Source organism: Pseudonocardia sp. GCM10023141 (assembly GCF_042653605.1).
In genome coordinates this window covers 1-57,441 of record NZ_JBHSIR010000007.1, presented here as the reverse complement: position 1 = coordinate 57,441, position 57,441 = coordinate 1, and the positions used below count along the sequence as shown (strand labels likewise).

The following is a 57,441-nucleotide window of genomic DNA, read 5'->3' as shown; positions in this document are numbered from 1 at the left end:
CGGATCTTGTGGCCCAGCCCGATGCCGCGGCCTTCGTGGCCGCGCAGGTAGACCACCACGCCGCAGCCTTCCTCCGCGATAGCGCGCATGGCCTGCTCGAACTGTGCACCGCAGTCGCACCGCAGGGACCCGATGATGTCGCCGGTGAGGCACTCGCTGTGCACTCGGACCAAGACACCTCGCTCGGAGCGGCCGGCGGCTGCTATGTCTCCCATGACGAGGGCGAGGTGTTCGATGCCGTCGAGCCGAGAGCGATAGGCGACAGCCCGGAAGTCGCCGAACGTGGTTGGCATCGCGGCGTTGGCAACCGGCTCGACGAGCTGCTCGGTGGCTCGGCGATAGCGGACGAGGTCGGCGATCGCCAGGACCGGCAGGTGATGGGCGGCGGCGAAGTCGGTCAATGCCTGCCCACGCATCATCTCGCCGTCGGCACTGACCAGCTCGCTGATCACGCCGACCCCCCTCCGGCCGGCCAGCCGGAGTAGATCAGTGGTGGCTTCGGTGTGGCCGGCTCGTACGAGCACTCCTCCCTGGCGCGCGCGTAGCGGGAAGACGTGGCCGGGACGGCGAAGCTGCGCAGGGGTGGTATCCGGGTCGGCGAGTGCCCGGCAGGTGCGGGCGCGGGCGGAGGCCGCAACCCCTGTGCCGGTGTCGACGTGGTCGACCGAGACCGTGAAGGCTGTGCCGTGGGCGTCACGGTTGTCGGCGACCATCGGCGGCAGACCGAGCAGGTCGGCACGCTCGCCGGACATCGGGGTACACACGATGCCGGTGGTGTGCGCCACCACGAACGCCATCTGCGTGGCCGTGACGGACTCGGCGGCGAGAACCAGGTCGCCCTCGTTCTCGCGGTCGTCGTCGTCGATCACGACGACCATTCGACCGTCTGCCAGCGCTTCGACGGCGGCGTGCACGTTGTCCGCGGGAGTCGCGACTCGCAGTGCCGCGATGTGGGTGGGCATTCGGAACTCCTCTTCGGTGAGGCGGCGGGCGATCGTCGCGGACGTGCGTGCTCCTCGGCCTGATGCGCTTAGCTGCTGGTGGCTGGCTCAGACGCGGCGAGTGTGCGGAACCTGCTGCCGTGAAACACCAGCGGCGCAGTCTCCGGTTGTGCCCGCAGACCGTGGATGCGGAACAGGACGATCAAGTGGTCGCCTGCCGGGATCTCGCCATCCACCGAGCAGTCCATCCAAAGGGTGGAACCGCGGACGTACACGGCGTCGTCGGGGGTGGCGTCCCAGTCGACTCCGGCGAACCGGTCACCGTGCCTGGACGACAGACTTCGGCAGGCGGAGTCGTGGCCCTCGGCCAGCACGCTGAGGCCGAGGCGCGGCCGGTCACGGAGCATCGGCCAGGTTCTCGAGCTGCCCTGGATACAGACCGAGACAAGCGGCGGATCCACCGACACGGAGGTGAAGGAGCTGGCCGCGAGGCCCACCGGGGTGCCGTCGATCGATGCACAGATCGCGGTGACGCCCGACGGGAAGCATCCGAAGGCCTGACGGAGGACCGCTGGATCATGGCGAAGGCGCGCAATCTCGATCATGCTTTCGCCACTTCAGCGTCGTGCTCGGGGAGATGACCGTCTGCGATGAGGCGTGGGATGAGTCCACCGGCATCGAGGATGTCGAGAACCATCGGGGGCAGTGGGGAGAACCGGATCTGCGCAGTTCCGCAGCTGAGCCGGCCCTGCGAGAGATGGACGGTCACCACGTCGCCTTCGGCGACAAGATCGGTGACGCCGTGGGCGGTGATGGCGGGTAGTCCGTTGTTGATGGCGTTGCGTAGGAACAGCGAGTTGAACTCCTCAGCGACGAGCGCCGTGATCCCGAGGTGTCTGAAGAGGGCGGCGACCGGTCTGCTTGATCCGATGCCGAAGTTGCGGCCGGCGATGACGATGTCACCGGGCTGTACCTGCTCGGTCCAGCCGGGCCGCAGGTCGTAGAAGACGTGGCGGGCGGCCTCGGCGATGTCGAGCTTCATCGCGAAACCCGGATACATGGCGTCGGTGTTGATGCTGTCGCCGAAGATCCAGGCTCGCCCAATGATGTGGTGCGGGTCTGCCGGGGGAGTCGTGGGCACTGTCACGACGTCTCCACTCGAGGGTCGGTGATGCGTCCGGTGATCGCCGATGCAGCGACGGTGGCGGTCGCGGCCATGTAGATCTCGGCGCTCGGGCTGCCCATGCGTCCGCGGAAGTTGCGTGTGCTCGCGGTGAGGCACACCTCTCCGTCGCCGATCACGCCGAGGTGGTAGCCGAAGCAGGCGCCGCAGGTCGAGTTCGTGACGACGGCACCGGCGTCGGCCATCTTCTGCACGTACCCGAGGCGGACCGCGTCGCGGTAGACGGTCTGCGACGCCGGGGTGACGATGAGCCGGGTGCCGACGGCGACCTGTCGGCCGTCGAGGATCTCGGCGGCGATCCTGAGGTCCTCTAGTTGCCCATTGGCGCAGGAGCCGATGAAACACTGGTCCACGGGGCGACTCTCGATCTGCGAGATCGGCACCGCGTTGCCGCTGACCCGGCCGGGCCGCGCGACGTGGGGCTCGAGGGTGCTGAGGTCGACCGTGCGTACGTCGACGTAGGACGCGTCGTCGTCGGGAGCGGCCGCGATGTAGCCGCCGGCGCCGTGGGCTGCGAGGAAATCGATGCAGACCTGGTCAGCACCGAAGGTGGCGAAGTCGGCCGAGATCTCCGCGGCCTGGGTGGCAATGGTGCGGCGGTCGTTCATCGGGACTGAGGCGACGCCGGGACCGCCGAACTCGAGGTTGCAATTGGTGGCATCGCCCCACGTGCCAGCGATGTGGAGGAAGACGTCCTTGCCGCCGACGCCTGCAGGCAGCTCGCCGACGAGCTCGTAGCGGATCGTTGGGCCGACGGTGAACCAGGTCCGGCCGGTGCACAGGATCGCGATGATCTCCGCCGGCCCGAGCCCGCGAGCAGCGCAGTTGTACGCCCCGCCCGCGCAAGTGTGCGAATCGGTGCAAGTCAGCACTTGGCCCGGCAGTGCGAGGGCGTTCTCTGCGATCACCTGATGGCAGATGCCATGTCGGCCCACGTCGTAGAACCTGTCGATCCCGAACTTCGCTGCGAACTTCCGCGCGAGGATGCCGCTCTGCGCGTCGCCGAGGGTGGGTGCCGGAACCGCATGATCCATGATGATCGCGGTGCGCTCGGGATCGGCGAGAGCCAGTGGTTCGTGCCAGTACTGGAACATCAGGTCGATCAGCACGTTCATGTCGACTTCGCAAACGATGGTGTCACCGACTCCGACACGGTCCTGGCCCGAGGCACGAGCAAGGATCTTCTCGATCATGGTCATGCCCATGACGGGTCTCCTTTCGTGATCATCGGTAGCGGTCGGCGAGCTCGGTCCAGGCCCCCAGCCCGACCAGTTCGAACAGGTCGCGAGGGCCGGAGGGTTCGGCAACAGTTCGGCCACCGAGACGGGTCAACGCATCGGCCATTGCGGCGGTGGACGGCAGCAGGGTGGCCGCGGGGTAGATCGCCAGTCGGAAGCCGAGTCGGTCCAGCTCCTTGTCCTCGATCGACGGCGTGCGGCCCCCGGGCACGACGTTGAACACGAGCGGCGCGTCGATCTCGGCCGCGACGCGCTCGATCTCGGCGATCGTTTCCGGGGCTTCCACGAAGACCAGGTCAGCGCCTGCAGCGGCGTACCGTTGTGCGCGCTCGATCGCCGTGTCGATGTCTTCGGGCCCGCGGGCGTCGGTGCGTGCAATGAGGACCAGATCTGAGCGTCGGGCGTCCTGCGCGGCCCGCAACACGGAGATGAACTGATCTGCGTCGATCAACTCCTTGCCCGTGAGGTGCCCGCACCTCTTGGGGAAGGCTTGGTCCTCGAGTTGGATCGCCGCGGCGCCGGCTCGCTCATACGCGCGTACGGTCCGGGCGGCGTGCATCGCGTTCCCGTAGCCGGTGTCGGCGTCGGCGATGACTGGAAGGTCGCTGGCCTCGACGACCACGGCCAGGCGTTCTACCATTTCCGTCGCTGTGACGAGGCCGATGTCGGGCAGTCCGAATCCGGATGTCGCGACGCCGGCCCCGGTGAAGTAGACGGCAGGGAATCCCGCCTGCCGCACGAGGTGCGCGCTGATGCCGTCGAATGCTCCGGGGGCGCGCACGAGGGCCGGCCCGTGGAGCAGGGCCCGCAGCGCACCGATGTGGTCGGTCATTGAACTCCCTTCGATGGCGCAACAGGGACCTGAATCTCGGGGCAGCCGGCTGTGTTCCCCTCTGCCGCAGGACTCAACTGTCGAGGCTGCGCCGCCCGTCAGCTATCCCCGAGCCGACGAGCCGCCATCCGCTTTCCGAACGGATGCGCGCAGTGCCGACATGGGCCCGACCCGGGTGACGGCTGCCGGTGTTGGCTCGCCGAGTCGGATCCTGACGAGTAGCTTTCCGGGCACGTCGAAGGTGGAGCACGAGGGCGACTGGCCGTGGTCGTCGTGCCGCGCCGACGGTCGCCGTGACACGTCTCGTGACGCGAACCAGCGGCAACTACTGACGTTCACGACGCTTGCGGGCTTCCCTCATGATCCGTCAGGTCGTGGGTTCGAACCCCACCCGCCCCAAAATGCCTGGTCAGGGAGTTTGTCAGTCGCCTGAGGTGCGCTACCAAGATCAGAACCCACGGAAACCCCACGGAAACTCGTGGCGGAGGGGGCGAGATCGATGGCGCGACCACCACTGGGCATGGGTACACACGGCAGCATCACAGTGAAGAAGCGACCGGGCGGCTCCAGCTGGCTGGCCCGCTGCAGGTTCCGTGACTTCGACGGTGTGACCCGCGACCTGGAGTACGCCGGCTCTACGAAGAACGCCGCGAATACTGCCCTTCAGGACGCCATACAGGAACGCATCGGTTCGCCGATGTCGCCGCTCCGGCCCCAGTACAAGTTCGAGCGCGCGGCGGACATGTGGTTGACCAAGCTCGACGCCCAAGTGGCCGAAGGCACCCGAGCCGTGACGACGGCGGACACCTACCGGCAGCGCCTTCGCTCGGTCATTCTGCCGGCTAGGGGCCAATGGCGGCTCCGGGAGTGCACCGTCCCGATGCTGGATGGGTTCTTTCGGGGTCTCATCGGGACGCAGAGCCCCGAGTCCCGCAAGACCATCCGAACGGTCGTGTCGTTGATCCTGCGGCTCGCTGTGCAGCACGAGGCGATCCGCGACAACCCCGTCCGGCACCTGGACCCCATCGAGAGCGCCTCGCGCAAGCCCCGCGCGCTCACCGCAGAGGAGCGCCGGCGGTTCCTGGAGTGGATGCAGGGCAAATCGGACGACAAGGACGAGGCGCGGGCGCAGGCGAGCGCGCGCCGGCGCGACCTCCCAGACCTCGTGACCTTCATGCTGGGCACGGGCGTCCGCATCGGCGAGGCACTGGCGGTGCGGTGGTGCGATCGACGACGCCCGCGCCAAAGCCCTTGCCCACACCGCCGTGACCCGCGCCGACGCCGACGCCGCCCGCTCCCTGCTCGCCCAACGCCACGCCGACGACCAGGAACCAGAGCCGACCGTCACCGCGCAGGAATGGCTCGACGCCGAACGCGCAGCACGCCGCGACGACGACGACCACCGACCCATCACCGACACCGACCTGCACACCGGCGACGAACTGCCCGACGACCACACGGCAGCAACAACCACCGACACACGGCCGCTCACCCCCGCCCCCACCGATGTGCGCGAGGTCGCGGCCGCCGAACCACAGCCTGTCGCCGAGGACGACGTCCGCGTCCCCACCGCCGAGGACGTCGACCACTCACTCGACCGCGCACAGCGTGCCCTCGACGAGATCACCGCCCGCGAGCTCCTCGACGTGGAGGAAGACGACCACCACAGCGCACTGGGCACAGCAGACACCGGACGACGTCGACGCCGCGGACGCCCCCGTGACGGCTCAGGACGTGACCTGAACCCCTGACGGCGAACTCACGCCGGCCGCGCAGGGCACGTCGAGCGGGAACGGCGGCGCGCCCTCGTGACGGAACGCCCACCGCAACGTCGTGGTGATCGCCGCGACCCAGCCCGGCCGCAGCCGCGCCGTCTCCGGGTCCCGCCGCGGCAGCGCCTCCGCCGCGAGCAGCTCCGCGGCGATCAACTCCTCGAACGCGCGATCGCGCCGTCGCGTCACCGGCGCTGCCGCCGGCGCGCGGCGCCCCATCTGGTCGGTCACCACCACGCCGGCGAGCCAGCGCAGGTCACCGCAACACCGGCCGGGTACCAGTCATCGAGGCCCTGCCGGCCGTACTCAGCATTCAGATGTTCAGCCGTGCGCCACACATGCGCGAAGCCCGCGCGCTGAACCCGCAGGTTCCGGACGGGAACTGCGTCGATCAAACGCTCGGTCACCTCCATGTGCCTCAGGGTGACAGGACGATCCGACAATTTCGAGGGTTGGTCCCATCGGAGCCGAATTCGAGCGTGCCTCGCGATCACTTGCCGCTTGTCGCCCCGCCCACCACCTGTCCTGTGCTGCAGCGTTATCGCTCGTCGTGCTCGGGTTCGTTCCTGGACACGCTGTGGACGTCGACGATAGCGCTGGAGTCGTGGTCGGTGAGGGCGCCGATGAAGCCCATCTCGGCGTCGGCACGTTGCCGCACGGCGCTGGTCCGCTGCTCAGCGAGTTGCGCGGCGGCCAGACCGCCGATGAGGGCGGAGACGTACAGGTCGGTCGGCCACACCTGCACGGCCAGGTCACCGAGCAGGTCCGGCAGGTACACCTGGGACGGGCGCACGAGCCTGGGAGTCCCGAGCTCGCTCTGCACCGCGTCAGCATCCTCTGCAGACCATCGCAGCTCAGTCTGGTGCCAACCCGGACCCATGAACCGCCACGTCACGTCGTCGAACCCGACGGTCGGATGGACATGTCGGGTCGACCCGTCGATGGTGACTACCGTCGCCGCGATCGCAACCTGGCTGTCCCGATCATGCCGACGGCGGCCGAACCAACGCCGCACCGCTCCGATCCGCTGGCGCCGGGCGAACGTGACCTCTTCGAACCCGGGTACGGGAGAGTGGTGCAGTTTCTCGTACGGGGTGTGCTGAACGAATCGGATCGGCCGGCCTTCGGGGTAGAGCGCGGTCTGCACGCTGGCAGCTGCCAGCTCCATGCCGTTGGTCAGCGACAAGCCCTCGTGGTCACCGAACTGGCCGATGATCACCACGGGCGGCTCTATGGGGTGTTCGAACGCACGCACGTGCACCACCGTTGTCCTGCCGGACGGTCCGAACGGCATCACGGCGTCGTGAACCAGTTGCCAGCTCTGCTCGGCCATGCGGAACCTCCTGCTCGTTGGGCACGGTAGCCACGGCCACCGACACAACCGGCACCGCGCGGCGGGACCGCTGCTGCTACATATCGGGGTCGAGCAGCTGCGCGAGCTCGCCGGCAAGGCCTTGCGGATTGCGCACGTGCACGGGTGCCGCGGTGCGGGTGAACCGCGATCACGGCCGTGGCAGAGCGCTGCTGTCCGTCGAGCACGTCGATCGTGTGCTCGACCTCGGTGTCGAGTCCGTCCGGTAGTACGTCGGCGACGCCGCTGAGAACCTCGATCGTCTCGCGGATGTTCACGCCCGTCAGTGTCGGCGATGCCCCACGCCGCGCGGGCCCGTTTTGGAAACTCGACGCCACGGCCCGACGCGCTCGCGGCCGCGCGGGCCGTGGAAGAGCCTCGCTGTGCGCCACATATGGGCGAAATCCTTGCGCCGGACCCCGCAGGATTCCTGGAGGAACTGCGTCGATGAAGCGCTGGGTCACCTCGATGCGCCTCAGCGTGACAGGCCACATCGACGAATTCGAGAGTCAGTACCACTGAACCTCCCAGGCGGGGAGTCGCTGCTCCTATCGGCCGAGCGGAGGGCGAGGCACGACGCGGCCGTTAGACCTCGAATCCAAGGATCTCGGCCATCCGGGCGCCGATGAGCACGCACGTCGCCATCGTCGCGACGGCGGGGATGCGCGGCATGATCGAGGCGTCGGCGACGCGGAGGTTGCGAATGCCGTTGACGCGCAGGTGCGGGTCGACGACGGCGTCGGGGTCGTTGCCCATGCGGCAGGTCCCGACTTCATGGAAGTAGGTGGTGGCGCCGTTTCGGACGAAGTCGGTGAGCTCGGACGGCGCGAGCGCGCGGCCGGGCATGACCTCGCGATTGGCGTAGGGCCGCATGGCGGCGGAGTTGCCGAGTTCGCGGCAGAGCTCGATGCCAGCGGCCAGCGCGGTCACGTCATCGGGGTGGGACAGGAAGGCGGCGTCGAGGATCGGCCGGTCGTGCGGGTCGGCCGAGCGGAGTTTCAGGTTGCCGCGGCTCTTGGGCGCGACGAGTCCGGCGCAGAGCGCCCAGCTGCTCGATGGCGGGTTGTACTGCTCGGCGAGGACCTCGCCGGCGTAGGGGATCTCGATCTGCACGATGTTGAGGTCGGGCGACGCCAGGCCGGGATCGGACTTCCAGAAGCCTGCGGCGTTGGCGGCGTTGTTGCGCGGCACCTGGGGCTCCTCGGGCTCCCAGAGGCAGCCGCCGTGCAGGATGTGGTCCTGGAAGTTCCGGCCGACCTCCGGCGCGTCCACGACGACCGGGATCCCGTGCGTGCGCAGGTCGGCTGCGTTGCCGATGCCGCTGAGCATGAGGATCTTCGCGGTGTTGATGCCGCCCGCGCACAGGATGACCTCGCTGGTCGCGCCGATCGTGATGGTGCGGCCGCCGACCGAGATCTCGACGCCGGTCGCGCGGTCGCCCTGCAGCACGACGCGGTTGACGTGGGCGTCGGTGAGCAGCGTGATGTTCGGCTGCGCGAGGACCGGGTAGAGGAACGCCTTGGCCATGTTGTGGCGCTTGCCGTCGCGGATGATCTGGTTCATCAGCGCGAAGCCGCCGGCACTCTCCTCGCGGGCGCCGTTCTGGTCGGCCAGGACGGGATGGCCGAGTTCAGCGGCGGCAGCGAGGAGGGCCGGGGCGAGGGGCGAGAGGTCCTGGGCGGGCTGGCACCAGACCGGACCGCCGGTGCCGCGGTAGTGCGGGTCCGGGTCGCCCTGCCAGTCCTCGAGCCGCCGGAACAGCTCCAGGCCGTGCTCGTAGCCCCAGCTGGAGTCTCCGGTCACGTCGACCCAGTGCTCCAGGTCGGCCCTGAACGGCCGGGCCCACACGGTGGCGTTGATGCTGGTGCCCCCGCCCACGACCCGGCCCATGTGCTCGGGGATTGCGCGCCCGTTCACGCCCGGTCCCGGGACCGCGATGTCGCCCCAGTCGCGGTCCGTGCCGAGGTTGGTGAACCACTGGCCCGGGTCGAGGACCTGTGGGGCGGTGTCCCACCCGCCGGCCTCGACCACGAGCACCGTGACGGAGCTGTCCGACGCGAGCCGGTTCGCGACCACACTGCCCGCGGCTCCCGTTCCGCAGACGACGTAGTCGAACGACGACGGCAGACTCGATGCACGCTCCGCCTGGTTCGCGCGGATCCCCTCGAGCCCGTCCGCCGTCGCTGTCTGATCTCCGTTGATCTCCGACATTCCCGCTCTCCGATCTGCAGCCGTGTGCCCGGCTGGACTGACCCCGACGTTCTCGACGTGCGTGCGCCTGACAGGCACACGCCGGAAGCGCGCCCCCGCCGGTCGTGTCGGCGAGCGGGCGTTGTGCTGTGGACCTACTTGAGGCGCCGGATCGCGTGCTCCTCGACGTACTCCGAGAGGCCGGCGTCGCCGAACTCGCGCCCGATGCCGCTCTGCTTGATGCCGCCGAAGGGCATCCGCGGGTCGAGGGACTCGAACGAGTGCGTGTTGATGAACGTGCTCCCTGCCTCGATCCGGCGGGCGAAGGCCAGACCGCGCTCCGGGTCGGAGGTCCACACGGAGGAGCCGAGCCCGTAGTCGCTGTCGTTGGCCCAGCCCAGGACCTGCTGCTCGTCGTCGTAGGCGATGAGCGGAACGACGGGGCCGAACTGCTCCTCGCACGACACCGGTGCGGTGTGCTCGACGTCGCGGGCGACGTGGGGCAGGACGTAGTAGCCGTTGTCCCAGCCGGCGGGGTCGACCTTGCGGCCGAGCTGGACGAGCTTCGCCGAGGAGTTGCGGGTGCGGTCGAGCAGGTCGAGCACCTTCTTGTACTGGGCCTCGTTGTTGAGCGGTCCGAAGCTCGACTCCGGATCGAGGCCGTGGCCGACCGCGTACTGGTCGACGCGCTCGCAGAAGGCGTCGGCGAACCGGTCATAGCGGGACCGGGGGACGTAGATGCGCTTCACCGCGAAGCAGATCTGCCCGGTGCGCGTGTAGACGCCCTTGACCATCCGGTCGAGGGTCGCGTCGAGGTCGGCGTCGTCGAGGACGACGGCGGGATCGTTGCCGCCGAGCTCGAGGGTCAGGTTCTTGATCGTCGAGACCGACGACTGCACGACCTTCTGCGCGGTTGAGATCCCGCCGGTGAAGCCGACCTTGCGGACGAGGGGGTGGCTGGTCAGCGCCGCACCGACGTCGCCCTCGCCGTGCACGACGTTGAGGACGCCGGTGGGCAGGACCGCGGCGACCCGCTGCAGGAGCAGGGTGAGCGCTGCGGGAGCGAACGGTGACGGCTTGAGGACGAGCGTGTTGCCGGTGGCCAGAGCAGGCGCCAGCTTCATCACGGTCAGGACGACGGGCATGTTCCAGGGCACGATGGCCGCGGCGACCCCGCGCGGCACCTTCTCGACGCTGATGAAGCTCTGCTCGTCGTCGAACTGCAGCGGGCGGAGGAACTCCTCCGCCAGGCTCGCGGTGTGCTGGAGCACGCCTGTGCCGAGCCCGAAGTCGGTCTGGGCCTCCCAGAGCACGCCGCCGTGCTCGCGGACGAGCTGCGGGGCGAGTTCCTCGCCGCTGGCGGCGATGACGTCGGCTGCGGCCATCAGCAGCCGGACCCGCTCACCGGGCGCGGTGTCGCGCCAGGCGGGGAACGCCGCGTGCGCAGCGCGGACCGCACGGTCCACATCGTCGGCGGTGCCGACGGCGACGCGGGCGACGACCTCGTCGAGGCGGCCCGGGTCGAAGACGTCGCGGACGTCGGCAGCGGGAGACATCTCGCCGGCGATCAGGTGCCCGATCTGGGGGACGGTGGTCTGGGTCATGGTCTCCAGTGGTCCTCTCGATGGAGAAGTGAACAGCAGCGTTCGCGCCCATGAGCGTTGAAGTGCAACGAAGATCAGACGGTCGTCGCGATAGTGGGCTCCCGGAGAGGATGGGCGAGGAGGCTGTCCGTGTCAATGGCGCGCCGACCGCCGTTGAAGCGACACGCCTGGGTCGGGGTCGAGTGCGGAGGTGGATCGGTCGGCGGTGAGACACTGGGCGCCCGGGCTCCGTTGCGGCCCCGTGAAGGAGGTGGCGCCGGTGAAGGCGCGGTCATTGGTCTTCGACCTGTTCGGTGACTACCTGCGGTACCGCGGAGGTGAGGCGCGGCTGCGCAGCCTGGTGTCGCTCATGGGCTGCTTCGACGTCCCCGAGGCGACGGTGCGCGTCATCGTTGGTCGACTGCGCAAGGAGGGCTGGCTGTCCAGTCGTCGCGACGGCCGCGAGACCGTCTACGCCCTGACCGACACGGCCTGGAACCTGCTCGACGAGGGCCGGGAACGCATCTTCCACCGTGCCCAGGGGCCCTGGGACGGGCAGTGGCACATGGTCCTCTACTCCGTGCCGGAGTCCGAGCGCGGCCTGCGGGAGCAGTTGCGCAAGAAGCTCGCCTGGTTCGGGTTCGGTCCGCTGTCGGCGTCGGTCTGGCTCAGTCCCCATGACCGCGGCGACCAGGTCAAGGCCGCGTTCGCCGACGAGCCCGCCGTGCGGCTCGACGTGTTCCGGTCACGTTCGGCCGGGCCGCTGGAGGATCGCGACATCGCTGCACGCGCCTGGGATCTCGCCGAGCTCGACCGCTCCTACGTCGGACTGCTGGCCACCTACCGGCCCAGGCTCGCCGCCTACCGTGCCGGGGAGTTCCAGGGGGCCGACGCGCTGGTGGAGCGGATGCGACTCATCCACGACTACCGGCAGTTCCCCTTCCGTGATCCCGACCTGCCTCCCGAGCTGCTGCCCGAGAACTGGTCCGGCCGTCTCGCTCATGACGTGTTCCTCGAGGCGCACGGCTTGCTGCGTGGACCCGCGGAAGCGTGTGTCGACGCACTGACGAGGTCAGCAGTGCTGCCGGGGGAAGAGGCTGGCTAGTGCGGCGGCCGCAAACGTCGACCGGGCCCCTCGCGCGCCCAGGCGGCCCCTCGCGGCGTTGCCGACCTTGCGAATACCCCGGTATGAGCTGCGGCCGGCGCCTCGCCAGGAGCCGCCTGGATCACGCGATGAACCCGGCAACGTTCGTGGCCACCGCAGTAGCGGACGCATGGCCGCTGCGTCCATTCGATTCGTTTTGTAGACGACCGGCGCAATACTGTTGTAACTTGTCGAGGTGCGCGCCATGGCGGCGGCGTGTCTCCGACGAGGAGCGTGGTGCTCGTGTCACAGACGACAAGTTCGGTCTCCCGATCCGGGTTCACCGTGGTCGCGTTGTGCTTCCTGACGATCGTCTTCGACGGCTACGACCTGATCGTCTACGGCTCGATCGTGCCCAGCCTGCTCGCCGAGCCCGGCTGGAACCTGGGACCCGCCCAGGTGGGAGCCATCGGCAGCTACGCGCTCGCCGGGATGCTCGTCGGCGCGTTGACAGCGGGAGCCATCACCGACGCCATCGGCCGTCGCCGCATCATGCTCATCGGCATCACCGCGTTCTCCGTGCTGATGGTCGCCTGCGCGTTCGCGCCGAACCCGACCACGCTCGGTGTCCTCCGGTTCCTCGCGGGCCTCGGCCTGGGTGGAGTGATCCCGTCCGCGATCGCGCTGACCGTCGAGTACGCCCCGCGTGGCCGGCGGCAGCTCTACAACGCGCTGATGTTCGTGGGCTACTCGGTGGGCGGCGTGCTCGCCGCGGTCCTCGCCCTGCTGCTGGTGGCGGACCACCCATGGCGGCTGCTGCTCGCCATCGGCGGCGCGCCCCTGCTGATCGTGCTGCCACTGGCCTGGCGGTTCCTGCCCGAGTCCGTCGGTTTCCTGCTGGCGAAGGGTCGCGACGGTGAGGCGGCGGCACTTGCGACCCGATACGGCGTCGACCTGCCAGGCCTGCAGGCCGAGCGCGCCTCGGCGCGTGGTTCGGCCGGGCCGCGTGCCCTCTTCCGTCCCGGCCTGCGCGCGTCGACGCTGCTGTTCGGTGCGGCGAGCTTCTGCGGGCTCCTGCTGGTCTACGGCCTCAACACCTGGCTGCCGCAGATCATGCGCCAGGCCGGCTACCCGCTCGGATCGGCACTGACGTTCCTGCTCGTGCTCAACCTCGGCGCCATCGTCGGGGGCATCGCGGCCTCGGCGTTGGCTGACCGCTTCGGCTCGAAGCCGGTCACTGTCGGGGCGTTCCTGCTCGCCACGGCGTGCCTGCTGGTGCTCAGCCAGCGGGTCGACACCGGGTTGCTGTTCGTGGCCGTCGCGGTCGCCGGTCTGGGCAGCGTCGGCACGCAGATCCTGGTCAACGGGTACGTGGCGGTGCACCACCCCGCCGCGATCCGGGCCACCGCACTCGGCTGGGCTCTCGGCGTCGGCCGGGCCGGCGCGATCGTCGGGCCGCTGTTCGGCGGGTGGGTGCTGGCCTCGGGCATCGGCTTCCAGTGGAACTTCTACGGGTTCGCGGTACCGGCGCTGATCGGAGCGCTGCTGATCGCACTCGTCCCACGGCGCGGACCCGCGCAACCGCACCACAGCCCGACGACCTCGGGAACGACGAAGGAGGAGACGACCGTATGACCTCGACCGTCCCGCAGGACAACGCGATCACCCCGCAGGAGCAGGCGCAGCTCGACGAGCTGTACGCCGCGTTCGACGCCGCGCACATGAAGCCGCTGTGGACCCAGATCGGCGGGCTGATGCCGACGAGCCCGCGGCCGGACTCGGTGCCGTTCCTGTGGCGCTGGTCGACGCTGCTGCCGCTGGCCGAGCGCGCGGGTGAGCTGGTACCGGTCGGCCGTGGCGGGGAGCGGCGGGCGATCGCGCTGGCGAACCCCGGCCTGCCCGGCACCGCCTACGCCACCCCGACGTTGTGGGCCGCGATCCAGTACCTCGGCCCGCGCGAGGAGGCACCCGCGCACCGCCACACCCAGACGGCCTTCAGGTTCGTGGTCGAGGGCGAAGGTGTCTGGACCAACGTCGAGGGCGATCCCGTCGCGATGCGGCGCGGGGACCTGCTGCTCACGCCGGGTATGCACTTCCACGAGCACCACAACACGACCGACCACCCCATGGCCTGGATCGACGGGCTCGACATCCCGCTCGTCCGCACGATCGACGCCGGCTTCTTCGAGTTCGGCCCGGACGTGCTCTCCACGACCGAGACCCCGGCCGTCTCCCGCAACGAGCGGCTGTGGGGCCATCCCGGACTCACCCCGGTCGGGGCTCCCGCGTCGAAGGCATCACCGCTGATGGCCTACCGCTGGGAGCACACCGACGCTGCGCTGACGGCTCAGCTCGAACTGGAGCGGGAAGGGCACCCCGGAGTCGTCGCCCCCGGTCACGCCGTCGTCCGGTTCACCAACCCCGCGACGGCGGGGGACTGCCTGTCCACCATGCGCTGCGAGATGCACCGCCTGCGGGCGGGCACCCGCACGCCGCTGACCCGCACGGCCGGCTCGTCGGTGTGGCAGATCTTCTCCGGCTCCGGCCTCGTGACGGTCGGCGACGAGCAGTACGAGGTCGGCAAGGGCGACCTGTTCTGCGTCCCGTCCTGGGCCGGTCTCGCCTTCGACACCGACTCCGGGCTCGACGCCTTCCGCTTCTCCGACGAACCCGTCTTCGAGGCCCTCGGCCTCGCCCGCACCACACGAGAGGACCGCGCGTGAAGCTCGCGACCATCCGCAACTCCGGCGGTACCGCAGCCGTCCGCATCGACGCCGATGCAGCCGTCGAGCTCGGCGCCGCCGACCTCGGCGAGTTCCTGGCCCGTCCTGGCTGGAAGGAGGCCGCGGCTGCCGCCGACGGTCCGCGCCACGACCTGGCCGGTCTGGACTACGCCACCTTGGTCCCGCGGCCGGAGAAGGTGTTCTGCGTCGGTCTGAACTACCGCAGCCACATCCTGGAGATGGGCCGCGAGCTGCCCGAGTACCCGACGCTGTTCGCGAAGTTCGCCCGCGCACTGGTCGGCGCGTACGACCCGGTCGAGCTGCCCGCCGGCTCGCAGGAAGTGGACTGGGAGGCCGAGCTGGGCGTGGTGATCGGCGCCGAGGTGCGCCACGCCTCCCGGGAGGAGGCCGAGGCCGCGATCGCGGGTTACACGGTCGTCAACGACGTGACCGGCCGGGACTTCCAGTACCGCTCCGTGCAGTGGCTGCAGGGCAAGACCTTCGAGCGCAGCACCCCCGTCGGGCCCTGGCTGGTCGTCGACGAGGGCGCGCCCGGCGAGATCTCCTGCGAGGTCGACGGCGACATCGTGCAGAAGGCCGACACAGCCGACCTGGTCTTCTCCCCGGTCGATCTCGTCGCCTACATCTCGCAGCTGATCACGCTGGTGCCCGGCGACCTCATCGCCACCGGTACCCCCGGTGGGGTCGGGCACGCCCGCAAGCCCCCGCGCTACCTCGTCGAGGGCTCCCGGCTGGTCACCCGCGTAGAGGGTCTTGGCGAGCAGCGCAACACGCTGGTCAAGGGGGCCTGAGCCGTGCGCGTCGCCGTCGCGGGAGGTGGGCCCGGCGGGCTCTTCTTCGCCACCCTGATCAAGCGGGCCGATCCGGCCGTCGAGGTCACCGTCTTCGAGCGCAACAAGGCCGACGACACGTTCGGCTTCGGGGTCGTGTTCTCCGACCGCACCCTGGCGGGCATCCACGAGGCCGATCCCGTGCTGCGCCAGGCGCTGACCGAGCACGGTCGGCACTGGGACGAGATCGAGGTCCGGCTCAAGGGGGAGCGCCTGCGCTGCGGCGGCAACGGCATGGCGGCGATCGTGCGCAAGACCCTGCTCGCGCTGATGCAGGCCCGCGCCCGCGACGTCGGCGCCGAGCTGCGGTTCTCCACCGAGGTCACCCTCGACGAGCTGACCGACTACGACCTGGTCGTGGCCGCCGACGGCAGCGGCTCCCGGATCCGCGACGAGCTCGACGCCGACCTGGGCGTCGAGGTGGACACGGCAACGGCGAAGTTCATCTGGTTCGGCACCGACTACCTGTTCGACGGGCTGACGTTCGTGCACGAGCGCAGCCCCGACGGGGTGTTCGCCGTGCACGGCTACCCGATCTCGGACTCGGTCTCGACCTTCATCGTGGAGACCGACGAGGCATCGTGGCGTCACGCCGGGCTCGACGAGTTCGACGTCTCCCAGCCGCCCGGGGCCAGCGACATGGTCACCAAGGAGTACCTGGAGAAGCTGTTCGCCGACCAGATCGACGGCAAGCGCCTCCTGACGAACAACTCCCGGTGGGGCAACTTCCGCACCCGGCGGACCCGGCAGTGGCACACGCTCTCGCCGCGACCGGTCGCGTTACTGGGCGACGCCGTGCACACCGCGCACTTCTCCGTCGGATCGGGAACGAAGATGGCGATGGAGGACGCGGTCGCGCTGTCGGCGGCCCTGACGGCCCACCCGGGTGATCTCGCGGCAGCGCTGGCGGCCTACGAGGCGGCCGCGCAGCCGTCGGTGCGGAAGATCCAGGACTCCGCCCGGCCGAGTCTGGCCTGGTGGGAGCACTTCGGCCGCTACCACGACGCCTTCGAGCCGTGGCAGTTCGCCTACCACTTCCTCTCACGCAGCATCACCGACGCGCGCCTCGCCCGGCGGGCGCCGGACTTCGTGGCCGCGAGCCACCGGGGATGGGTCGACACCCACGGTTCCGAGCCGCTCGAGACCCCGTTCGAGCGCAACGGGTGGGCGGTGCCGGGCCGGCTGGTGACCGTGACGACGGAGGGCGGAGTGCCTACCGAGGTCGCCGGCTCGCTGCCGCTGGGTGGCGACCGGGACGGGCCATGGGGAGCGACCCTGGTCGCCCCGGATTCGGAGTCGGGCCTGCCCGACGTGTTCGTGCAGCTCGCCGACCTCGTGACGCGGCCGGTCCCGCCGGTGCTCGTCGCGGTCCACGGGGGTACGGCCCTGACCCGGACGTTGCTGTGCGAGCAAGCCCGATTGCACGAACACCTGCCCGCCCTGCTCGTCGACCCCGACGCGGACGCCGACGGTGCCGTGGGCCGCGACCGCGCGCTGACGACCGTCCTCTCCGGCCGGGCCGATCTCGTGGGGGTTCCGGCATGACCAGCACCGTCGACCGGTCTGAGACGCAGGCCGGGCTCTCGGCCCTGTTCGCGCCGCGGGGGATCGCGGTCGTCGGAGCGTCCCGGAAACCCGGCAAGCTCGGCGCGACCCTCGCCCGATCCCTCAGTGGCTTCGCCGCTCGGGGTGGTCACCTCGCACTGGTCAACGCTCGCGACGACTCCATGCACCCCACCGTCGCGGCCGCCGCGGCCGCCGGACCGGTCGACCTCGCGATGATCTGCGTGCCCGCCGCGGCCTGCCCCGACGTGCTGGCCGCGGCCGCGCAGGCCGGGGTGGGCGCCGCGGTGATCTGCGGGGGTGGCTTCGCCGAGGCGGGTGGACCCGGGGTCGGGTACCAGGACGCCGTCGCCGAGATCGTCGCCCGCACGGGGATCCGCCTGCTCGGGCCGAACACCAGCGGTTTCCTGGCCCCGCACGCCGGCGTCACGGCCAGCTTCGTGCCCGGTGTCGCGCAGGTCCGGCCGGGCCGGGTCGCGGTCGTCGCGGCCAGCGGCGGTGTGAACCACGCCCTGTCGTTCCTGCTGTCTGAGGCGGGGCACGGCATCAGCATCGCCGTCGGTATCGGCAACGGGGTCGACGTGTCCGCCCCGGACGTGCTGGACCACCTGGCGACCGATCCGCACACCGGAGCCGTGGCGCTGCACGTCGAATCGGTGTCCGACGGGCCGCGGCTCGTCGCGGCCGTGCGCAGGCTCACCGCGACCACGCCCGTCGTCGCGCTCGTCGTCGGACGCCACGACGTCAGCGCGTTCGCTGCCTCGCACACCGGGGCGCTCGCCACGTCGTGGCGCACCACCCGGGCGGCACTGGCGCAGGCCGGCGCGGTCCTCGTGGACGACGAGCGCGAGCTCGTCGACGCCGTCGGGGCGCTGTCGGTGACGCGCGCGCGTCCGGCCCACGACCCCGGCGTCGGCATCGTCACGGCACAGGCCGGGCCGGGGCTCCTCCTGCTCGACGATCTGCGCGGCCGGCAGGCCCGCGTCCCGGAGCTGACCGAGGACACCCGGACCACGCTCGCGACCCTGCTGCCGCCGCTGACCTACCAGGCCAACCCGGTCGACACCGGGCGGCCGGGACCCGAGCTGGGCGAGGTCTTCCGCACCGTCGCCCGCGATCCGCAGGTCGACCTGATCGCCGCGTACGCCCTGCACGAACCGGATGCCGTCGACATCGTCGCCGCGGTCCGGGACTCCCGTATCCCGGGCGTGCCGGTGGTCGTCGGCCTCGGCGGGGCCGGGCCGGACGTCGTCTCGTCCCGGCTGGCGCTGCTCGAGGCCGGGATCGCGGTGGCCACAGAGCCGCGAGGAGTGGCGGCGGCGGTCGGCGCACTGCTCGCCGATGCCCGGGCCCAGGTACGGGCCCGACCCACCCCACCCGCGCAGCGCGTTCCCGGCGGGATCGCCGGCGCGCACGACGAGGACCAGGCGAAGTCCCTGCTCGACCGGCTCGGCATCGCCACCCCGGCCCGCCGGGCCTGCGCGGATCGCGCCGAGGCCCATGCCGCTCTCGCCGAGCTCGGCGGCCGGGTGGCGGTCAAGATCCTCGACGCCGAGATCCTGCACAAGACCGAGGTGGGCGGTGTCCACCTCGGGATCACCGGAGCGGAGGCGCTCGACACGGCCCTCGATCGGCTCGACGCTGCCGGCGCGCGTCGCTACCTCGTCGAGGCGATGGCAACCGACGGTGTCGACCTGGTCCTCGGCGCCCGCCGCGACCCGGTCTTCGGACCGATGCTGCTGCTCGGTCTCGGCGGGACGACAGCTGAGGCGCTCGCCGACGTCGCCATCAGGCTGGCTCCGGTCGGACCCGATGTGGCCGCGGAGATGCCGCAGGAACTGGCCGGACGCGCCCTGCTCGAGGGGTGGCGCGGCAGTCCGGTGCTCGACCCGGCCCAGCTCGGCTCGGTCGCCGCCCGTCTCGGTGATCTGCTCGTCGCCAACCCGGATCTCGAGGAGATCGAGATCAACCCGCTCCGACTCACCGCCGACGGCCTCGTCGCACTCGACGCCGTCGTCATCACCCGCTCCGCCGCCAGGGAGGCCGACGATGCCCACCCCGATCACTGACCACACCGTCCCGTGGCCGGAGGCCGTCGCGGCGACCTACCGCGAGCGCGGCTACTGGGCCGGGCTCGACCTGAGCACGCTGCTGCGCGACGTCGCCGACAGGCACGGCGATGCGCCGGCCCTCGTCGACGCCGCGGACGGCCTGCGGCTGAGCCATCGGGAGCTGGCCGACCGCGCCGACGCAGCGGCGGGCCGGCTGCTCGACCTCGGGATGCGCCGCGGCGACCGGATCGTCGTGCAACTGGGCAACGGGTGGGAGTTCGTGGTCCTGACGCTGGCCTGCCTGCGCGTCGGGATCGTTCCGGTGATGGCGCTGCCTGCCCACCGCCGCACCGAGCTGGCCTACCTCGCCCGCCACGCCGAGGCCACCGCGATCGCCGTCCCTGACCGGATGCGCGACTTCGACCACCAGGCGCTCGCCCACGAGCTCGCCGACGACGTCCGGGAGATCACCGGCGGGCCCTGGCACGTCCTGGTCGCCGGCGACGACGTCGCGACCGGGAGCGTCGACCTGCGGGCGCTGTGCGCGGCCGGTCCCGCCACCGATGCGGCCCACCCCGACAGCAGAGACGTCGCGGTTTTCCTGCTCTCCGGCGGGACGACCGGGCTGCCGAAGCTGATCGCCCGCACCCACGACGACTACGCCTACAACGCCCGGCACAGCGCCGAGGTCTCCGGCGTCGACGCCGACACGGTCTACCTGGTGAGCCTCCCGGCCGGACACAACTTCCCGCTGGCGTGCCCCGGAATCCTGGGGACGCTGCTGGCCGGAGGCACGGTCGTCACCCTGCCCTCGCCGGAGCCCGCGCGCGCGGTCGCCACGATCGCCGCCGAGGGTGTCACGCACACCGCGGTCGTCCCGGCGGTCGCGAGCCGCTGGCTCGATCATGCGGGTGAGCACGGCGCAGGTGAGCTGGCTTCGCTGCGAGTGCTGCAGGTCGGTGGTGCGCGCTTGGCCGACGAGCTGGCTCGCCGGGTCGGGCCGGTGCTGGGGTGCACGCTGCAGCAGGTGTTCGGCATGGCCGAGGGGCTGCTCAACTACACCCGCCTCGACGACCCGGACGACGTCATCTGCACGACGCAGGGTCGTCCGATGTGTCCGGACGACGAGGTCCGACTCGTCGACGAGCTGGACCGCGACGTGCCCGAGGGTGAGCCCGGCTCGCTCCTCACTCGCGGCCCGTACACCCCGCGCGGGTACTACAAGGCGGCCGAACAGAACGCCCGGGCCTTCACCGCGGACGGCTGGTACCGCTCCGGTGACATCTGCCGGCGCACGCCCGAGTGCAACCTGATCGTCGAGGGTCGGGACAAGGACATGATCAACCGCGGTGGGGAGAAGATCTCCGCCGAGGAGGTCGAGAACCTCGTCTACCAGCTCCCATCGGTGGCGCAGGTCGCGGCCGTGGCGATGCCGGATCAGCAGCTGGGGGAGCGGGTCTGCCTCTATGTTGTGCCCCGGCCGGGCGCGACGGTCACGCTGGAGGAGATCCGCGACGCCATGGACGCCATCGGCGTCGCCCGGTTCAAGCTGCCCGAGCATCTCGTCCTCGTCGACGAACTCGCCGCCACGAAGGTCGGGAAGATCGACAAGAAGGCCCTGCGGGCCGACATCGCCGACCGCCTCAGCGGGGCATCGGCGTGACGGGCCGGCACGACACGGCCACGACGCTGCCCTGGATGCGCGAGGGCACCGCCCGCCTGCTCGCCGTCGTCGACAAGCTCGGCAATGACGACCTCCGATCTCCGAGCGCGCTGCCGGGATGGACGAGGGCCCACGTGATCGGGCACGTCGCCCGCAACGCCGAGGCGCTCGCCAGGCTCGCGAACTGGGCGCGAACCGGTGTCGAGACGCCGATGTACGCGGACCGGGAGCAACGGTCGGCCGAGATCGAGCGATCGGCGACACTGCCGCCATCGACGCTTCGCGACGACCTCCTCCGCACCGCGGGGCTGCTCGACGACGCGTTGGCCGAGCTCACGACAGAGCAGTGGCAGGCGGAGGTCCGCAGCGCGCTGGGCCGCTCCATCCCGGCCGCCGAGGTGCCGTGGATGCGGATCCGTGAGGTCTGGCTACACGCCGTCGATCTGGGTACCGACGCAACCATGACCGACCTGCCGCCCGGCGTCGTCGATCTCCTGCTCGACGACGTCACCGCTGCCCTGTCGACCAAGGACGGGTGCCCCTCGCTCCGGCTCGCGCCGACCGATCGCGATCGGACGTGGTCGCTCGGTGGAGCCGATCCCGGTGGGTCGATCACGGGGACTGCCGCCGATCTCGCAGGCTGGCTCACCGGACGATTCCCTCGCGACGACCGGCCCACGCTGCCGCGCTGGCTCTGAGCCATCACCGCCGCTGACAGGCGGCGCCTTCTGCCCGGCGTCTCTGCCCGCTGCACCGGGCATGACGGCGAGGGGTCGGCCAGTTCTGACACTGATCCAACGTGCGTTCCTGATCTGCAACGCCCATGAGCGGCAGCTTGAATGGTCGGCGCCACTGTTGAGGTGGTATCGGCTGCGGCCGCAAGCTCCTCTTCGACGCCGCACTCGAGGCCGCGCAGATGTCGCAGAAGATGGGCAAGCCGGTCAAGCTGATGTGGACCCGCGCCGACGACTCCCGCCAGGGCCGCACCCACCCGATGGCCATGTCCCGCGTACGGGCCCAGATCACCAAGGACTCGGTGCTCAGCTTCGAGCAGCGCCACACCGGCGTCGCGATGGAGCTCAACCCCGGGTTCGGTGAGGCGATCACCGCGGCAGCGGCGAAGCTGCCCGGAGGGAACCTGACGCTGTCCCAGATCCAGTTCGAGCTGGCGAACCTGGCGCCCTACAACTTCGGCATGTCGACCCGGCTGCTCAACGAGGTCGACATGCGGTTCCACACCTCGGCAGTGCGCGATGTGTACGCACCCGACGTCGTGACGGCCAGGGAACTGATCGTCGACCAGATCGCCGCGAAGATGGGCAAGGACCCGTACGAGTTCAGGGCGGCCTACACCACGCAAACCCAGTGGCGGAACGCGCTCGAGCGCGCCGCCAAGGAGGCCGACCGGGGCAGGTCGATGCCTGCCGGCACCGCACAGGGCATCGCGATGCACGTCGCGATGAAGGGTGTGTCCGTCTGCGTCGTGGAGATCGACTGTCGGCCGGAGAGCGCGCACCGGCCCGCGGGTCACCAAGGTGACGTTCGTCGTCGACGTCGGACTGGTGATCAATCCCCGCGGGGTCGAGGCGCAGATGATGGGCGGGATCAACGACGCGCTCGCGATGACGCTGACCGCGGGCATGCACCTCGATGCCGGGCACTTCGTGGAAGCCTGCTGGGACAACTACTTCTACACCCGGCAGTGGAACACCCCGCCGGAGATGAACATCGTCGTGATCGAGGACTCGGAGGCGCCCGAGCCCGGCGGCGCCGGCGAGTTCGGCCTGGCCGCCACCTGCGGCGCGGTCGCCGCGGCGCACGGACTGCTGGAGGAGGGCTCGGCATGGGTGCGATGAGCCCGACCCACTGGCTGATCGTGATCGGCGTGCTGGTGGTGCTCTTCGGCGCCGAGAGGCTCCCCGACATCGCCCGGTCCGTCGGTCAGTCCACTCGGGTCCTCAAGAGCGAGGTGCGGGCGCTCTCGGCCGAGACCGAGGCGATCCCCGGCCCGTCCCTGACGGCTGCGGGACAGCCGGCGGAGCAGTCCGCGACCGGGCGGGTGCAGTAGCGCCCCACGACTCGACGACGAGCGGGGCATCAGGAGGGCAGGAACCCGTCGAGCAGGTGCACGAACTCGGTGGCCTTCTCGATCTGGGTCCAGTGCCCGCACCGGTTGAACACGTGCAGCTGTGACTGCGGGATCAGCTCGTTGAGCCTGATGGACGACGCCACCGGGATCACCCGGTCGTCGCGGCCGTGCACGATCAGGGTCTCGTGCGGGAGTGCCTGCAGCGCCGCGTCGGGTAGCGCGAACGCGTCGACGCCGGCCTGGCGCGGCGGTGGGAACATCGCCGCGTACGACTCCTGTACGCCCGGCCGGATCGACGCCTCGTAGCGCAACCGGGCAAGATCGGGCCCCAGCAGCGACTGGTCGAACGCGAAGAGTGCGAGCAACTCGGCCATGTTCGCGACGGACGGTCGGTAGCCCCACACGGCGTCGAGCCCCGGGGTGATCTCGAACCGCGTCCCCACGCTGCCCATGAGCACGAGCCGGTCCACGCGGTCGGGGTGCTGATCCGCCAGGCGGAGGGCGAGCGCGCCGCCGAAGCTGTTGCCCACGACCGACACGTTCGGCAGCTCGAGGGCGTCGAGGAAACCGACTATGTGGTCGACCCAGGTCCGGTGGGAGAACACGAAGTCGGCGGGCCGGTCGGTGTACCCGAAGCCCACAACGTCCGGCGCGACGACGCGTCGGTCCCGGGCGAGTGCCGGGAGCACCCCGCGCCAGTTCGCCCACGCCGAGACGCCCGGGCCGGAACCGTGCACCAGGAGGACCGGCGCTCCGCTGCCGTGGTCGTGGTAGTTCGTGCGGATCCCGGCGGCCACAACGCTCCGCCCGATCTCGGGGTTCGAATCGGTCACGGTCCTCGTCATCGATGACCTCCGTGGGGTGCTGACGGCGACTGGTCCGCCGGACATTGAGAGCACGCTACCAAGAACTTTTGCCATGATGAAGTCACGGCTTCTCAGGTGGGACTCATGAACCCGCAGCTAGAACGATGGTTGACGTCCGCGTCACGCCTGGATATCTTCATGAAAGATTCCAAAACTTCCCGTCGACCAGTTCCCCCGGCCGGGCCGTGAGCAGGCCTGCGCGGGACATCGATCTCCCACGAAGGAAGTGCTGCAGTGACGCAGACGGTCAGCGAGTCGTCCATCGGGACGTCGGGCGAGAACGCCCGCCGTCCCTTCACCGGCGCCGAGTACCTGGAGAGCCTGAACGACGGCCGCGAGGTGTGGATCCACGGCGAGCGGGTGGAGAACGTGGCCACCCATCCCGCGTTCCGCAACACCGCGCGGATGGTCGCCCGCCTCTACGACGCCATGCACGACCCGGCCAACGAGGGCACCCTCGCCGTGCCGACCGACACCGGCAACGGCGGGTTCACGCACCCCTTCTACAAGGCGCCGTACTCCCCGGCCGAGCTGCGCGCCGGAGCGGAGGGGTCGGCGATCTGGGCGCGGATGACCTACGGCTGGCTGGGCCGCAGCCCCGACTACAAGGCGTCGTTCCTGTCGACACTGGGCTCGCACACGGAGTTCTACGCGCCCTTCCAGGACAACGCGAAGCGGTGGTACGTCGAGGCGCAGGAGCGACTGCTCTACATCAACCACGCGATCATCAACCCGCCCGTCGACCGTGACCTCGGGATGGAGGCCGCCGGTGACGTGTTCATGCGGGTGGTCGAGGAGACAGACGAAGGGCTCATCGTCTCCGGGGCGAAGGTCGTGGCCACCAACTCGGCACTGACCCACTACAACTTCGTCGGCAACTACGGGCCGCTGCCCGTCAAGTCCAAGGAGTTCTCGGCGATCTTCATGGTGCCGATGAACACCCCCGGACTGAAGCTGATCTGCCGCACGTCCTACGAACTGAACGCGGCCACGACCGGCAGCCCGTTCGACTACCCGCTCTCGAGCCGGCTCGACGAGAACGACTCGATCCTGATCATGGATCGCGTGCTGGTCCCGTGGGACAGCGTGTTCTGCTACGACGTCGACAAGGCGAACAACTTCTTCGCCGGCTCGGGCTTCGTCTTCCGGGCGATGCTGCACGGCTGCGTCCGGCTCGCGGTCAAGTTCGACTTCCTGGTCGGGCTGTTCACCAAGGCGCTGGAGATGACCGGCACCTCGAACTTCCGCGGCGTCCAGACGCGCATCGGTGAGCTGGTGTGCCTGCGCAACCTCTTCTGGACGTGCGTGGACTCGATGGTCGACAACCCGGCGCAGTGGGCCGACGGCACGTGCGTGCCCAATCCCGACTCGGCGTCGGTGTACCGGCTGATGATGACCCAGGCGTACCCGCGGGCGAAAGAGATCTTCGAGCAGGACGTCGCCAGCGCGCTGATCTACCTACCGTCCAGTTCAGCGGACTGGATGAACCCGGAGCTGCGCCCCTACCTCGACCAGTTCGTGCGCGGCTCGGCCGGCCGCTCGGCCGAGGACCGGGTCAAGCTGATGAAGCTGATCTGGGACGCCATCGGCTCGGAGTTCGGCGGACGCCACGAGCTCTACGAGCGCAACTACTCGGGCAACCACGAGAACCTGCGCATCGAGGCCTACCTGGGGCAGGTGCAGACCGGTCAGATCGCCGGCTACCAGGCCATGGTCGACAAGTGTCTCGCCGAGTACGACCTCAACGGCTGGACCGCACCGGACCTGATCAACAACGACGACGTCCGCGCGTTCGGGAACACCACCCGTTCATGAGTGGGTGATGGCCCGGGTCCCGTCCGCAACCGCGACACTGTCGCCGGCGGACCCGGTACCGGTTGGCCGTGGATCGCATGGAGGTGCTCAGGTGGCCAAGGAGACGGATGTCAGAACGGGACGCGTCGCGGCGTCGCGCGCCGAGGACGTCGCGGCCAGGCTGGAGATGGAGATCCTGCGCGCCGGTTATCCCGCCGGGACCCGGCTGGGCCTGCGCACCGAGCTGATCGGCCGGTTCGAGGTCAGCCCCGGCGTCATGAACGAGGCACTGCGGCTGCTGCGCGACCGCGAGCTGATCACCGTCAAACCGGGACCCAACGGCGGCGTCTTCACCGCCGACCAGCCACCCGGGGTCCGCCTCGGAGCGCTCGACCTGTGGTTCCAGGGCCTGACCGTGCCACCCCTGGACATCTTCGAGTCCCGCACGCTGCTCGAGGAGATGTTCAACAACCTCGCTCTGCAGAACTCCTCTCCGCACGACCACATCGCCATGGAGCGCGCACTGCAGCGGATGAACAACTCCGCGGAGGACCCCCGCGGCTTCTTCGAGGCCAACGTGGAGTTCCACCGCGCGATCGCCCGTTCCACCGGGGTGACCGTGCTGACCTCCATCTACGACAGCCTCGTCACCGTTCTGACCGGCGCCCTGGTCCGGGCGGCCTGGACCAGCGGGCACGAGGCCACCATCGATCACAACCTGCGCGTCCACGGTCAGATCCTCGAGGCGATCCGGGCCAGGGACCGCAAACGGCTCGAGACCGCAACGCGGCTGCACCGCGTCGACATGATCAGCCTGGCGCAGCCGGAGAAGTCACCGACGGTCCACGTCGACATGGGTCCGAGCGACGGAGCCGGCGGAGCCCAGGTCGGTTGATCCCCCACCTCGACAGGTTCGTCCGACGAAGGAGAGAACCTCCATGACCGATCCCACCGAACCGACGCAGGAGGCCCCGGAGACCAGCACGGAGATCACCGCAGACGTGATCGAACCCGCGAAGCTGCGGTCGTGCCTCGGTCGGTTCGCCACGGGGGTCACCGTCGTCAGCTACGCCCACGAGGGCCAGCCCCGCGGCGCGACGGTCAACGCGTTCAGTTCCGTGTCCCTCGATCCACCGCTGGTCCTCGTCTCGATCGCCCGCACCGCGAAGGCCTGCCCCTTGCTGCCGGACCGGCCGTTCGCCGTGAACGTGCTGTCGGCCCGCCAGATCGGTGTCGCGATGACGTTCGCCGGAAGGCCCGACGCCGCAGCGGTCATCGAGTGGGACGGCGGCCGGCACGCGCCACGGCTGCGGCACACCCACGCGACGATCGAGTGCACGCCGTGGCGCTCCTACGACGGGGGCGATCACGTCTTGTACCTCGGCCGCGTCGAGGACATCGCCATCCGGGAGAACGAGCCGCTGTTGTTCTACGGCGGCTCCTTCCACCGCCGCGGTGACGGTTTGAACACCGCTGGGCACAGCACCCGCAGCTCGACCCCCACCGCGCTCCCGCTGCAGGTCAGCGCGATGGAAGAGCTCACCAAAGAGTTTGTCGCCGGCTGGATCTAGCCAACCGATCGACCCCGCACCCACACCCGGCCCGCACCGCGGCACCCGGGTCGATGTCGCACGCCCCCAGCACCCCAGGAGAAGGAGACCCTCAGGTGTCCACCGCGACCCAGCCCCAGACCTCGAGCCCCCAGTACCTCGAGGTCAGCACGCCCCGTGTGCACAACCTGCACCACGTCGAGGTCCTCACGCCCAAGCCCGATGAGTCCCTCGACTTCTTCACCCGCGTGCTCGGCCTGCACGAGACCCACCGCGAGGGCCAGTCCGTGTACCTGCGTGCTGCCGGCGAGTGGGGGCGCTACTCGACCATCCTGACCGAGGCGAAGGAACCGGGCCTCGGACACATGGCCTGGCAGGTCGCCGAGCCCGACCAGGTGGAGGGTTGGGCGCGCCGGTTCGCCGACAAGGGCGTCGCCCACACCCGGCAGGCGGGCGGGACGTCGTTCGCCCAGGGCGACACGGTCAGCTTCACCGGCCCGTTCGGCCACCGCACCGAGCTGTTCTACGACTTCGAGCGCTACGCCCCGGCCGACCCGTCACAGCTGCTGAGCCAGCCGGGCAAGTTCCCCACACCGGGCATCGGCGCCCGCCGCCTCGACCACCTCAACATCACCGCGCAGAACGTCGACGAGGCCCGCGACTGGTACACCGACGTGCTGGGCTTCAAGCTGCGCGAAGCAGCGCGGACGCCCGAGGGTGACATCGGCGTCTGGATGTCGGTGACCTCGCAGGTGCACGACCTGGCGATCATGCGCGACGGCCTCGGCGAGCGCGGGCGCCTGCACCACGTCGCCTACTACCTCGACACCCCGGAGACCCTGTTGCGCGCAGCGGACATCTTCGTCGAGGAAGGCACCCCGATCGATGCCGGTCCAGGAAAGCACGGCCTGACCCAGGCGTTCTTCATCTACGTCTTCGAGCCCGGCGGCAACCGCGTGGAGCTGTTCTCCGGCGGGTACCCGATCCACGGGCCGGACTGGCAGCCGATCATCTGGGACGGCGCGGCCATCGAGAAGGCCATCGTCTGGTACGGCGGGCAGCTGCCCGACACGTTCTTCACCACCGCCACCTGAGTCCGGCGCGCCGGCGCGCGCTCACGCCTGCGCGTGCCGGCGCTCGACGAGCTCGTCGAGCGCGTCGTGGTCGAGGCTCATCCCGTCGAACGCCGCGAGCGCGGACATGGGCATGGAACCGATGACCGCCAGCAGCTCCGGGTCACGAGTCGGGTCGGGCTGCCCGGCGGCGACGGCCTCCTCGATCAGTGCGCGCCCGCGGGCATCGGCCAGCCACTCGACCAGCGTCGATCCGGTGGTGAGTGGTGGGGCGATCGAGGGTGCGTCGATGCCGATGACGTGGCTGAGCGGGAGGTCTCGCGAGTGCGGGCCGACCTCGACGGCGAACTTGCCCGCTTCCACCACCCAGCGCCGGAGCAGGTCGGACCAGAAGGAGAACGCCCGTTGGTCGAGCGCGACCGCGGCCTGGCGGGACTCGCCCGGTTCCAGGTGCACCTTGGCGAACCCCTTGAGCTCGCGCACCGGGCGGGCGACGGTCGACTCGACGTCCCGGACGTAGACCTGGACGACCTCGGCTCCGGTGACGGCCCCGGTGTTGGTGACCGTGACCGTGACCTCGGCGGCGAGGTTCCCCTCGGCGACCGATCCCGAGACGGCGACGTGCAGGTCGGACAGGGCGAAGGTCGTGTAGGACAGGCCGAAGCCGAACGGGAAGGCGACGTCGGTCTGCGTGGCGTCATAGCCGCGGTAGCCGATGAACAGCCCCTCGCCGTAGCGCACGACCTGCGAGTCCCCGGGGAAGTTCAGGTACGAGCTGGTGTCCTGCAGCCGGTGCGGGACGGTCTCGGCCAACCGGCCCGACGGGTTGGCCGCACCGGACACGACGTCGGCGATCGCTCCGCCGGCGGCCTGGCCGCCCAGCCACGCCTCGACCAGGGCTCGTGCGTGCGGCACGACGTCGCCGAGCTCGACGGTGGAGCCGTTCACGAGGACGACGACGACGTCGGGGTTGGCCGCCGCGACGGCGCGCAGGGCCTGGAGCTGAGTGGCGGGCAGGCGCGTGTGGGTGCGGTCGAAACCCTCTGACTCGTCGGCGGGAGGGAGCCCGATCAGCATCACGGCGGCATCCGCGGAGGCCGCCGCGCTCGCCGCCTGGTCGCGCAGCGCGGCGTCGTCGGCGGGTGCGCCGCCGATCGTGTAGGCGGGCGCGAAGGTGACGTCGGCGAACGCGGTGGTGAGTTCGTCGAGTGCGGTCTCGACGCGGGTCGGTGCCACCTGGGAGCTGCCGGCACCCTGCAACCGCGGGGTGCGGGCGAACTCGCCGATCACCGCGACCCGCGTCGTGGGCGCCAGGGGGAGCAGTGCCCCCTCGTTCTTCAACAGCACCACCGACTCGGCCGCCGCAGCCCGCGCCAGTGCGTGGTGGGCGTCGGCGTCGAAGTCCTCGTCGAGATCGAGCACTCCCATGCCCTTGCGCACCAGGTCGAGCACGGCACGGACCCGGCTGTCGAGGACCTGCTCCTCGAGCTCGCCCGCGCGGACTGCCGCGACGATCTGGTCGGGGCTGCGGGGCAGGTTCGGCGGCATCTCGAGGTCGAGTCCCGCCCGGACGGCAGGCACGCGATCGTAGACCGCACCCCAGTCCGACACCACCAGCCCGTCGAACCCGAACTCGTCGCGCAGCACCGTGGTGAGCAGCCAGGAGTTCTCCGACGCCGAGACCCCGTTGACCTTGTTGTACGAGCACATGACCGTCCACGGCTTCCCGGCCGTCACGATGCGCTCGAACGCCGGCAGGTAGATCTCGCGCAGCGTCCGCTCGTCGACCTGCACGTCGACCCGCTGCCGGTCGGTCTCCTGGTTGTTGGCCGCGTAGTGCTTGACCGAGGTCCCGACCCCGCTTGACTGGATGCCCTCGACGATGCCGAGGCCCAGCTCACCGGCCAGGAACGGGTCCTCGGAGAGGTACTCGAAGTTGCGCCCGCACAGCGGCGAGCGCTTCATGTTGATCCCCGGCCCGAGCACCACCGAGAGGTTGCAGGCGCGTGCCTCCTGCCCGAGCGCTTCGCCGATACGACGCATCAGGTCCGGGTTCCACGACGACGCGACCGCCGACGCGGTCGGGAAGCACGTCGCCGGGAGGCTCCCGCCCAGGCCGACGTGGTCGCCCTCGCCGGGTTGCACGCGGAGCCCGTGCGGGCCGTCCGAGACCATGATCCTCGGGATCCCGAGCCGCTCGACCGGTGCGGTGTACCAGAAGGACGAACCCGACGTCAGCGACGCCTTCTCCGCCAGGGTCAGCTCGGCCAGCACTGCGTCGATGTCGAGACTCACGGCAACGATGCCTCTCGCGTCGGGGGAGGAGCGAGACACCGTTGTAGCCGATGCGGCGTCCGATCACGGATAACGTCCCGAATCCGAACAATCGCGCAGCCGTTGCGGACCTAGCGTTCGGTGGATCAGGACCGGACGAGGAGGTCACCTGCCGCACGCTGGAGGAAGTCCTCGACCGGCAGTGAGTACTGAATCCCGCTCAGGAGTGGAAGGAATCAACCCGTGCGCGACGAGATCTACTGGATCGTCACGGCGTCGGTCGAGCCGCAGAGCTACGACGCGGTCGTGGCCATGCTCGCACCGCTCGTCGAAGCCACCCGACAGGAGCCGGGTAGCAACGCCTACGACTACAGCATCAACGCCGACCACACGGTCGTGCACATCTTCGAGAGCTACCGCGACTCCGAAGCCCTCGTTGCGCACGTCCAGGACACGTTCTCGCAGTTCGCCGCGGAGTTCACCGCGCTGCTCTCGATCGACGGGTTCGTCGTGTACGGCTGGCCGGATCCCGCAGCCAAGGAGATCCTGGACGGGTTCGGGTCCGTCTACATGACACCGTTCATCGGCTACACCCAGTCGGACGGCGGTTGATCGACGCTCGCTACGCCCGCGGCCCGCCGGCGACGTCGATGACCTGGCCGGAGACGAAGCCGGCGCGCTCATCGACGAAGAAGGCCACAGTGTTGGCGATGTCGTCGACGTGCCCGGCCCGCTGCACCGGAATGGCGGCGGCACGGTCCTGCACGTACTGCTCCCACGGCACGCCGATGCGTTCCGCGGTCGCCTTCGTCATGTCGCTGGCGATGAAGCCGGGCGCGATGCAGTTGGCCGTGATGCCGAAGCGGCCCAGTTCGATCGCGAGCGTCTTGGTGAAGCACTGGATGCCGGCCTTCGCGGTGGCGTAGTTGGCCTGGCCACGGTTGCCCAGTGTCGAGGTGGACGACAGTCGGACACGGATTGGGACTCCGTGATCGGGCGGCGCCGGTGACGACGGCGACGCGCTGGGCGGCGAGGGTGGTGTCAGGCATCAGGTCGTTCCTTCGGATGTGGCTGGAAGTCAACGCCGGTCAGTCCGAGCTCGGCGAGGATGGCGTCGTTGTGCTCGCCGAGCGCCGGGACGGGGCCCATCGGCAGCTCGACGTCACGGAAGATCATCGGTGGCAGGATCGCGCGGATGTGGCCGGCCTCGGTCGCGACGTCGCGCCATCGGTCGCGCTCGGCCAGCTGCGGGTGCTGCAGGACGTCGGCGGTGTCGTTGACCTGCGCGGCGGGGATGCCGACCTTGGCGAGCTGGGTGTCCAGGTCGGCCGTCGTCCAGGTCCGGGTGTACCCGGATACCAGGGCGTCGCAGTCGGCGCGGTGAGCCACCCGGGCGACGTTGGTGGCGAACCTCGGGTCGTCGGCGTGCTGCGGCGCGTCGAAGACGTCGGTGACCAGCGCTCGCCAGCCGCGGTCGTTCTGCACGCCGATGAGGATCTGGCCGTCGGCGGTGGGGTAGGCGTCGTACGGGGCGATCGCGGCGTGGCTCAGGCCCATGCGCGGGATCTGCCGTCCGCCGTAGAGCTGCATGTAGAGCGGGTGGCCCATCCACTCCACGGCGGAGTCGAACAGCGACACGTCGATGTTCGCGCCATCGCCGGTGGTCCCGCGGCGCACGAGTGCACCGAGCACGGACATGGCGGCGTAGAGGCCGGCTGCGATGTCGGCGCTGGGCACGCCGGTCTTGGTCGGTGTCTCCGGCGTGCCGGTGACCGAGACCATCCCCGACTCGGCCTGGATCAGCATGTCGTAGGCCTTGCGGTCCCTGCGCGGACCGCTGGATCCGTAGCCGGAGATGTTCACGACGACCAGCCGGGGATCGGCGCTGCGGAGCGTGTCGCCGTCCAGGCCGAGGCGTTCGACGACGCCGGGGGCGGTGTTGTGCAGGAACACGTCGGCCCGGGCGATCAGCTCGCCGACGACCCGACGGCCCGACGGCGACTTGAGGTCGACGGCCAGGGACTCCTTGCCGCGGTTGAGCCACACGAAGTGCGAGGCGAGGCCATTGACTGCGTGGTCGTAGTTGCGGGCGAAATCGCCTTCACCGGGCCGCTCGATCTTGATGACGCGCGCGCCGAGATCGGCGAGGTGCCGAGTGGCGAGCGGTCCGGCCACGGCCTGTTCGAGCGCGACGACCGTGACACCGGCGAGTGGCAGAGTCGAGGCGCTCACGACTTCGCGAGCTCGGCGCGGACCAGGCCGGCACCGACGATGAGGCGCTGGATCTCGCTGGTGCCCTCGTAGAGGCGCAGGAGGCGGACGTCGCGGTAGATGCGCTCCACGGGGATCTCCTTCATGTAGCCGGCGCCGCCGTGGACCTGCACGGCGAGATCGGCGACGCGGCCGACCATCTCGGTGCAGAACAGCTTCGTCGCCGACGGCGCGATCCGCCGGTCCTCGCCGCTGACGTATGCGCGGGCGGTCTCGCGGACCATCGCGCGGCCCGCGAGCACTCCGGCCTGTTGGTCGGCGAGCATGGCCTGGACGAGCTGGAAGTCGCCGATGCGGTCGCTGCCCTGCTTGGTGTGGGCGGCGTAGGTGATCGACTCGTCGAGCGCGCGCTGGGCGGTGCCGACGGCGAGCGCGGCGATGTGCACGCGGCCTCGGGCGAGGGAGGTCATGGCCGCGCGGTAGCCGGCAGCCTCCTCGCCGCCGATGAGCGCATCGGCGGGGACCCGTACCCCGTCGAAGGCGACGTCGGAGGTCCAGGCGCCTTCCTGGCCCATCTTGGCGTCCTTCGGTGCGACCTCGACGCCAGCAGCGTCGGCGGGAACGAGGAACACTGCGATACCGGGGTTGCCGGGCTGTGGGTCCGCGGTGCGGGCGAAGGTGATGAAGAGGTCGGCGATGGGGGCGTTGGTGATGTACTGCTTCCGCCCGTCGATCACCCAATCAGCTCCGTCGCGCCGGGCACGGGTGCGGAGGCCAGCGGGGTTGGATCCCGCGCCCGGCTCGGTCAGCGCGAACGATGCGATGACCTTCCCGCTCGCGATCCGCTCGAGCCACTGCTTCTTCTGCTCGTCCGTGCCGAACCCGACGAGCACCTGGCCGGCGATGCCGTTGTTGGTGCCGAACATCGAGCGCAGCGAGAGCGTGGTGTAGCCGAACTCCATGGCCAGCTCGACGTCCTGGGTGAGGTCCAGGCCGAGCCCGCCCCACTCCTCGGGGATGGCGTAGCCGAACAGGCCCATCTCCGCGGCCGCGGTGCGGAGGTCGTCCGGGATGGCGTCGTCGCGCATGATCTCGTTCTCGCGCGGCACGACCGTGGACCGGATGAAGGTGCGGACCTGCCGGCGGATGAACTCGAAGTCCTCGGCCGACACCGATGTCTCACTCATGCCCGAGGGCATCCTCTCGTCGTTGGGGATCGTCAGCCGGCGATGCGGCGCGGCGGGGTCTCGCGGCGGGCGCGCGCCGCGGCCAGGGTGTCGAGCCGCACCGGCGCAGCTCCGGTGGTCGACACCACGGCCCGGACACCGAGGTCGGCGAGGATCCACTCCGTCGCGGAAGTGGTCGACCACGACGCGCTGATCGTCTCGTCCAGGAGCGCGCAGGCAGCGGCACGGCCGGCCGGGCGCAGGTACACGACGATCCCGCGCCCTTCGGCCCCGAACCGCAGCATCGCCTCGTCGAGCGCACGCCGGCAGTCGCAGCTCGACGAGCGCAGCACATCGCCGCTGAGGCATTCGGTGTGCACGTGGACGGGGGAGTCCGCGTCCACGTCCGAGAGCGACCCGGCCACGAGTGCCACGTGCTCCGCGCCGTCGTTGCATCCGCGGTACCCCACTGCGTGGAATGGCCCGAACTCGGTCGGCAGGGACGTGGTGACCACGCGCTGCACCTGCTGCTCGGTGCGCAACCGGAACCCGATGATGTCGGCGACGGAGATCAGCACGAGATCGTGCTCGCGGGCGAAGCGTTCGAGCTCCGGTCCGCGGGCCATCTCGCCGGGGTGCTCGCGGGAGACGATCTCGCAGAGCGCACCCGCAGGCGGGAGCCCGGCGAGCCGGGCGAGGTCGACCGCCGACTCGGTGTGGCCGGGTCGGGTGAGGACACCACCGAACTGAGCCATGAGCGGTACGACGTGGCCGGGACGGACGAAGTCGTGCGCGGTCGCGGCGGGCGAGCCGAGCGCGGTGATCGTCGCCGCCCGCGAGGCAGCCGAGATCCCGGTCCCGGAACCGCGCACGTCGACGGTGACCCGGTAGGCAGTGCGGAACCGGTCGGCGTTGTCGTGGTGCATCGGCGGCAGATCGAGGCGAACGCATTCGGCTTCCGGCAGGGCCACGCAGACGAACCCCGACGTGTGCCGGACGGTGAAGGCGACGAGCTGCGGAGTCGCGAGGCTCGCCGCGAAGATGAGATCGCCTTCGTTCTCGCGGTCGGCGTCGTCGACGACGACGACCGGTCGACCGGCAGCGATGGCGGCCAGGGCCGCCCTGACGCGGATGTCGCTCGTGGTCATTCCGACCCCTCAGATCGCGGTGAGGCGCCGGAACCGGCTGCCGTGGAAGACGAGGGGCGACGTGTCCGGATCGGCGCTGATCCCATGGATCTGCAACAGCACGATGTCGTGGTCGCCCGATGGCACCTCGGCGTGGATGGTGCAGTCGAGCCACAGCGTGGCGCCGTGGACGAAGACCGCGCCGTCGTCGGAGCCGATCCAGTCGGTCCCGGCGAACCGATCGCCGGTCTTGCTGGCCAGCCGTGCGCAGACCTCGTCCTGGCCCTCGGCGAGCACGCTGAGCCCCAGCCGCGGCTGTTCCCGCAGCTTCGGCCAGGTCGTCGAGCCGTGCTGCATGCACACCGATACCAGCGGTGGATCCACGGACACGGACGTGAAGGAGCTCGCCGCCAGCCCGATCGGGACATCGCCGGACTGTGCGCAGACCGCCGTGACACCGGACGGAAAGCAGCCGAAGGCCCGGCGCAGCTGTTCCACTGCCGTCACCGGCTCGATTCCTCGTTGCGGGCCACTCATCGGGCCGCTCCCTCCTGGGGCGTCCGCTTCGACACCCACGCTGAGGGGGGACGCTAACCCGGTCCGCCAACCTCGAACTGTTGCAAAATCGGCCGTTCCCGGGCATCGGAGTCCGCTCGGCCGCGCTACGTGAGCCCGACGGGCGACGACGTGGCTGTAGCTCGACAGCCACGCGCCGCGTGGATCGTGTCTGAGCTCCGCTGCTGGTGGCGGGCCGGTACCGGCCCTCGATCGCCCAATCCGAGATGCGTGATGAGTGTCCCAGAAGAGAACACTCGGCCCCCTTGCCTTCGTGTGAATCTGCCGTTCCGTCGCACTGCTGAGTGCGTGCGCATCCGTCGGCCCGCATCCGTCGGTAGGACCCAGCAAGGGAGCTGACATGGCACTGAAGTTCGGAACGTTCATGGCCCCGTTCCACACGCCAGTGGGGCAGGACCCCACCTACGCGATCGAGCGTGACCTGGCCGTCATCCGGCACATGGACATGCTGGGATTCGAGGAGGCGTGGATCGGTGAGCACCACTCGTGCGGTGCCGAGCTGATCCCGGACCCGTTCATCTTCATCGCCTACGCGGCGCAAGAGACCAAGCACATCAAGCTCGGCACCGGCGTGGTGTCACTGCCCTACCACAACCCGCTGTGGATCGCGGACCGCGCGCTGTTCACCGACCGGCTGCTGCGCGGCCGGTTCATGCTCGGCCTCGGGCCGGGTGCACTCCCGACGGACGCCACGATGATCGGTCTGTCGCTGGAGGAGCAGCGTGGCGCCTTCGAGGAGGACGTCGACGTCCTGATGGCGATCCTGCGTGGGGAGAAGGTCACCCACGAGACCCCGCGCTACCGCCTGCAGGACGCGCACACCCAGTTCGCGCCGTTCAGCGACTTCGACATCCTCGTCGCGGCCATCGCCAGCCCGACGGGCCCACGGGTGGCCGCGAAGAACGGGATCAACCTGATGTCCGTGGGCGCCACGGCCGCGGGTGGATTCGACGCGCTGGCACTGCACTGGGACGTGATGGAGGAGCGGTCCCCGCAGTTCGGCCACACCCCGGATCGCACCAAGTGGCGCCTCGCCGGCCCGATGCACCTGGCGGAGACGAAGGAGCAGGCCATCGAGGACGTCCGCCACGGGCTCGACGCGTGGTGCGACTACACCCAGAACATCCTCGCCGCGCCGCACTTCCGGGCGGCCGGCAAGACCTTCGAGGAGCGGGTGGCCTGGGTCAACGAGACGGGCCTCGGCGTCATCGGCACGCCGGACGATGCCGTCGCCCAGGTCGAGCGGCTGGAGAAGCAGTCCGGCGGATTCGGCTCCTACCTGCTGATCCACCAGGAGTGGGCGCCGCACGCGGCGACGCTGAAGAGCTACGAGCTGTTCGCCAACCACGTGAAGCCGAAGTTCCAGGGCAGCACGAGCCGACTGCAGACGGCCACCGACTACGCGGTCTCGCGCTGGACCGAGCTGAACGACCGCCAGGGTGCCGCGATCCAGGCCGCGACCGACCGGCACGCCAAGGAGCGCGCCGAGGCCGGCAAGGCCTGACGGTCATCCCACCCGCGCAGGCGCGGGGCGGGCAAATCAGGGAAGCTGGTACGGGGTCGCCGCGGAAGGGGCGAAGTCATGATCGACGACGATCGCGAATGGCTCGAGAACGGGGGCCGGGCCGGCTCCGTGCTGCGCCCGGAGATCGTGAACTCCTGGCGCCGCAGCCAACTCAGCGGTGTCAGTCCCGACACCGTGGCCATCCTTCCCGGTGCGGCACCACTCGACTCCAAGATCGCGCGGGTTGCGGTGCCGATCCTCAGCGCCATGGCCGAGGTGCTGATCGGGGCCAACACGAGTCTGCTGCTCAGCGCCCCCGACGGCACGATGCTGTGGCGCTGGGACGAGGACAGCCGGTTGAGCACGTTGCTCAACCGGAACTCCGCGGTCGTCGGCACCCGCTGGAGTGAGGATGTCGTCGGGACCAACGGTCTCGGCACGTCGCTGGAGACCGCCCAGCCGATCACCATCCACGGTGCGGAGCACTTCGCGGAGGCCCTGCACCCGTTCACGTGCGCCGGAGCCGCGATCCGACACCCCATCACGCGACGGGTCGCGGGCACGCTCAGTGTCACCAGCCTCACCAGGGACGCGAGCCCCCTCATGGCGGCGACACTGCTCAAGCTGGTGCGGGAGGTGGAGGAGCAGCTCTACGGCGACAGCACGCTGCGCGAGCGCGAGCTGCTCCACCACTTCCTCACCGAACGTCGCCGCGCGGACAGCGCGGTCGTTGTGGTCAACGGCGACACCGTGATCGCCAACAAGGCCGGAGCCAAGCTCGGCATCGACCACCGCTCGCTGTGGAACCAGGTCGAGGCCGGCCGCGCCCCGGTAGCCGACGTCGCGCCGGAACGCACCGAGGAGATCACGTGGCGGGCGATCGAGCACGCCGGCTCGGTCGTCGGCCTGGTGATCGTCGCCGACCCACCGGGCCCGGACGCCCCGACCTCCTCCGCGGCGCGCCGCGCCACGCCGCCGCGGACACCGCACTGGTCCGACCTGCACACGCAGTTGCGGGCCGCGGCCCAAGGGCCGGACCGGGTCCTCGTCACCGGTGAGTCGGGCGTCGGCAAGCGGACACTGGTGCAGGAGACGTTCGGTTCGGCGACACCCCTTCCCGAGCTGGACGGCGCCGAGGCGGAGGAGATCGGGTCGCGGCAGTGGCTGGCTGTGGCTCGCGAACTGTTGACCCGCACGAGCGAGGACGCTGCGGAGCCGCCGTTGCTGCTGTCGCACCTGGAATCGCTCACCCTCGGCGCGTCCAGGTCGTTGGGCCGAATCCTCGACGCCCTGCCGCGCACCGGCGACGGCCTCCGCATGGTGGCCACGTGGACCCCGACCGGTGTCGAACCGAGCCCCGTGCTGCAGTCGCTGCTCGACCGATTCGCCTCCGAACCGTTCGAGGTCCCGCCGCTGCGCCGCCGGCCGCACGACATCCTGGGACGCCTGGTCGATCAAGGGCCGGCGATGCCCGTCCTCTCCGGAGCGGCCGTCGATCTGGTCGAGCGGCACCCGTGGCCGGGCAACCACCGTCAGCTGGAGGAGTTCCGTCGCTGGATGAGCATCCAGCGACGCCCCGTCCTCGACGTCGCCGATCTGCCCAAGCGTTGGTCGCGCGACGCGGCCCGAGCGCGACTCACGGCCATCCAGGCCGCAGAGGCCGATGCCATCAGCGCAGCGTTGACCGCGCACGACGGCAACAAGGCCGCCGCGGCCGCTGAACTGGGGATCTCCCGGTCCTCGCTCTACCGCAAGATGCGTGAGTACCACCTGACCTGACGACGTGATACCGAGCGCCGCGGCGAGGACGTTCCTCAGCCGCGGCGCTCGGCGCGTGCGGGGGGCCTCAGACCCCGGCGGTCGTGTTCTCCAGCCGGCTCTGCACCGCCGGGATCACGTTGTCGGCGATGTACTGCACGCGCGCGGAACCCGACTCGACCGTCTCCCCGGGGAACTGCGCCCAGAAGTGGAAGTCGCGGATCTGCGGGTACCGCTCGGCGAGTGCGGTCAACTCCTCGACCGCCGTGCTGGCGTCCCACAGGCGGTAGACGCCGAAGTCCAGGATCTGCTGCGGGGTGTCGAAGTGGTCCGGCACCCCCGACCCCTCGAACGACCCCCACTCGATGTACTTGTTCACCTGGTACAGGACGTGCTCGCCGATGCGGGCCCACTCCCGTTCGGGATCCTCCGCGAGCACCACCCACTGGCTCGCGTAGATGGCGCCGTCGTCGAGGGTCTTGCCGTTCTCGACCAGCGCGTCGAGATAGACCTGGCAGTGATCGTTGGACAGCGTGATGACCCCGTCACCGAGGCGGGCGGCCCGCTCCAAACCCTTCGGGGCCACCGCGCCGATCGGAAGCGCCGGTGTCTTCTCGGCCTGAGGCGTGACCCGCACCGCCGGCATCGACAGCCGTTTGCCTTCATAGCCTGCGTCGCTCCCGCTCCACGCCGCGCGGATGATGGCGATCGCGTCCTCGAACAGGCTCGGCCGCTGCTTGCGCACCCGGCCGAACGCCGTGAACTCCCGCTCGTTGTAGCCGAGCCCGACGCCGAGGTCGAACCGCCCGTCGGTGATCAGCGACAGGGCGATGGAGTCCTCGGCCAGGCGCACCGGGTTGTGCAGGGCGGCGACGATGATGTTCGTCGCGAGCCGCATCTCCGTCGTGCGGGCCCCGACGGCCGCGGCGGCGATCATCGGCGAGCACGCGTAGTCGTCGGGCGCGAAGTGGTGCTCGCTGAACCAGGCCGACCGGAAGCCGAGCTGTTCGGACCAGACGATCTGGTCGATCGTCTCGCGGTACAGCGGGCCGATCGGCTGGCTCCACTGCGGAGGATTGCGGAAGTCGTACCAGAGACCGAACGTGGGTGCGGGCATCGTCGTCCTCACTCGGGCAGGAAATCGGGAGGTCACACGCTCACACGACGGCACCACGCCGTGCTGTTGCGTTGTGGAACACTTTCGCCGCCGTACGGCGCCAACCAGGGCGGTGCAGGTCAGCGGTAGACCATGCCGCCGTCGCCGACTGCGTGAGCGCCCGCACCGCGAACTTCGTGGCGCAGTAGGCGCTGAGCATGGCGAACCCGTCGTGCCCGGCGATGGACGACGCGTTGATGATGGGGCCCTTCGTGCCGTGCTCGCGGAAGGTCGCCGCGGCCGCCTGGATCCCCCGGACGACGCCATTGAGGTTCACGCCCACGATGGCATCAAGCTTGTCGGATGTGACGTCGAGCAGCGGCTCGACCTGCACGATGCCCGCGTTGTTGACCATGATGTCGAGCGATCCGAGCTCGGCGCGGGGCTGCACGACGGCCGCGAAGACCTGCTCGCGGTCGCTCACGTCGGCCTGGATCGACGTGCCTTGCGACCGAGAGCACGGATCTCGTCGGCCACCGACGCGGCCTTGTCGCCGTTGAGGTCGACGACGGCGACATCGGCTCCGTCGTTGGCGAGCCGCGGTGCGATGGCCCGGCCGATCCCCTGCGCTGCTCCGGTCACCAGTGCGACCGACCCCGAGATGTCTCCCACGGCTGAATCCCTCCACTCGACGACGAGGAAGCCAGTCCTCGGCGAGCCACCGATTCGTGGGTGTTCGTTCCTGGGACAGCTACGCGGGGTCAGACCCGTTCGACGTGGGCGCGGACCCGCGACCCGTCTGCGCTGGTCCAGCCCTTGCTCGCGGCATAGGCGAGCATCCCGGCGAGATCGTTGTCCCAGCCGGGTCCGACCCGGTCACCGGCCATGCGACGGATGGTCGCCACCGGCACCATCAGGTGGCCGGAGTCGAGGATCTCGCCCAGCTCCGCCCGGTCCACGCTGGCCGCCAGCCCGGCATGGTCGAGATCTGCGGGGCAGCGCACGGAGAACGCCTTCACGTCCTGTGGATCGACGAGCTCGACCGCGTCGTCGCTGATGAGGAAGTACATGCGCCGCAGTCTCGCTGCGAGCGTCCGCCCGCAGTGTTCGTTCTTGGCACAGCTTCGGCCGACGCACGCATCACGGACCCGTCGCCGACCTACGCTCGCCGCGCCCGCCACCCGTCCCGGAAGGACCTCCGCATGGCCATCGACGCCGCGTCCACGCTGCCCGCCACCGGCTACCCCGAGCCGACGCTGTTCATCGACGGTGACCAGGAATCCGGCGACGGCGGCAGCGAGGGGATCGTCGACGTCGTCGATCCTGCGACCGGTCGCGCGATCGGCCGCCCACCTGCGGCCGACACCCGTCAGGTCCGAGCCGCGATCGAGGCCGCGAGCCGCAGCTTCCCCGGTTGGTCTGCCGCCCCGCCTGCCGAGCGGGCGGACGTGCTGCGTCGGGCCGCGGACGTGCTCGCCGGCCGGGCGGACGCGGATGCGCTGGTCATGACCCTCGAGCAGGGCAAGACACTCGCCGAGTCGCGGGCCGAGATGATGTCGATCGTCGACCTGTTCCGCTGGTACGCCGACCGCGCCTCCGGGCCGACGGCACGGGTCGAGCCCGGCTCGGTCGCCGGCGGTGAGGTCTCTGTGCAGCACTTGCCGATCGGGGCGGTCGCGATCCTGACGCCGTGGAACTTCCCGGCGTCACTGGCCGCGCGCAAGCTCGCCGCGGCCTTCGCTGTCGGCTGCACCGCTGTGGTGAAGCCCGCCCCCGAGACCCCGGCCTCGTTCCTCGCCGTCGCCCAGGCCCTGAAGGACGCCGGCCTGCCCGACGGCGTCCTGAACGTCGTCAACGGTGACCCGGTGCGGATCAGCCGCGAGCTGATCGAGGCACCGCAGATCCGCGCGGTGAGCTTCACCGGATCCACACCCGTCGGTCGCGAGATCGGCCGCCTCGCCGCCGGCGCGCTCACCCGCGCCACCCTGGAACTGGGCGGCCACGCACCGGTCATCGTCACGGCCGACGTCGACGTCCCCGCTGCCGCGCGGAGCCTGGCTACCACGAAGTACCGCAACGCCGGCCAGGTCTGCATCTCGCCGACCCGGTTCCTCGTCGAGCAGTCGATCCATGACGAGTTCGTGCACCACTTCGTCGAGTACGCCACCGGACTACGGGTGGGACCGGGCATCGACGACGGCATGCAGATGGGACCGATGGCCGTCGAGCGCCGCAGGCGTGGCTTGCTCGATCTCCTCGACCGCACCGTCGACGCCGGCGCGACCGTGCAGTGCGGAGGCGCTGCTCTCGACGGTCCGGGCTGGTTCGTCGCGCCGACGGTCGTCACCGGAGCGTCGGTCACGTCGGCGGCGATGAACGAGGAGCCGTTCGGCCCGCTCGCCGTCATCAACCCCTACGCGACCGACGACGAGGCCATCGCCGAGGCCAACCGGCTGCCCGTCGGTCTCGCCGCCTACGTCTTCAGCGGCTCGGCAGCACGCGGCGACGCACTTGCCGCTCGTGTGGAGGCGGGCACCGTCGGCGTCAACACCGGGGTCATCGTGCACCGCGACTCGCCGTTGTCGGGGATCAAGGACAGCGGCTATGGCAGCGACGGGGGACTCGAGGGCATGCACGAGTTCCAGCACGTCAAGGCGGTCAGCACCGTGCCCGTGCGCTGAGAGTGTCCTGAAACCGAACACCCGCGCGCCGGTCGTGTCCCTAGCGTCGCAGGCAACTCGACGAGGAGGACCGTTCATGTCGGTTTCCACGGCCTGTCCATCGACGGCGGCATGGCCGAGTACACCGTCGTCGAGGAGCGGATGGCCCACAAGCTGCCCGACCCGAGCCGATGAGGACACGCAACCGTCAGGGGTGCGAAATGTACTCGGCGACCTTCTCGAAGAGGTTCCCTCCGAACTTCACCTTCCGGAGGCTCTCGCAGATCCTGCGGCTCGCTGTGCAGCACGGGGCGCTCCGGGACAACCCGGTCCGGCACCTGAACCCGATCGAGTCGACCCCACGCCGTGCGCGGGCGCTAACGGCCGGAGCGCAGGCGATTCCTGGGCTGGATGCATGGCCACTCCGACGATCCGCAAGAAGCCAAGGCACAGGCATCAGCGCGGCGGCGCGACCTCCCGGACTTCGTGACCTTCATGCTCGGCACCGGCGTGCGGATCGGCGAGGCGCTCGCTGTGAGGTGGTGCGACCTCGACCTCGACGGCGTCCCGGTCGTTGACGGCGACGAACTCCGGGCGGTCCCGATCGTCGCCATTACGGGCAACATCGTTCGTCATCGGGGTGATGGGCTGCACACGGCCCGGGTTGAACTGGAAGGATCCGAACAACATGACGACCCACATCCTTGAGGCTCGTCTCGGAGCTCGAATGGACTGGCCGGTCACGAGCCACGCGTTCCGCAAGACTGCGGCAACGATCTGGCACGACTCCGGCGTACTCACCGACCGCCAGAAGGCCGACCTAACCGGTAACCGGCCGGCCAAGATCAGCACCCTTACAGACATCTACGTCGCCCGCGGTGAGCTGCATCCGCAGGGCGCAGCGGTCATGGACGCTGCGTGGCTTGATTCTTGAACCCGCTGGTCGGGAGAGCCGGCGCCTTGCGAGGAGCCACCTGGATCACGCGATGAACCCGGCAACGTTCGTGGCCACCGCACTAGTCAACGAGCGGCTACACCGCTGGTCAACTGGACTGCGCTTTGGTGCTGGTCATCAGTTGGATGCGCATGGATGCGATCGCGATGCGGCGTGAGCGCCGAGGTTTGTGGCAGGTCGATCGTCAGGACAGCAGCGGACCGACTAGCGCTGCCCGGGCGCTCGAGGAGTTCTGGGCCTGAAGTCGGTTGGGTGCTGCGCGACCCATCGACGGTGGCCCGAGCGGAACCGTCTCGGCCACCAGTGGCCCGCCGGCCGAGGTCATCGAAGGCTTCGTCGTCCGTCGAGCCATCCGCCGGTGGGCGTCATCGCATCCAACTCTGTGTGGTCAGGCCCGGGTCCTTGTCGAACATCCCAGGCCTACCGCGTACCCAATCGGCTACCTCGCCGCACGGAGCGCACCACAGTCGGGAGTCTGTCGAAATCCGTTCGACGATTCTGCGCATGGCCGCGAGCCGGTCGGCGTCGTCGTGCAGGAACGGATGGAACAACAGTGACGCGTAACCACCCGACTCGATGACCTCGCCGATGCAGGCTTCCATGATCTCCTCGAATCCCTGGGGGTCGATGAGCCCGGGTGGGCGGCCGTCAGACTTGCGCATCTCCTCCAGCGGCTCGAAATAGCAGTAGGCGTCGATCCATCTCCACCGGAACGGTAGAAATACGTGGTCGTCGGCCGCGACCACGTGCTCTCCCGCCGGGGAGGTGTAGTCGATCCCGTGACCGGCGAGAAGTTCCCGAGTGCCGGTGTTCAGGCCGCCGCCCGGGGGTCGAAATCCCCGGATGCTGATACCGAGTTCTCGGAAGCGTCGAACGGAGACGTCGAGCAGCTCCTCCTCGCGCTGCGGGTCGAGGGCGGACCAGGCCTCGTGGCGAAAGCCGTGAAGGCCGATCTCGTGGCCGCGCGCGGCCACATCTTTGATCGTGTCGGGGTACACGTCCGTATTCCAGGCCTCGACGAAGTAGGTGACCTGCACGTTGTAGGACTGCAGGATCTCTAGCATGGGAGGCAAAGAACTAAAAACGGAGAAATGGTTCCCGACGGGCATTTCGGACGGCCACAGGTTGGATTCGAGCTCGTAGGCCTCGCCCATGTTGTCCATCGTCACGCTGACCGCGGCCACGGCATCTCCGGGCCACCGCTGGCCGTCGGCGGCGGACGGGCCATCGATCGAATCGTTCACGGCTGCTCTGCCTCTCGTCGTCGCTACGAAGCAACGGTCCTACCGGCTGTCGGTACGGCGCACGGACCTGCTCGAGGCGGATCCGGCTGCAATGACGCTAGTCCGCGAGGGACGGCTCGGATATCCCATACGTGGCTCGGCGATATCCGTGTTGCGAAGCTCGGGCTCGGAGGGAGCCGCCAGGGTGAGGGCCACCCGGACGCATCCATACCGTCCAGCTGGATCCGGGGCCGAAACACTGTCCAGCCAGCCCTAGATCTGGGGTCGAAACGCGGCCCACGCCTTCAGGTCGAAGTTTTCGCCGTCTCGGATGACCTCGGCGGCATGGTGTCCATTGAAGTGCGCAGGAACCACCAGGACGTTCTCGTCGGCGGCCCACGAAAGGATCCTGCGCCGGGACCTGCGGGCCATGGCCGCGTCCTCGCAGAAGCAGCTGTTCCAGTCCGGACGCAGCATCTGGACCGGGCTGTGCATGAGGTCCCCGACGAACACGGCGCGCTCACCCTCGGACTCCACCTTCACCACGGTGAGCCCGGGGGTGTGACCGGGTGCCAGCTCCAGGGTCAGGTTCGAATCGATCTGCAGCGTGTCGCCCTCCCAGGCGTCGGCCAGCCCGGCCTGGTGCACTGGCAGCACGCTGTCTTCGAACATGTTGTGGTTGACCCACGTGCCCAGCCGCTCGTGGCCGTTGAGTGGGTTCCAGAACTCGAAGTCCGCCTTCGAGAACAGGTACCGCGCGTTCGGGAAGGTAGGTACCCATTCTCGGTCTCGTAGGACGGTGTTCCAGCCGACGTGGTCGACGTGGACATGCGTGTTCACGACGACGTCCACGTCCTCGGGGCGGACGCCGGCGGCGGCCAGGCGCTCCATGAAGCCCGTCTGTAGGTGGCCGAACACCTGGAGGTACGGCCGCTCCTTGCCGTCGCCTGCACCGGTGTCGATGAGGATGGTGCGCCCTTCGCTGCGCACTACGAACGTCTGCAGGCAGGCGCGGGCCATGCCGCTCTCGCGGTCCCAGAAGTCGGGGGTGAGCACGTCTGACCGCTCTTCCCAGAACTCCCGGTTGCTCTCCGGTACGAAGTCGGTGACGGGAGCGAAGAGTCCCTCCCACTCCATCACCCTGGTCACGCTCACGGCACCGATCTCGATGGTCTCGTTCACGACTGCTCCTCGTTGATCCTGTCGTACTTGCTTCGATCGATGCCGTGCGACTTCGCAGTACCGCGTCGGGCCATGGTCGCGAACGGGGAAATGGCGTCCACCGCGCTCACTGTTGCAGGCCAGCATCCCTTCAGCGGCGCCACCCACCGCTCGGCTGCGGCGAGATCGGGGGTAACAGAAGTGATCGATCGCGGGGTATGCTGATCGGTTGTCGATGCGCGCGCGGAAAGTGCTTCGACGGTGATCAGATGGCCGACCGTCCCGGTTCTGTTCTAGATTAATCGGAGGTTCGAAGAACGGCGGAAACTGGGCCGATCTTGCTGATGCTGACTTCCGCTGGACTTGAGTGATGCCGGCGTCCCAGTAGTCCGCATCGGTCGGCTCCCAGGCTCGCGATCCCTTTAATTCGGGGCCCGTCGGGCTGGTCATCCCGCCGCGCGTCGATAGCCGAGGACGCGAAGCGGGACTGAGAGATTTGTAATGCGCCGAGAGGTCGGGGTCTATCCGCTTCACGTCGACGACAGGCCGCTTCACGAAGGAGGCGGGCGGGCGCCCTCCGCCGCTGAGAACACGTGCGCCGGATGATCTGCTGCGCAAGCACGGATATCCCACCTGGTCCTCGACCTCTAGCTGTGACAGCGAGATGAGCTCCGCGCCGGAGGTTCGGGAATCGGATTCGGGGCTGCGTCGCGGGGATATCGGTGGTCGAGAGTTCTCTCCTAGCGTGCTGGCAGGCCTCTCGACACAAGGACGTGGGATGACGACTTCGGCGGGTACCCCTTTGACTGCTCGCGAGCAGATCCGGAAGGGCAACAAACTCAAGCTCGGTCTATTCGGGCACAACGTGAGCAATGGTCTCTCCTTCACCACCGCGCCGACCAGCTACGAGATCACATGGCCGCACACCTCGGCGATCTGCAGGGCAGCCGACCAGGCAGGGATCGAGTTCCTCATCCCCGTCGCCCGGTGGCGCGGCATGGGTGGCAACACCGACCCGTTCTCGGAGTCGTTCGAGACCATGACGTGGGCGGCGGGGATCGCTGCGGAGACGAGCCACATCACGGTGGTTTCGACGTTGCACCTCACCCTGGCCCACCCGGTCATGGCAGCCAAACAATGCGCGACCATCGACCACATCGCGAAGGGTCGCTATGCCTTCAACGCCGTGATGGGCTGGTTCGCCCCGGACATGGTGATGTTCGGCCAGGAGATGATGGACCACGACGACCGCTACCGGTACGGGGCCGAGTGGATGGGGCTGGTCAAGCGGATCTGGACCTCGAAGGAGCCCTTCGACTTCGACGGCGAGTTCTTCCAGCTGCGCGAGGTGCAGTCGCTGCCGAAGCCCTTCCAGGGCCCCTACCCGCCGATCCTGAACGCCGGCGGCTCGCCTGCCGGAGTGAACTTCGCGGCGCGCGAGGCCGACTACAACTTCGCGATCGTGAACGATCTCGAGTCCGGTGCCCAGCACGTCGAGGGCGCCAAGAAGCTCGCTCGTGAGACGTACGACCGCGAGATCTCACCGCTCACCGACGGTTTTCTCGTGTGCCGGGAGACCGAGAAGGAGGCGCGAGCGGTGGTCGACCAGATGCTGGAGATGGCTGATCGGCCCGCCGCGGAGAATTTCCTGCGCGAGTTCGGCATCGGCAGCGGCTCGCTCAGCGAGGAGATGCGCGAACTCGTCGACCGCGGCATCGTCGGCCTCGGTGGCCCGCAGTTCATCGGGACCCCCGACCAGGTCGCCGAGCAGCTCAAGGAGATCCACGACATCGGCGTCGAGGGCGTCGTGTTCGGGATGCTCGACTACCTCGAGGAGCTCCCGTACTTCGTCGAGCAGGTGCTTCCCCGCCTTGAGGAGATGGGCCTGAGGGAACCGTTCAAGCCCTGAACACCCCACCGCCCACCCGCTGACGCCCGGGATCGATGCGCTGGACAACCAGATCGCGGCCGGCGCCCACGCCGTGCACGCGGCAGGTCGATCACGTCAAGGACCAGAGGAGGTCGGTCTTGTTCACCGGAATCGGCTCACCTGTGAAGGGCACCGCATGCTCCGGGGAGCCTCGACGGCACACCGCCCCGGAAGGCCGGATGGTGGTCCGATGAGGATCGCGAACGTGGGAGGACGGCTGCACCTGCAGGAGCGGGACGTTCTGGTCGACGTCGCCGAGGCCAGCGAAGGTCGTTTCAGCTCAGATCCTCAAGCCGTTTACGCCCGATGGACCGAGTTCCGGGACTGGGCGGCGACACGGCCCGGCCCGGCATCGCTACCGGCCACGCCGGTGGATGTCGGTGCTCCCGTCCCGCGGCCTCGGCAGTGCCTGGCGGTCGGACTGAACTACGCCGACCACGCAGAGGAGAGCGGGCTGAAGCTCCCGGAGGAGCCGTTCGTCTTCCCGAAGTTCAGTTCATGCATAGCGGATCCGGGCTCGCCGCTCGTCCTGCCGAACTCGACCATCGACTGGGAGGTCGAACTGGTTGTGGTGATCGGTGCGATCGCACGCGACGTTTCGGAAGCCACGGTGTGGGACCGTGTGGCGGGCCTGACCATCGGACAGGACATCAGCGACCGGACTCTGCAGTTCGCGGGGCCGGCACCACAGCAGTTCGGACTCGCCAAGTCACTGCGGGGCTTCGGTCCACTGGGTCCGTGGTTGGTGACTCCGGACGAGCTCGCCGACCCGGATGACCTCGAGATCACCTGCCTGCTCAACGGCGAGGTCGTCCAGCAGTCCAGCACGAAGCACCTCATCTTCGACGTCAGGCGAGTGGTTTCCTATCTGTCGCGGCACCTGACGTTGCACCCCGGAGACGTGATCTTCACGGGCACGCCGTCCGGTGTCGGGTTCGGCAGAGATCCGCAGGTCTATCTCCGTCCGGGAGACGAGCTGCTGAGCCGGATCGAGGGATTGGGCGAACTGCGGACGGCCGTCCGCGGGAACGAGTGAGCGCCTCGTCGTCCTGCAGTGTGCGCCGGATCCGTCCGCAGGCACGTCTCCGAACCATTCGGTCTCGCCGCCCTACCCGTGTCCGTCGCACGGGACCTCGTAGCTACTCGTATGGAGAATTCGATGTCCGGACTCGATGTCCCGCTGACACCACTGCGCTTCATGGCGCGGGCAGCCGAGGTGCACCCCGACCGTGTGGCGGTCATCGATGGAGGACGTCGATGGACGTGGGCGGAGTTCCGCCAGGAGGTGGTGGCGTTCGCCCGGGCTCTGCGAGGGAGCGGGATCGGACCAGGCGACCGGGTCGCCTTTCTGGGCAGCAACTCTGCCGAATTGTTGGCCGCCCACTTCGCCGTGCCGCTCGCCTGCGCGGTGCTGGTGTGCGTCAACACCCGGCTGAGCCCGTCCGAGGTCGCCTACATCTGCCAGCACTCGGCGGCGTCGCTGCTGATCGGCGACGGTGATCTCCTCGACGGGCTGGATCTGGGCCACGACTTCCCCACGGTCCGCGAGGTCGTGGAGGTCCCCGACCAGAGCGGCGTGTACCACTCCGCGGCGAGCGCGGTCCGCTATTCCGACCTGCTGACCCGAGCGTCGGGCGAGGACCTCCCGTGGGAGGTGGACGACGAGACGCGGACCATCAGCATCAACTACACGTCAGGTACGACCGGTCGGCCGAAGGGTGTGGAGTACAGCCACCGCGGCGCTTACCTCAACTCACTCGCCGAGGTCCAGCATCAGCGGTTCGTCGACGGCAGCCGCTACCTGTGGACCCTCCCGATGTTCCACTGCAACGGGTGGTGCACGACATGGGCGCTCGCGGCGGTAGCGGGGACCCACCTCTGTATCCGAGCGGTTCGCGGTGCCGAGGTCTGGTCACTCATCGATTCGGAGGCGGTGACCCACCTCGCCGGTGCGCCGGTGGTGCTGACCACCCTGGCCGATGCGCCAGAGGCGCATCCGCTGGACCGCCCGCTGTCCGTGACGACGGCAGGGGCGCCCCCGAGCCCGACGATCATCGCGCGGATGCGGAAGCTGGGTGCCGAGGTCGTCCACGTCTACGGGCTGACCGAGACCTACGGCCCCTACTCGGTCGCCGAGGTCGGCGACGACTGGACGACTCGTCCCGAGGAGGAACAGGCCGAGTTGCTCGCTCGGCAAGGCGTCGGGATGCTCACCGCTGATCGCATGCGCGTGGTGCGCCGGGAGCGCGATGATGCCGGTGGGCTGGTCGACGTCAACCCCGACGGCATCGAGATGGGCGAGATCGTGATGCGGGGCAACACGGTCATGAAGGGGTATCACCGAGACCCCGCCGCCACCGAGGAGGCGTTCGCCGGGGGTTGGTTCCACTCGGGCGACCTCGGCGTGATGTTCCCGGACGGATACGTCAAGCTCCTCGACCGCGCCAAGGACATCGTCATCTCCGGTGGCGAGAACATCTCTACCGTGGAGGTCGAGCAGGCCCTGTTGAGCCATCCGGACGTGGCCGACGTTGCGGTCATCGGCGTTCCGGATGAGAGGTGGGGCGAGAGCCCCAAGGCGTATGTGGTCCTCGCCATGGGTGCGGAGACATCGTCGGAGGCGCTCATCGAGCACGTCCGGGGTCGGATCGCGCGGTACAAGGCGCCGCGCGAGGTGGAAATGGTCACCGGGCTGCCGCGGACCTCGACCGGGAAGATACGGAAGGGCGAGCTGCGCGAAGCGGCCGGGGGGACGAGCCCGAGGGCGGTTCAGGGCTGACAGCCCAGCGTGCCCCGGGGCCGGGCTCGGCAGATCGCACACCACCGACCGAGGTCCCGGCGACCCTTCGCCGATCGACTGGCGCCGGCGGGTCACACGCGCAATCACGCGAACGCATTCACGAGCTCTCCGGTCGTTACTTCACCTGTCTCCCGAGAGGAGCACTGATGACGAACGTCATTCCTGTTGAGCAGGACGCAGGTCGTCTCGTCGTGCTCGAGCAGATCGAGCAGCGCGTGCTGTGGCTCTCCACCGCGATCATCGACCACGCCAACCGTGTTCGGGCCAATCCGACCGGGCTCAAGGTCGGCGGGCACCAGGCGTCGTGCGCGTCGATGACCACGCTGATGACGACCCTGTTCTTCGAACACCTGCGCGCTGGGGACCGGGTGTCGGTCAAGCCCCATGCGTCACCGGTCCTGCACGCGATCAACTACCTGCTCGGCGACCTCGACGAGTCCTACCTGACCACGCTGCGGTCCTTCGGTGGACTGCAGTCCTACCCGTCGCGGTCGAAGGACCCCGACACCGTCGACTACTCCACCGGCTCGGTCGGCATCGGTGCTACCGCCCCGATCTGGGGCGCTCTGTCCCGCCGTTACGTCAACTCCCACCTCGGTGGCGCCGGCAGCGGTCGCCAGTACTCGCTCGTCGGTGACGCCGAACTGGACGAAGGCGCGGTGTGGGAGGCCATCCTCGACCCGATGGTCGGTGAGCTCGGTGAAGTCGTGTGGATCGTCGATCTCAACCGGCAGAGCCTGGACCGAGTCGTGCCGAACATCGGAGCGACGCGCCTGCAGGGGATGTTCGAGGCTGCGGGCTGGCAGGTGCTCACCGTCAAGTACGGCCGCCTGCTCCACGAGCTCTTCGAGCGGCCCGGGGGAAACGACCTGCGCCGCAGGATCGACGAAATGGCCAACCCGGAGTACCAGCGGCTGCTGCGCTGCACCCCGGCACAGCTACGCGAGCGGTTGCCGGACACGCCTGTCCTGACCGAGCTCGTCGCCACGCTGGACGACGACACGCTTCACGCGGCCGTCCGCAACCTCGGCGGCCACGACCTGCGGGCCGTCGGCGACGTGCTCGGCGCGATCGACGACGCTCGCCCCACGGTCATCTTTGCCTACACCGTCAAAGGGCGAGGACTGGCCAGCGAGGGACACCCGCAGAACCACTCCTCACTGCTGTCAGCCGAGCAGATCGCCGACCTCGCGCAGAGCTCCGGCATGTCGCTCGACGCACCCTGGCAGCGGTTCCCCGCCGACAGCGAGGCCGGCGAGGCCTGTGCTGCTGCCGCGGAGCGGCTGCGCAGGGACCAGATGTCACCAACCTCGGTCGGTGAACTCCCCGTCGACATCGGGCGCACCCCCTCGGGCACGGCCACCACGCAGGCGGCGCTGGGCCGAGCCCTGCTGGATCTGACCCGGTCCTCGCCCGAGGCCGCCAAGCGCGTCGTGACGCTGTGCCCGGACGTCTCGTCCTCGACGAACCTCGGGGGTTGGGTGAACAAGGTCGGCGTGTGGTCGCCCGATGAGCGGCGGAACTGGTTCGAGGATGATCCGGAAACCATTCTGCACTGGCGGGAGAAGCCCACGGGCCAGCATCTGGAGCTGGGCATCGCCGAGGGCAACCTGGTCGGGTTGCTCGGCGAGCTCGGTGCGACCTGGAGTCGGTGGGGGCAGCCGCTGCTGCCGATCGGGGTGCTCTACGACCCGTTCGTCGAGCGGGCGTTGGAGCCGTGGTCGTACGGCATCTACGCCGGTGGGCAGTCGATCCTCGTCGGCACCCCGTCGGGGGTGTCGCTGGCGCCCGAGGGCGGGGCACACCAGTCGATCACCACACCGTCGGTCGGACTGGAGCAGCCGGGCTGCGTCACCTACGAGCCCGCGTTCGCGATCGACACCGAGTGGACGTTGTTCGCCTCCCTGGCCCGCCTGGGCCGTCCGGACGGCAGCTCGGCGTACCTGCGTCTGTCCACCCGGCCGGTCGACCAGACCCTGGCCGCGGTGCCGACCGACGCGGCGGCACGCGAGCGGCGCCGTCGTCAGGTGGTGGCCGGCGCATACCCGATCCGACGCAGCCTCGAGCAGGCGCCCGCCGTGACCATCGCCGTGATGGGTGCGGTGCTCCCCGAGGCAATCGGCGCTGCGGAGCGGCTCGAGTCGCTCGGCACGGCCGTCGACGTGGTGTGCGTGACGAGCCCCGGACTCCTGTTCGACGCCGTGCTGGCCAGGTCCGGGCGCTCGGCCCGGTCCGCACATACGGACACCTGGGTCCTGGACACCGCATTCCCCGCACGTCGGGCCGCCCCTCTGGTGACCGTGCTCGACGGTCACCCACACACGCTGGCGTTCCTGGCCGGGATCAACTCTGTGCGCGCCACCCACCTCGGGGTCACCCGGTTCGGACAGTCCGGAGACCTCGAGTCCGTCTACCGCCACCACGGCCTCGATAGCGACGCCATCGTCGCGGCCGCCCTCGACCTTCTCTAACCCAGTCACCCGAGGAGCCCTTGCCGTTATGTCCGTCTCCGTCACCATGCCCGAGCTCGGGGAGAGCGTCACTGAAGGAACGGTGACGCGCTGGCTCAAGGACGTCGGCGACACGGTCGCGGTCGACGAGCCCTTGCTCGAGGTCTCGACCGACAAGGTCGACACCGAGATCCCCTCACCGGTGGCGGGCACAGTGCTCGAGCTGCTCGTCGGTGAGGACGAGGTAGTCGAGGTCGGCGGCCTGCTCGCGCATGTCGGCGAGGCGGGCGAGTCTTCCGACGTCGGAACGGAACCGGTGATCGATATGAAGCCCGCGCCGGCGGCCGCGCCCGCGGAAAGCACCGCCATTCAGCGGGCGCGTGCGGAATCGGCGCCTGCGGCGCCGGTCGCCCCGAAGCCGGTCGTCGAGCAGGCCGCGAAGCCGGCTCCGATCGAGGAGCCGCAGCAGGGTCCGGGCCGAGCTGGACGGTCGGCGTCGGCTGAGTTGGCAGGCACGCAGGTACCGATGTCGCGGCTGCGGCAGATCATCGCTTCGCGCATGACGGAGTCATTGAGCTTGTCGGCGCAGCTGACCACGGTCCAGGAGGTTGACCTCACCCGAATTGCCCGCTTGCGGGTCGCGGCGAAGGACGACTTCATCCGGCGCGAGGGCATCAAGCTGACGTTCCTGCCGTTCATCGCGAAGGCCGTGGTCGAGACGTTGGCGACCTTCCGTGCTTTCAACGCGTCGATCTCCGAGGACGGCAAGTCAGCGATCTATCACGACGCCGTCCACCTCGCCGTCGCCGTTGACACCCCACGGGGGCTGCTCGTCCCGGTCATACGGAACGCCCAGGAGCTGGGTGTTGTCGGGCTCGCCCGCCGTATCGCGGACGTTGCCGAGCGCACCCGCACGAACACCATCACGGCAGACGAACTCAGCGGCGGCACGTTCACGATCACCAACATCGGCAGCGTCGGTGCCTTGTTCGACACTCCGATCATCAACCAGCCCCAAGTTGCGATCCTGGCCACGGGAGCCGTCTACCGAACTCCTGCTGTGATCACCGGCCCGGACGGTGAGGACCAGATCGCCGTCCGCTCCCGCTGCTACCTTCCGATGACCTACGACCACCGTCTGGTCGACGGTGCCGACGCCGGCCGCTTCGTCAGCGCAGTCCGAGCCCGTCTGGAAGAGGGCGCTTTCGGCGAGGAGCTGGGCTTGTGAGCGCAGCGGACGAGGGCGCGTGCCGCGGCAAGGTCGGGGCAACCAAGCACGAGGTCATGACAGTCGTATCGGCAGACACCCGCTCGTGGTGTGCTCCGTCCGGTGAGGTCTCGGATGGGGCCGGGGCGGCCAAGGTGTTGCCGAGGATCCCGGCCTGATCGACTGGAGCTGGATGCGCTGACCACGAGCAGTCCGCGGCAGCTCAGTGGTTCCTTCGGAGCGTGTCGACGGGGCGGCATCCGTAACGGGCTCGGTACTGCTGACCGAAGCGACCCTGATGCAGGAAACCCCACCGCGTCGCGATGCTCGAGACGGTCGCTGACTCCGGGTCGTTCGAGGACAGCTCCTCGTGAACACGGGTGAGGCGCAGGTCGCGCACCACTGCCATGGGCGCAGAGGTGAGGTTCCGGCTGAAGGCGATCTGCAGTGAACGGGCCGAAACCCCGGCGGCGCTCGCGATGTCGGCCAGACCGATCGGCTCGGAGATGTTCTCGTGGATGAAATCGAGGGCGCGCTGCACCACTGCCGGCCGGGCGGATCGGGAGTCACCTCCGGCCAGCTCCTGAGAGTACCGATGCCGTGAGCTCAGCAGGAAACTCGCGATGACGAGGTTCTCGAACTGGCTTTCCAGGATGGGGCTCATCCGCCCGCCGAAGCGATCGATCTCGCCTGCGTAGTAGGCGATCGCCGACGCCAGCCGAGCTCCTGCCGGCGCCCGGAGATCGACCTCGGGGTGGAAGTCGACGGGCCCGGACACCGGCGCGCCCAGCAGGTTCGACAGATGGTCGTGCAGGGCCGGCGCCGGCATCTTGACTGCGAACTGGCCGGTGCTGGCCGGCCATTCGAGCCGCACCGAGTCGGCCGGCGTGAAGATCACAGCGCGGACGCCCGCCTCCGTCACCACGTACTTGCGCTGCCGATACAGGTACGCCGATGTCCCCCCGCTGACGGTGAGGTTGATCTGGTAGCAGTCCTCGAGGGTCGGCGCGTCGAGCCGCGCATCGGCTCCGAACGTGCAGAACCCCAGGGTCATGCTCCCGCTGACCGCGGCGTTCAGCACGAGGTCGAGCGGCTGATCCTCGGCGATGTCGAGCCGGTGCGGGTAGTAGAGCCGGCAGATGACATCCCTGGCCTCATCGAGGTCCTCCGTCACGCAGATCGGGGAACGGGCCAGGGGCATGCGCGAGGTGTCGGATGAGCTCGGCTCCAGCGCCCCTGTCGCACGCATCGGGTCGCCCCTCCCTCCAACTCGCCCCGGACACCGTCGTCAGACCTGGACGCCCGCACGGTAGCTCCCTGGCCCACCACGTCGCTATCCCCGTCGCGCAGCCGGGGCGCCGTTGCGCGAACGCAGCGATCGATCGTCGCCCCGCACGGTGGTGCCGAGCCCTCGCCATGGCTTCGACGCTACGGCTGAGGCGAATTCATTGCATCCACTGGTTTGGGCTCGTCGAAGACGTCAGTTCTGCTCACTCCGACCCCGCCCATGGATTCTGCGTCAACCCGTACTCTCGCCCCCTGATCGAACGTGCCCCATGCGCTCCTGCTTCGTACGCAGGTAGCGGACGTTGTGTGGCGAAGTACTGGTCGGGAGACCGACGCGGCCGAGGATCTCCAGGCCGTAACCATCAAGGCCGCCGTACTTGGCGGGGTTGTTCGTGATGAGCCGGAGCCGGGTGATGGCGAGATCGGCAAGGACCTGCGCACCTGTGCCGTACGAGCGGCTGTCGACCGGGAGCCCCTGCGCGGTGTTGGCGTCGACGGTGTCCAGGCCGGACTCCTGCAGCGCGTAGGCGCGAATCGTGTGTGCCAGGCCGATTCCGCGACCTTCGTGGCCGCGGAGGTAGACGACAGCGCCGGCCCCTTCGGTGACGATCGCACGAAGTGCCTGCTCGAGCTGTGCCCCGCAGTCGCAACGCAATGACCCGATGATGTCGCCTGTGAGGCATTCGCTGTGCACCCGGACCAGCGCGCCACGGTCTGTGTCGCCGGCGGCGGCGACGTCGCCGTAGACCAGGGCGAGATGTTCCGTATCGTCGATCTTCGATCGGTACGCAACCGCCCGGAAGTCCCCGAACACTGTCGGCATTGCCGAGGTGGCGACGGGCTCGACCAGTCGCTCGGTAGCTCGCCGGTATCGCACGAGGTCAGCGATCGCGAGGATCGGCAGGTCGTGCTCGGCGGCGAAGGTCCGCAGCAGTTCTCCTCGGGCCATCGACCCGTCCGCAGCGACGATTTCTCCGATCACTCCGACAGGTTCGTGCCCGGACAGGCGCAGGAGGTCGACTGCGGCCTCAGTGTGCCCCGCACGGACGAGGACGCCGCCGTCTCGGGCTCGAAGCGGGAAGACGTGTCCGGGTCGTCGCAGGTCTTCGGGCCGCGTGGCCGGATCCGCGAGAGCGCGGAGGCTGTTCGGCTGTGGCAGTAGCGGCCGGCAGGATCAGGTCACCCTCGTTCTCCCGGTCTGCGTCGTCGGTGACGACCACCATTCGTCCGGCCGCGAGCGCGGCGACGGCATACTTGTACATGCGCAACGTGCTGGGCCATTTCCCGTCCGGCATCGTCGTGATCACCGCGATCACGCCGGAAGGACCGGCCGGCTTCATGTGCCAGTCGTTCAGCTCCCTGTCGCTCGATCCGCCTCTGGTGTCCTTCGCGCCGGCACGCAGCTCGGCGACGTGGCCACGCATTCGGGAAGCAGGACGATTCTGTGTGAACATCCTGGCCGACGATCATGCAGAAATCAGCACTGCGTTCGCGCGCTCGGGCGTGTCGCATCCCTCGGCCCTGCTGATCTTGTTGAGATCGCCTCACTGCAGTCGTTTATTGGTATGCAGGTGGCCGAGGGCACGCGAGCGGTGTCGATCATGCGACCACCACGGTGGCCATCATCCCGGCGTCCTCGTGGTCGAGGATGTGGCAGTG

The 57,441-nt window shown here is 69.4% G+C and carries 48 protein-coding genes and 5 pseudogenes (1 of these 53 only partly in view); 27 read left to right on the top strand and 26 right to left on the bottom strand.

Annotated features, from left to right (window positions below):
• The 5 genes from ACFPFQ_RS02915 to ACFPFQ_RS02895 all read right to left on the bottom strand — a co-directional run.
• Positions 1–962: the 5' portion of a bifunctional 3,4-dihydroxy-2-butanone-4-phosphate synthase/GTP cyclohydrolase II gene (locus tag ACFPFQ_RS02915; RefSeq protein WP_379614442.1), read on the bottom strand. Its footprint begins 304 nt before the window's first position; the window shows 962 of its 1,266 coding nt (coding positions 1–962); the start codon lies at positions 960–962; its stop codon lies off the left edge, out of view.
• A 68-nt stretch (positions 963–1,030) separates the two neighbouring features.
• Positions 1,031–1,546: a flavin reductase family protein gene (locus tag ACFPFQ_RS02910; RefSeq protein WP_379614440.1), complete on the bottom strand. Its 516-nt coding sequence runs from the start codon at positions 1,544–1,546 to the stop codon at positions 1,031–1,033.
• A complete protein-coding gene (locus tag ACFPFQ_RS02905; RefSeq protein WP_379614438.1) occupies positions 1,543–2,088 on the bottom strand; it encodes a 3-isopropylmalate dehydratase in 546 nt (181 codons plus the stop codon). Before ACFPFQ_RS02905 ends, ACFPFQ_RS02910 begins: the two co-directional genes overlap by 4 nt.
• Positions 2,085–3,317, bottom strand: coding sequence for an aconitase/3-isopropylmalate dehydratase large subunit family protein (locus tag ACFPFQ_RS02900; protein WP_379614638.1), 1,233 nt, complete (start codon positions 3,315–3,317; stop codon positions 2,085–2,087). Before ACFPFQ_RS02900 ends, ACFPFQ_RS02905 begins: the two co-directional genes overlap by 4 nt.
• A 31-nt stretch (positions 3,318–3,348) precedes the next feature.
• The gene (locus ACFPFQ_RS02895) at positions 3,349–4,194 is read right to left on the bottom strand and encodes an isocitrate lyase/PEP mutase family protein (RefSeq protein WP_379614436.1); all 846 of its coding nucleotides are present in this window, start codon (positions 4,192–4,194) and stop codon (positions 3,349–3,351) included.
• A 499-nt stretch (positions 4,195–4,693) separates the two neighbouring features.
• On the opposite strand from ACFPFQ_RS02895, the pseudogene ACFPFQ_RS02890 reads away from it, so the two are divergent.
• Positions 4,694–5,200, top strand: a pseudogene (locus tag ACFPFQ_RS02890) (phage integrase central domain-containing protein); the annotation flags it as partial.
• Between the two features lie 259 nt (positions 5,201–5,459).
• A complete protein-coding gene (locus ACFPFQ_RS02885) occupies positions 5,460–5,945 on the top strand; it encodes a hypothetical protein (protein WP_379614650.1) in 486 nt (161 codons plus the stop codon).
• Here ACFPFQ_RS02885 and ACFPFQ_RS02880 read toward each other — a convergent pair.
• The 5 genes from ACFPFQ_RS02880 to ACFPFQ_RS02860 form a co-directional block, all read right to left on the bottom strand.
• The gene (locus ACFPFQ_RS02880) at positions 5,922–6,197 is read right to left on the bottom strand and encodes a hypothetical protein (RefSeq protein ID WP_379614434.1); all 276 of its coding nucleotides are present in this window, start codon (positions 6,195–6,197) and stop codon (positions 5,922–5,924) included. The two genes, ACFPFQ_RS02885 and ACFPFQ_RS02880, sit on opposite strands and share 24 nt — an antisense overlap.
• On the bottom strand, positions 6,194–6,379 hold the full coding sequence (locus ACFPFQ_RS02875; RefSeq protein WP_379614432.1) for a hypothetical protein: 186 nt from the start codon (positions 6,377–6,379) through the stop codon (positions 6,194–6,196). Before ACFPFQ_RS02875 ends, ACFPFQ_RS02880 begins: the two co-directional genes overlap by 4 nt.
• A gap of 125 nt (positions 6,380–6,504) precedes the next feature.
• The gene (locus tag ACFPFQ_RS02870; protein WP_379614430.1) at positions 6,505–7,299 is read right to left on the bottom strand and encodes a hypothetical protein; all 795 of its coding nucleotides are present in this window, start codon (positions 7,297–7,299) and stop codon (positions 6,505–6,507) included.
• Between the two features lie 603 nt (positions 7,300–7,902).
• Entirely contained in the window at positions 7,903–9,528 is a 1,626-nt protein-coding gene (locus tag ACFPFQ_RS02865; protein ID WP_379614428.1) for a GMC family oxidoreductase, read from the bottom strand.
• A gap of 134 nt (positions 9,529–9,662) precedes the next feature.
• Entirely contained in the window at positions 9,663–11,111 is a 1,449-nt protein-coding gene (locus tag ACFPFQ_RS02860; protein ID WP_379614426.1) for an aldehyde dehydrogenase family protein, read from the bottom strand.
• Between the two features lie 259 nt (positions 11,112–11,370).
• Here ACFPFQ_RS02860 and ACFPFQ_RS02855 point away from each other — a divergent pair, with 259 nt between their 5' ends.
• From ACFPFQ_RS02855 to tatA, 10 genes are all read left to right on the top strand, one after another.
• On the top strand, positions 11,371–12,195 hold the full coding sequence (locus tag ACFPFQ_RS02855; RefSeq protein WP_379614424.1) for a PaaX family transcriptional regulator C-terminal domain-containing protein: 825 nt from the start codon (positions 11,371–11,373) through the stop codon (positions 12,193–12,195).
• A 282-nt stretch (positions 12,196–12,477) separates the two neighbouring features.
• A complete protein-coding gene (locus ACFPFQ_RS02850) occupies positions 12,478–13,809 on the top strand; it encodes an MFS transporter (RefSeq protein ID WP_379614422.1) in 1,332 nt (443 codons plus the stop codon).
• Positions 13,806–14,897, top strand: coding sequence for a cupin domain-containing protein (locus ACFPFQ_RS02845; protein ID WP_379614420.1), 1,092 nt, complete (start codon positions 13,806–13,808; stop codon positions 14,895–14,897). Before ACFPFQ_RS02850 ends, ACFPFQ_RS02845 begins: the two co-directional genes overlap by 4 nt.
• Positions 14,894–15,709 carry a fumarylacetoacetate hydrolase family protein gene (locus ACFPFQ_RS02840; protein WP_379614418.1) on the top strand — a complete coding sequence of 272 codons (816 nt, stop codon included), beginning with the start codon at positions 14,894–14,896 and terminating at the stop codon, positions 15,707–15,709. Before ACFPFQ_RS02845 ends, ACFPFQ_RS02840 begins: the two co-directional genes overlap by 4 nt.
• A 3-nt stretch (positions 15,710–15,712) precedes the next feature.
• A complete protein-coding gene (locus ACFPFQ_RS02835; RefSeq protein ID WP_379614416.1) occupies positions 15,713–17,293 on the top strand; it encodes an FAD-dependent monooxygenase in 1,581 nt (526 codons plus the stop codon).
• Entirely contained in the window at positions 17,290–19,380 is a 2,091-nt protein-coding gene (locus ACFPFQ_RS02830; protein ID WP_379614414.1) for an acetate--CoA ligase family protein, read from the top strand. Before ACFPFQ_RS02835 ends, ACFPFQ_RS02830 begins: the two co-directional genes overlap by 4 nt.
• Positions 19,361–21,025, top strand: a complete 1,665-nt coding sequence (locus tag ACFPFQ_RS02825; RefSeq protein ID WP_379614412.1) for a (2,3-dihydroxybenzoyl)adenylate synthase — start codon at positions 19,361–19,363, stop codon at positions 21,023–21,025. The genes ACFPFQ_RS02830 and ACFPFQ_RS02825 overlap by 20 nt, the downstream gene beginning before the upstream one ends.
• 35 nt (positions 21,026–21,060) lie before the next feature.
• Entirely contained in the window at positions 21,061–21,723 is a 663-nt protein-coding gene (locus ACFPFQ_RS02820; RefSeq protein ID WP_379614410.1) for a maleylpyruvate isomerase family mycothiol-dependent enzyme, read from the top strand.
• Positions 21,724–22,560: 837 nt separating this feature from the next.
• The gene (locus ACFPFQ_RS02815) at positions 22,561–22,881 is read left to right on the top strand and encodes a hypothetical protein (protein WP_379614408.1); all 321 of its coding nucleotides are present in this window, start codon (positions 22,561–22,563) and stop codon (positions 22,879–22,881) included.
• A complete protein-coding gene (gene tatA, locus ACFPFQ_RS02810) occupies positions 22,869–23,093 on the top strand; it encodes a Sec-independent protein translocase subunit TatA (RefSeq protein ID WP_379614406.1) in 225 nt (74 codons plus the stop codon). The genes ACFPFQ_RS02815 and tatA overlap by 13 nt, the downstream gene beginning before the upstream one ends.
• Before the next feature lie 29 nt (positions 23,094–23,122).
• Here tatA and ACFPFQ_RS02805 read toward each other — a convergent pair whose 3' ends face one another.
• Positions 23,123–23,959, bottom strand: a complete 837-nt coding sequence (locus ACFPFQ_RS02805; RefSeq protein WP_379614404.1) for an alpha/beta fold hydrolase — start codon at positions 23,957–23,959, stop codon at positions 23,123–23,125.
• A 255-nt stretch (positions 23,960–24,214) separates the two neighbouring features.
• On the opposite strand from ACFPFQ_RS02805, the gene ACFPFQ_RS02800 reads away from it, so the two are divergent.
• The 4 genes from ACFPFQ_RS02800 (at position 24,215) to ACFPFQ_RS02785 (ending at position 28,418) form a co-directional block, all read left to right on the top strand.
• On the top strand, positions 24,215–25,795 hold the full coding sequence (locus tag ACFPFQ_RS02800) for a 4-hydroxyphenylacetate 3-hydroxylase family protein (RefSeq protein ID WP_379614402.1): 1,581 nt from the start codon (positions 24,215–24,217) through the stop codon (positions 25,793–25,795).
• A 91-nt stretch (positions 25,796–25,886) separates the two neighbouring features.
• A complete protein-coding gene (locus ACFPFQ_RS02795) occupies positions 25,887–26,669 on the top strand; it encodes a FadR/GntR family transcriptional regulator (protein WP_379614400.1) in 783 nt (260 codons plus the stop codon).
• A gap of 43 nt (positions 26,670–26,712) precedes the next feature.
• Positions 26,713–27,345, top strand: a complete 633-nt coding sequence (locus ACFPFQ_RS02790; RefSeq protein WP_379614398.1) for a flavin reductase family protein — start codon at positions 26,713–26,715, stop codon at positions 27,343–27,345.
• Between the two features lie 95 nt (positions 27,346–27,440).
• Entirely contained in the window at positions 27,441–28,418 is a 978-nt protein-coding gene (locus ACFPFQ_RS02785; RefSeq protein WP_379614396.1) for a catechol 2,3-dioxygenase, read from the top strand.
• Positions 28,419–28,439: 21 nt separating this feature from the next.
• On the opposite strand, the gene ACFPFQ_RS02780 is transcribed toward ACFPFQ_RS02785, so the two are convergent.
• Positions 28,440–30,692 carry a glycoside hydrolase family 3 C-terminal domain-containing protein gene (locus ACFPFQ_RS02780; protein ID WP_379614394.1) on the bottom strand — a complete coding sequence of 751 codons (2,253 nt, stop codon included), beginning with the start codon at positions 30,690–30,692 and terminating at the stop codon, positions 28,440–28,442.
• 222 nt (positions 30,693–30,914) lie between these two features.
• Between ACFPFQ_RS02780 and ACFPFQ_RS02775 the strand changes: the two genes are divergently transcribed.
• The gene (locus ACFPFQ_RS02775) at positions 30,915–31,283 is read left to right on the top strand and encodes a putative quinol monooxygenase (protein WP_379614392.1); all 369 of its coding nucleotides are present in this window, start codon (positions 30,915–30,917) and stop codon (positions 31,281–31,283) included.
• Positions 31,284–31,293: 10 nt separating this feature from the next.
• Here ACFPFQ_RS02775 and ACFPFQ_RS02770 read toward each other — a convergent pair.
• The 5 genes and pseudogenes from ACFPFQ_RS02770 to ACFPFQ_RS02750 form a co-directional block, all read right to left on the bottom strand.
• Positions 31,294–31,644 (bottom strand): annotated as a pseudogene (locus ACFPFQ_RS02770) (SDR family oxidoreductase); the annotation flags it as partial.
• Between the two features lie 68 nt (positions 31,645–31,712).
• Positions 31,713–32,903 (bottom strand): CaiB/BaiF CoA transferase family protein, encoded by a 1,191-nt coding sequence (locus ACFPFQ_RS02765; RefSeq protein WP_379614390.1) that lies wholly within the window; start codon positions 32,901–32,903, stop codon positions 31,713–31,715.
• The gene (locus ACFPFQ_RS02760; protein WP_379614388.1) at positions 32,900–34,069 is read right to left on the bottom strand and encodes an acyl-CoA dehydrogenase family protein; all 1,170 of its coding nucleotides are present in this window, start codon (positions 34,067–34,069) and stop codon (positions 32,900–32,902) included. Before ACFPFQ_RS02760 ends, ACFPFQ_RS02765 begins: the two co-directional genes overlap by 4 nt.
• Positions 34,070–34,101: 32 nt before the next feature.
• Positions 34,102–35,196, bottom strand: coding sequence for a 3,4-dihydroxy-2-butanone-4-phosphate synthase (gene ribB, locus ACFPFQ_RS02755; RefSeq protein WP_379614386.1), 1,095 nt, complete (start codon positions 35,194–35,196; stop codon positions 34,102–34,104).
• Between the two features lie 9 nt (positions 35,197–35,205).
• The gene (locus ACFPFQ_RS02750; protein WP_379614384.1) at positions 35,206–35,712 is read right to left on the bottom strand and encodes a flavin reductase family protein; all 507 of its coding nucleotides are present in this window, start codon (positions 35,710–35,712) and stop codon (positions 35,206–35,208) included.
• Positions 35,713–36,091: 379 nt separating this feature from the next.
• Between ACFPFQ_RS02750 and ACFPFQ_RS02745 the strand changes: the two genes are divergently transcribed.
• Together ACFPFQ_RS02745 and ACFPFQ_RS02740 are read left to right on the top strand one after the other, a co-directional pair.
• Positions 36,092–37,255, top strand: a complete 1,164-nt coding sequence (locus ACFPFQ_RS02745) for an LLM class flavin-dependent oxidoreductase (RefSeq protein ID WP_379614382.1) — start codon at positions 36,092–36,094, stop codon at positions 37,253–37,255.
• Positions 37,256–37,333: 78 nt separating this feature from the next.
• Entirely contained in the window at positions 37,334–39,034 is a 1,701-nt protein-coding gene (locus ACFPFQ_RS02740; RefSeq protein WP_379614380.1) for a sigma-54-dependent Fis family transcriptional regulator, read from the top strand.
• Positions 39,035–39,101: 67 nt separating this feature from the next.
• On the opposite strand, the gene ACFPFQ_RS02735 is transcribed toward ACFPFQ_RS02740, so the two are convergent.
• From ACFPFQ_RS02735 to ACFPFQ_RS02725, 3 genes and pseudogenes are all read right to left on the bottom strand, one after another.
• Positions 39,102–40,130, bottom strand: a complete 1,029-nt coding sequence (locus ACFPFQ_RS02735; protein WP_379614378.1) for an LLM class flavin-dependent oxidoreductase — start codon at positions 40,128–40,130, stop codon at positions 39,102–39,104.
• Positions 40,131–40,170: 40 nt separating this feature from the next.
• Positions 40,171–40,797: pseudogene (locus tag ACFPFQ_RS02730) on the bottom strand (SDR family NAD(P)-dependent oxidoreductase); the annotation flags it as partial.
• A gap of 73 nt (positions 40,798–40,870) precedes the next feature.
• Positions 40,871–41,179: a hypothetical protein gene (locus tag ACFPFQ_RS02725; RefSeq protein ID WP_379614376.1), complete on the bottom strand. Its 309-nt coding sequence runs from the start codon at positions 41,177–41,179 to the stop codon at positions 40,871–40,873.
• Between the two features lie 132 nt (positions 41,180–41,311).
• Here ACFPFQ_RS02725 and ACFPFQ_RS02720 point away from each other — a divergent pair, with 132 nt between their 5' ends.
• Entirely contained in the window at positions 41,312–42,790 is a 1,479-nt protein-coding gene (locus ACFPFQ_RS02720) for an aldehyde dehydrogenase family protein (protein WP_379614374.1), read from the top strand.
• 435 nt (positions 42,791–43,225) lie between these two features.
• On the opposite strand, the gene ACFPFQ_RS02715 is transcribed toward ACFPFQ_RS02720, so the two are convergent.
• Positions 43,226–43,471 carry a hypothetical protein gene (locus tag ACFPFQ_RS02715; protein ID WP_379614372.1) on the bottom strand — a complete coding sequence of 82 codons (246 nt, stop codon included), beginning with the start codon at positions 43,469–43,471 and terminating at the stop codon, positions 43,226–43,228.
• Between ACFPFQ_RS02715 and ACFPFQ_RS02710 the strand changes: the two genes are divergently transcribed.
• Positions 43,458–43,703 carry a hypothetical protein gene (locus ACFPFQ_RS02710; protein WP_379614370.1) on the top strand — a complete coding sequence of 82 codons (246 nt, stop codon included), beginning with the start codon at positions 43,458–43,460 and terminating at the stop codon, positions 43,701–43,703. The genes ACFPFQ_RS02715 and ACFPFQ_RS02710 overlap by 14 nt on opposite strands.
• Positions 43,704–44,089: 386 nt before the next feature.
• Here the strand turns inward: ACFPFQ_RS02710 and ACFPFQ_RS02705 are convergent, their stop codons facing one another.
• Together ACFPFQ_RS02705 and ACFPFQ_RS02700 are read right to left on the bottom strand one after the other, a co-directional pair.
• A complete protein-coding gene (locus tag ACFPFQ_RS02705; protein ID WP_379614368.1) occupies positions 44,090–44,968 on the bottom strand; it encodes a polysaccharide deacetylase family protein in 879 nt (292 codons plus the stop codon).
• A 252-nt stretch (positions 44,969–45,220) separates the two neighbouring features.
• The gene (locus ACFPFQ_RS02700; RefSeq protein ID WP_379614366.1) at positions 45,221–46,129 is read right to left on the bottom strand and encodes an MBL fold metallo-hydrolase; all 909 of its coding nucleotides are present in this window, start codon (positions 46,127–46,129) and stop codon (positions 45,221–45,223) included.
• 757 nt (positions 46,130–46,886) lie between these two features.
• Between ACFPFQ_RS02700 and ACFPFQ_RS02695 the strand changes: the two genes are divergently transcribed.
• From ACFPFQ_RS02695 to ACFPFQ_RS02675, 5 genes are all read left to right on the top strand, one after another.
• Entirely contained in the window at positions 46,887–48,017 is a 1,131-nt protein-coding gene (locus ACFPFQ_RS02695) for an LLM class flavin-dependent oxidoreductase (protein ID WP_379614364.1), read from the top strand.
• Between the two features lie 211 nt (positions 48,018–48,228).
• Complete coding sequence (locus ACFPFQ_RS02690; protein WP_379614362.1) at positions 48,229–49,074, top strand: fumarylacetoacetate hydrolase family protein; 846 nt, start codon at positions 48,229–48,231, stop codon at positions 49,072–49,074.
• Positions 49,075–49,197: 123 nt separating this feature from the next.
• Positions 49,198–50,817: an AMP-binding protein gene (locus tag ACFPFQ_RS02685; protein ID WP_379614636.1), complete on the top strand. Its 1,620-nt coding sequence runs from the start codon at positions 49,198–49,200 to the stop codon at positions 50,815–50,817.
• 167 nt (positions 50,818–50,984) lie between these two features.
• The gene (locus tag ACFPFQ_RS02680; protein WP_379614360.1) at positions 50,985–53,309 is read left to right on the top strand and encodes a transketolase-like TK C-terminal-containing protein; all 2,325 of its coding nucleotides are present in this window, start codon (positions 50,985–50,987) and stop codon (positions 53,307–53,309) included.
• A gap of 28 nt (positions 53,310–53,337) precedes the next feature.
• Positions 53,338–54,516: a 2-oxo acid dehydrogenase subunit E2 gene (locus ACFPFQ_RS02675; protein WP_379614358.1), complete on the top strand. Its 1,179-nt coding sequence runs from the start codon at positions 53,338–53,340 to the stop codon at positions 54,514–54,516.
• A gap of 202 nt (positions 54,517–54,718) precedes the next feature.
• Here ACFPFQ_RS02675 and ACFPFQ_RS02670 read toward each other — a convergent pair whose 3' ends face one another.
• Both ACFPFQ_RS02670 and ribA read right to left on the bottom strand, forming a co-directional pair.
• Positions 54,719–55,696: an AraC family transcriptional regulator gene (locus tag ACFPFQ_RS02670; RefSeq protein WP_379614356.1), complete on the bottom strand. Its 978-nt coding sequence runs from the start codon at positions 55,694–55,696 to the stop codon at positions 54,719–54,721.
• 318 nt (positions 55,697–56,014) lie between these two features.
• Positions 56,015–57,077: pseudogene (ribA, locus tag ACFPFQ_RS02665) on the bottom strand (GTP cyclohydrolase II).
• Here ribA and ACFPFQ_RS02660 point away from each other — a divergent pair.
• A pseudogene (locus ACFPFQ_RS02660) lies at positions 57,043–57,225 on the top strand (flavin reductase family protein); the annotation flags it as partial. The pseudogenes ribA and ACFPFQ_RS02660 sit on opposite strands and share 35 nt — an antisense overlap.
• A gap of 156 nt (positions 57,226–57,381) precedes the next feature.
• On the opposite strand, the gene ACFPFQ_RS02655 reads toward ACFPFQ_RS02660, so the two are convergent.
• A complete protein-coding gene (locus ACFPFQ_RS02655) occupies positions 57,382–57,432 on the bottom strand; it encodes a hypothetical protein (RefSeq protein ID WP_379614634.1) in 51 nt (16 codons plus the stop codon).
• Between the last annotated feature and the right edge of the window lie 9 nt (positions 57,433–57,441).

Excerpts from the sequence above, each read along its gene's own strand:
- ACFPFQ_RS02875 (WP_379614432.1), bottom strand. The coding sequence starts at position 6,379 with ATGGAGGTGACCGAGCGTTTGATCGACGCAGTTCCCGTCCGGAACCTG.
- ACFPFQ_RS02695 (WP_379614364.1), top strand. The coding sequence starts at position 46,887 with ATGACGACTTCGGCGGGTACCCCTTTGACTGCTCGCGAGCAGATCCGG.
- ACFPFQ_RS02735 (WP_379614378.1), bottom strand. The coding sequence starts at position 40,130 with ATGCCCGCACCCACGTTCGGTCTCTGGTACGACTTCCGCAATCCTCCG.
- ribB (WP_379614386.1), bottom strand. The coding sequence starts at position 35,196 with ATGACCACGAGCGACATCCGCGTCAGGGCGGCCCTGGCCGCCATCGCT.
- ACFPFQ_RS02715 (WP_379614372.1), bottom strand. The coding sequence starts at position 43,471 with ATGTGGGTCGTCATGTTGTTCGGATCCTTCCAGTTCAACCCGGGCCGT.
- ACFPFQ_RS02720 (WP_379614374.1), top strand. The coding sequence starts at position 41,312 with ATGGCCATCGACGCCGCGTCCACGCTGCCCGCCACCGGCTACCCCGAG.
- ACFPFQ_RS02910 (WP_379614440.1), bottom strand. The coding sequence starts at position 1,546 with ATGATCGAGATTGCGCGCCTTCGCCATGATCCAGCGGTCCTCCGTCAG.
- ACFPFQ_RS02830 (WP_379614414.1), top strand. The coding sequence starts at position 17,290 with ATGACCAGCACCGTCGACCGGTCTGAGACGCAGGCCGGGCTCTCGGCC.
- ACFPFQ_RS02845 (WP_379614420.1), top strand. The coding sequence starts at position 13,806 with ATGACCTCGACCGTCCCGCAGGACAACGCGATCACCCCGCAGGAGCAG.
- ACFPFQ_RS02825 (WP_379614412.1), top strand. The coding sequence starts at position 19,361 with ATGCCCACCCCGATCACTGACCACACCGTCCCGTGGCCGGAGGCCGTC.
- ACFPFQ_RS02750 (WP_379614384.1), bottom strand. The coding sequence starts at position 35,712 with ATGAGTGGCCCGCAACGAGGAATCGAGCCGGTGACGGCAGTGGAACAG.
- ACFPFQ_RS02860 (WP_379614426.1), bottom strand. The coding sequence starts at position 11,111 with ATGACCCAGACCACCGTCCCCCAGATCGGGCACCTGATCGCCGGCGAG.
- ACFPFQ_RS02690 (WP_379614362.1), top strand. The coding sequence starts at position 48,229 with ATGAGGATCGCGAACGTGGGAGGACGGCTGCACCTGCAGGAGCGGGAC.
- ACFPFQ_RS02710 (WP_379614370.1), top strand. The coding sequence starts at position 43,458 with ATGACGACCCACATCCTTGAGGCTCGTCTCGGAGCTCGAATGGACTGG.
- ACFPFQ_RS02900 (WP_379614638.1), bottom strand. The coding sequence starts at position 3,317 with ATGATCGAGAAGATCCTTGCTCGTGCCTCGGGCCAGGACCGTGTCGGA.
- ACFPFQ_RS02805 (WP_379614404.1), bottom strand. The coding sequence starts at position 23,959 with ATGACGAGGACCGTGACCGATTCGAACCCCGAGATCGGGCGGAGCGTT.
- ACFPFQ_RS02870 (WP_379614430.1), bottom strand. The coding sequence starts at position 7,299 with ATGGCCGAGCAGAGCTGGCAACTGGTTCACGACGCCGTGATGCCGTTC.
- ACFPFQ_RS02820 (WP_379614410.1), top strand. The coding sequence starts at position 21,061 with ATGCGCGAGGGCACCGCCCGCCTGCTCGCCGTCGTCGACAAGCTCGGC.
- ACFPFQ_RS02745 (WP_379614382.1), top strand. The coding sequence starts at position 36,092 with ATGGCACTGAAGTTCGGAACGTTCATGGCCCCGTTCCACACGCCAGTG.
- ACFPFQ_RS02675 (WP_379614358.1), top strand. The coding sequence starts at position 53,338 with ATGTCCGTCTCCGTCACCATGCCCGAGCTCGGGGAGAGCGTCACTGAA.
- ACFPFQ_RS02790 (WP_379614398.1), top strand. The coding sequence starts at position 26,713 with ATGACCGATCCCACCGAACCGACGCAGGAGGCCCCGGAGACCAGCACG.
- ACFPFQ_RS02685 (WP_379614636.1), top strand. The coding sequence starts at position 49,198 with ATGTCCGGACTCGATGTCCCGCTGACACCACTGCGCTTCATGGCGCGG.
- ACFPFQ_RS02670 (WP_379614356.1), bottom strand. The coding sequence starts at position 55,696 with ATGCCCCTGGCCCGTTCCCCGATCTGCGTGACGGAGGACCTCGATGAG.
- ACFPFQ_RS02680 (WP_379614360.1), top strand. The coding sequence starts at position 50,985 with ATGACGAACGTCATTCCTGTTGAGCAGGACGCAGGTCGTCTCGTCGTG.
- ACFPFQ_RS02740 (WP_379614380.1), top strand. The coding sequence starts at position 37,334 with ATGATCGACGACGATCGCGAATGGCTCGAGAACGGGGGCCGGGCCGGC.
- tatA (WP_379614406.1), top strand. The coding sequence starts at position 22,869 with ATGGGTGCGATGAGCCCGACCCACTGGCTGATCGTGATCGGCGTGCTG.
- ACFPFQ_RS02865 (WP_379614428.1), bottom strand. The coding sequence starts at position 9,528 with ATGTCGGAGATCAACGGAGATCAGACAGCGACGGCGGACGGGCTCGAG.
- ACFPFQ_RS02760 (WP_379614388.1), bottom strand. The coding sequence starts at position 34,069 with ATGAGTGAGACATCGGTGTCGGCCGAGGACTTCGAGTTCATCCGCCGG.
- ACFPFQ_RS02725 (WP_379614376.1), bottom strand. The coding sequence starts at position 41,179 with ATGTACTTCCTCATCAGCGACGACGCGGTCGAGCTCGTCGATCCACAG.
- ACFPFQ_RS02895 (WP_379614436.1), bottom strand. The coding sequence starts at position 4,194 with ATGACCGACCACATCGGTGCGCTGCGGGCCCTGCTCCACGGGCCGGCC.